Source organism: Myceligenerans halotolerans, from assembly GCF_054782975.1.
This window is the reverse complement of record NZ_BAAGRL010000013.1, coordinates 77,461-126,181: the sequence shown is the minus strand read 5'-3', so window position 1 is coordinate 126,181 and position 48,721 is coordinate 77,461. Positions and strand designations below refer to the sequence as shown.

Annotated in this window: 33 protein-coding genes and 1 pseudogene; 21 read left to right on the top strand and 13 right to left on the bottom strand. The window is 67.7% G+C overall.

The features are described from left to right. The first annotated feature begins 83 nt into the window (after window positions 1–83). Window positions 84–617, top strand: coding sequence for a flavoprotein (locus tag ACYVK5_RS11450; RefSeq protein WP_460704963.1), 534 nt, complete (start codon window positions 84–86; stop codon window positions 615–617). A 16-nt stretch (window positions 618–633) separates the two neighbouring features. Here ACYVK5_RS11450 and ACYVK5_RS11445 read toward each other — a convergent pair whose 3' ends face one another. After that, the gene (locus ACYVK5_RS11445) at window positions 634–1,839 is read right to left on the bottom strand and encodes a helix-turn-helix domain-containing protein (protein WP_460704961.1); all 1,206 of its coding nucleotides are present in this window, start codon (window positions 1,837–1,839) and stop codon (window positions 634–636) included. A 189-nt stretch (window positions 1,840–2,028) separates the two neighbouring features. Between ACYVK5_RS11445 and ACYVK5_RS11440 the strand changes: the two genes are divergently transcribed. The 4 genes from ACYVK5_RS11440 to ACYVK5_RS11425 all read left to right on the top strand — a co-directional run bounded on the left by ACYVK5_RS11440 (window position 2,029) and on the right by ACYVK5_RS11425 (window position 5,181). Next, the gene (locus tag ACYVK5_RS11440; protein WP_460704959.1) at window positions 2,029–2,343 is read left to right on the top strand and encodes a hypothetical protein; all 315 of its coding nucleotides are present in this window, start codon (window positions 2,029–2,031) and stop codon (window positions 2,341–2,343) included. Then, complete coding sequence (locus ACYVK5_RS11435) at window positions 2,337–2,741, top strand: hypothetical protein (protein WP_460704957.1); 405 nt, start codon at window positions 2,337–2,339, stop codon at window positions 2,739–2,741. The genes ACYVK5_RS11440 and ACYVK5_RS11435 overlap by 7 nt, the downstream gene beginning before the upstream one ends. Beyond that, window positions 2,738–3,655, top strand: coding sequence for an HAD family hydrolase (locus tag ACYVK5_RS11430; protein ID WP_460704955.1), 918 nt, complete (start codon window positions 2,738–2,740; stop codon window positions 3,653–3,655). The genes ACYVK5_RS11435 and ACYVK5_RS11430 overlap by 4 nt, the downstream gene beginning before the upstream one ends. Window positions 3,656–4,011: 356 nt before the next feature. Continuing rightward, window positions 4,012–5,181 carry an IS30 family transposase gene (locus ACYVK5_RS11425; RefSeq protein ID WP_460704953.1) on the top strand — a complete coding sequence of 390 codons (1,170 nt, stop codon included), beginning with the start codon at window positions 4,012–4,014 and terminating at the stop codon, window positions 5,179–5,181. Window positions 5,182–5,290: 109 nt separating this feature from the next. Here ACYVK5_RS11425 and ACYVK5_RS11420 read toward each other — a convergent pair whose 3' ends face one another. The 3 genes from ACYVK5_RS11420 to ACYVK5_RS11410 all read right to left on the bottom strand — a co-directional run bounded on the left by ACYVK5_RS11420 (window position 5,291) and on the right by ACYVK5_RS11410 (window position 7,836). Beyond that, window positions 5,291–5,677 (bottom strand): DUF7660 family protein, encoded by a 387-nt coding sequence (locus ACYVK5_RS11420; protein WP_460704952.1) that lies wholly within the window; start codon window positions 5,675–5,677, stop codon window positions 5,291–5,293. A gap of 86 nt (window positions 5,678–5,763) precedes the next feature. Continuing rightward, window positions 5,764–6,975, bottom strand: a complete 1,212-nt coding sequence (locus ACYVK5_RS11415; protein WP_460704950.1) for a helix-turn-helix domain-containing protein — start codon at window positions 6,973–6,975, stop codon at window positions 5,764–5,766. A 42-nt stretch (window positions 6,976–7,017) separates the two neighbouring features. Then, window positions 7,018–7,836 (bottom strand): NAD-dependent epimerase/dehydratase family protein, encoded by an 819-nt coding sequence (locus ACYVK5_RS11410; protein ID WP_460704948.1) that lies wholly within the window; start codon window positions 7,834–7,836, stop codon window positions 7,018–7,020. Between the two features lie 171 nt (window positions 7,837–8,007). Between ACYVK5_RS11410 and ACYVK5_RS11405 the strand changes: the two genes are divergently transcribed. Genes ACYVK5_RS11405 through ACYVK5_RS11385 form a run of 5 tightly spaced genes read left to right on the top strand, consistent with a single transcriptional unit; the run spans window position 8,008 to window position 14,327 of the window. Then, complete coding sequence (locus tag ACYVK5_RS11405) at window positions 8,008–10,395, top strand: glycosyltransferase family 4 protein (RefSeq protein ID WP_460704946.1); 2,388 nt, start codon at window positions 8,008–8,010, stop codon at window positions 10,393–10,395. A gap of 26 nt (window positions 10,396–10,421) precedes the next feature. Next, window positions 10,422–11,534: a cupin domain-containing protein gene (locus ACYVK5_RS11400; protein WP_460704944.1), complete on the top strand. Its 1,113-nt coding sequence runs from the start codon at window positions 10,422–10,424 to the stop codon at window positions 11,532–11,534. Then, the gene (locus tag ACYVK5_RS11395) at window positions 11,531–12,886 is read left to right on the top strand and encodes a hypothetical protein (protein ID WP_460704942.1); all 1,356 of its coding nucleotides are present in this window, start codon (window positions 11,531–11,533) and stop codon (window positions 12,884–12,886) included. The genes ACYVK5_RS11400 and ACYVK5_RS11395 overlap by 4 nt, the downstream gene beginning before the upstream one ends. Then, on the top strand, window positions 12,883–13,602 hold the full coding sequence (locus ACYVK5_RS11390; protein ID WP_460704940.1) for a class I SAM-dependent methyltransferase: 720 nt from the start codon (window positions 12,883–12,885) through the stop codon (window positions 13,600–13,602). Before ACYVK5_RS11395 ends, ACYVK5_RS11390 begins: the two co-directional genes overlap by 4 nt. A gap of 17 nt (window positions 13,603–13,619) precedes the next feature. Further along, the gene (locus tag ACYVK5_RS11385) at window positions 13,620–14,327 is read left to right on the top strand and encodes an SDR family oxidoreductase (RefSeq protein ID WP_460704938.1); all 708 of its coding nucleotides are present in this window, start codon (window positions 13,620–13,622) and stop codon (window positions 14,325–14,327) included. Window positions 14,328–14,494: 167 nt separating this feature from the next. On the opposite strand, the gene ACYVK5_RS11380 is transcribed toward ACYVK5_RS11385, so the two are convergent. Next, a complete protein-coding gene (locus tag ACYVK5_RS11380; protein WP_460704936.1) occupies window positions 14,495–17,518 on the bottom strand; it encodes a glycine--tRNA ligase in 3,024 nt (1,007 codons plus the stop codon). A gap of 482 nt (window positions 17,519–18,000) precedes the next feature. Here ACYVK5_RS11380 and ACYVK5_RS11375 point away from each other — a divergent pair, with 482 nt between their 5' ends. Continuing rightward, the gene (locus ACYVK5_RS11375) at window positions 18,001–18,474 is read left to right on the top strand and encodes a hypothetical protein (protein WP_460704934.1); all 474 of its coding nucleotides are present in this window, start codon (window positions 18,001–18,003) and stop codon (window positions 18,472–18,474) included. A gap of 281 nt (window positions 18,475–18,755) precedes the next feature. Here ACYVK5_RS11375 and ACYVK5_RS11370 read toward each other — a convergent pair whose 3' ends face one another. Further along, on the bottom strand, window positions 18,756–18,914 hold the full coding sequence (locus ACYVK5_RS11370; protein ID WP_460704969.1) for a hypothetical protein: 159 nt from the start codon (window positions 18,912–18,914) through the stop codon (window positions 18,756–18,758). Between ACYVK5_RS11370 and ACYVK5_RS11365 the strand changes: the two genes are divergently transcribed. From ACYVK5_RS11365 to ACYVK5_RS11350, 4 genes are read left to right on the top strand one after another with little or no spacing between them, the layout of a single operon-like run. Then, window positions 18,857–19,216 carry a lasso peptide biosynthesis B2 protein gene (locus ACYVK5_RS11365; protein WP_460704932.1) on the top strand — a complete coding sequence of 120 codons (360 nt, stop codon included), beginning with the start codon at window positions 18,857–18,859 and terminating at the stop codon, window positions 19,214–19,216. The genes ACYVK5_RS11370 and ACYVK5_RS11365 overlap by 58 nt on opposite strands. Then, window positions 19,213–19,809: a GNAT family N-acetyltransferase gene (locus ACYVK5_RS11360; RefSeq protein WP_460704930.1), complete on the top strand. Its 597-nt coding sequence runs from the start codon at window positions 19,213–19,215 to the stop codon at window positions 19,807–19,809. Before ACYVK5_RS11365 ends, ACYVK5_RS11360 begins: the two co-directional genes overlap by 4 nt. Before the next feature lie 8 nt (window positions 19,810–19,817). Then, window positions 19,818–20,837 carry a protein-L-isoaspartate O-methyltransferase family protein gene (locus ACYVK5_RS11355; protein ID WP_460704928.1) on the top strand — a complete coding sequence of 340 codons (1,020 nt, stop codon included), beginning with the start codon at window positions 19,818–19,820 and terminating at the stop codon, window positions 20,835–20,837. A gap of 54 nt (window positions 20,838–20,891) precedes the next feature. Then, a complete protein-coding gene (locus ACYVK5_RS11350; RefSeq protein ID WP_460704926.1) occupies window positions 20,892–21,578 on the top strand; it encodes a GNAT family N-acetyltransferase in 687 nt (228 codons plus the stop codon). On the opposite strand, the gene ACYVK5_RS11345 is transcribed toward ACYVK5_RS11350, so the two are convergent. From ACYVK5_RS11345 to ACYVK5_RS11320, 6 genes and pseudogenes are all read right to left on the bottom strand, one after another. Continuing rightward, on the bottom strand, window positions 21,547–22,311 hold the full coding sequence (locus ACYVK5_RS11345) for a CPBP family glutamic-type intramembrane protease (protein WP_460704924.1): 765 nt from the start codon (window positions 22,309–22,311) through the stop codon (window positions 21,547–21,549). The two genes, ACYVK5_RS11350 and ACYVK5_RS11345, sit on opposite strands and share 32 nt — an antisense overlap. 129 nt (window positions 22,312–22,440) lie before the next feature. Then, window positions 22,441–22,704 (bottom strand): hypothetical protein, encoded by a 264-nt coding sequence (locus tag ACYVK5_RS11340; protein WP_460704971.1) that lies wholly within the window; start codon window positions 22,702–22,704, stop codon window positions 22,441–22,443. Window positions 22,705–22,891: 187 nt separating this feature from the next. Beyond that, window positions 22,892–22,990 (bottom strand): annotated as a pseudogene (locus tag ACYVK5_RS11335) (TetR/AcrR family transcriptional regulator); the annotation flags it as partial. A gap of 372 nt (window positions 22,991–23,362) precedes the next feature. Continuing rightward, on the bottom strand, window positions 23,363–23,932 hold the full coding sequence (locus ACYVK5_RS11330; RefSeq protein WP_460704923.1) for a Uma2 family endonuclease: 570 nt from the start codon (window positions 23,930–23,932) through the stop codon (window positions 23,363–23,365). Window positions 23,933–24,071: 139 nt separating this feature from the next. Continuing rightward, window positions 24,072–24,302, bottom strand: a complete 231-nt coding sequence (locus ACYVK5_RS11325; RefSeq protein ID WP_460704967.1) for a HigA family addiction module antitoxin — start codon at window positions 24,300–24,302, stop codon at window positions 24,072–24,074. A 202-nt stretch (window positions 24,303–24,504) separates the two neighbouring features. Beyond that, window positions 24,505–25,356: an Ltp family lipoprotein gene (locus ACYVK5_RS11320; RefSeq protein ID WP_460704965.1), complete on the bottom strand. Its 852-nt coding sequence runs from the start codon at window positions 25,354–25,356 to the stop codon at window positions 24,505–24,507. Between the two features lie 271 nt (window positions 25,357–25,627). On the opposite strand from ACYVK5_RS11320, the gene ACYVK5_RS11315 reads away from it, so the two are divergent. From ACYVK5_RS11315 to ACYVK5_RS11305, 3 genes are all read left to right on the top strand, one after another. Next, window positions 25,628–26,971, top strand: a complete 1,344-nt coding sequence (locus ACYVK5_RS11315; protein ID WP_460704922.1) for a sensor histidine kinase — start codon at window positions 25,628–25,630, stop codon at window positions 26,969–26,971. A 38-nt stretch (window positions 26,972–27,009) separates the two neighbouring features. Continuing rightward, window positions 27,010–27,663 (top strand): response regulator, encoded by a 654-nt coding sequence (locus ACYVK5_RS11310; RefSeq protein ID WP_460704921.1) that lies wholly within the window; start codon window positions 27,010–27,012, stop codon window positions 27,661–27,663. A gap of 790 nt (window positions 27,664–28,453) precedes the next feature. Then, the gene (locus ACYVK5_RS11305; protein ID WP_460704920.1) at window positions 28,454–35,011 is read left to right on the top strand and encodes a DUF4011 domain-containing protein; all 6,558 of its coding nucleotides are present in this window, start codon (window positions 28,454–28,456) and stop codon (window positions 35,009–35,011) included. 79 nt (window positions 35,012–35,090) lie between these two features. On the opposite strand, the gene ACYVK5_RS11300 is transcribed toward ACYVK5_RS11305, so the two are convergent. Beyond that, window positions 35,091–37,304 carry a 3'-5' exonuclease gene (locus ACYVK5_RS11300; protein ID WP_460704918.1) on the bottom strand — a complete coding sequence of 738 codons (2,214 nt, stop codon included), beginning with the start codon at window positions 37,302–37,304 and terminating at the stop codon, window positions 35,091–35,093. 199 nt (window positions 37,305–37,503) lie between these two features. On the opposite strand from ACYVK5_RS11300, the gene ACYVK5_RS11295 reads away from it, so the two are divergent. The 3 genes from ACYVK5_RS11295 to ACYVK5_RS11285 all read left to right on the top strand — a co-directional run. Next, on the top strand, window positions 37,504–42,672 hold the full coding sequence (locus tag ACYVK5_RS11295; RefSeq protein WP_460704916.1) for a DEAD/DEAH box helicase: 5,169 nt from the start codon (window positions 37,504–37,506) through the stop codon (window positions 42,670–42,672). Further along, complete coding sequence (locus ACYVK5_RS11290) at window positions 42,672–45,524, top strand: helicase-related protein (RefSeq protein WP_460704914.1); 2,853 nt, start codon at window positions 42,672–42,674, stop codon at window positions 45,522–45,524. Before ACYVK5_RS11295 ends, ACYVK5_RS11290 begins: the two co-directional genes overlap by 1 nt. Next, window positions 45,521–48,721, top strand: a 3,201-nt coding sequence (locus tag ACYVK5_RS11285) for an Eco57I restriction-modification methylase domain-containing protein (RefSeq protein ID WP_460704912.1), incomplete at its 3' end; no start/stop codon positions are given. The genes ACYVK5_RS11290 and ACYVK5_RS11285, both read left to right, overlap by 4 nt.

The window sequence follows — 48,721 nt, the reverse complement described above, 5'->3', positions numbered from 1 at the left end:
TCCAGAGACCTCAACCGACCCGTCCGCACACTCCTCCAGTCATGACTTTGCCGGAGCCCTGAGTTGTCGGTAGTGTCGCGATCATGAATCGGGGTGTCTTGTACGTCGTGGTGTGCGCCGCCGGAGCGACCCGCCTGGTGCCGTCTGTGTTGCTGCCGATGGCGGCAGGACGCGACTGGGATATGCATGTCCTGGCGACCGAGCGTGCTGCGAGTGTGTTCGCCGAGACAGTGGCGGAGATCGAGGCGGCGACCGAACGGCCGGTGCGGACGGACTTCCACACCACGGCGGGGTACTCGCTGCCGGATCCCGACGCTGTGCTGATTGCACCGGCGTCGTACAACACGATCACGAAGCTCGCACTCGGGATCGCGGACACGTACGTGCTCACGCGCCTGACCGAGCAGATCGGGCGGGACATCCCGATCGCCGTCGGCCCGTACATCAACGGGAAGTTCGCCAAGCACCCCACCTACGAATCGAACCTTGATCTGTTGCGCAGTTGGGGGGTGCGGATTGTCATAGGGCCCGATGAGCCGCACATGTCCGGTGTCGGCGCGGCGAAGACGTTCCCCTGGGCGGAACTCCTTGATGCCGTCGAGCCCGACACCGCCTGATGACTCACTCTGGTGATCAGCCAGGATGACCCATCCAGGCGCTGAAACGTGCGAGCGGTTCGTTTGCACGCCGATGTGCTCGCACCAGCATGCGTAGCACCTCGCGAGTAGTAGGGTGGTGCCGGGTCTGCTGGGGCGCCAGTTCGCGGGCGCGAACGAGGCTTGTGAGGGCGTGGTCGTTGCGGTTCTGCCACAGGTATGCGCGGGCGAGGTCCACGTGATGGCGTGCCGTCCGGGTCGGGGCGAATCCCTGGGGAATCTCGAGCGTTTCAGCGACCTGCAGGGCTCGCGGGCCGTCGCCGAGTTCGATAAGGACGGCGACATCGTGAAACCCGGTGTTGGTGGGGCCGAACGCGAGGTTGCGCCACAGGTGATCCGTGTTCTGGGGCAGATGTCCAGTGATGGCCCGCGCCTCGGCGATGTGAGCACCGGCTATGTCGGAGTTTCCGGCGCGTGCGGCAAGGATCGCGGAGCGCAGATGCAGGGAGCCCTTCATCCGGAGCGCGGACGGGTCCGCGCCTTGCTCGTCGAGCGCTGCGCGGGCGTGATCAATGAGGCGGAGCCCGATGTCATACCCGCCGTGCCGCAGCATCGATGATGTGCGCTCGTAGGCGGCCAGGCCACCTATGAGCGGGTTGCCCCACTGGCCGGCGACCCAGAAGATGCGGTCGGCGACGATGGTGGCCAGATCGTTGTAGCCGGTGGCGTGCATGATCGACATCGTCGGGTGGAGCAGCGTTGCCAGGGCGTCGCACAGGGTTTCGCGCTCGGTGGATTGGTCGGTTGCGTGAAGGGCCGCGGTCGTCTCCAGCAGCAGCCCGGGAACGCGGGACAGGGCCTGGATGTTGCGGTCTTTCTGTCGTAGACGCGTGACCTCGATCGCGTCGGCCAGGAGCATCTCCGGGCTTCGAGGCGGGATCTCCAGGTCGGGCGGCAGGTCCCAGTAGTTCAGTGCCTGTCGCAGCGCGGGGACCCGATCGTGGATCTGGTCGCGGCGGGGGCCGTCGACGTCGTACGGCTGTCCGTTCAGCGTGGTCACATCGACGCTCAGAGGCTTGGCCACGGCCGCGATCAGTACCGGCGTGGCGTCCCTCGTGCCGGTTTCGACCTTCCGCAGCAGCGACAGACTGACTGCCGCTGCCTGCGCGAGCGCGGTCTGCGTCATGCCGCGCTGGACGCGGTAGTGCGCGATCCGGCGACCGATCGATTCCTCGTCGTCCATGGGCCTCCACCGCTCTCGTCGGGACTGTTGCCCTTGTGAGTCTTGCCCACCGTATCGGGAACGGGTGACACAAGAACGTGTCACTCGGCTCCCTGCGGTGCGGCGAATGTTGAACGTGCCAGCCCGGTACCTACCGGTCCGAGATCGAACCGACGGTCTACGACGCCGTCGACGAGAAGGGGGCATGTGATGGCACGGAACGAGGCAGCACCCGTCAACGAGCGGGCGCCTGATCAGCTCGACCCGGCGATGGGCGTCCTGCGCGGAGCGCTGGACCGGATCGGTGCCGATCGCATCGCCCTGGCCACGGTCGCGCGGAGTTGGGTGTGCGTCCAGCCGGTCCGGCTGGACGACGGCGAGCAGATCGCCCGCATGCTCGGCTGCACGAACCCCCTGGACCACCGGCTGCTCGTGCCCGGGCACACGCTCTGGACCGGGACCAGCGAGGGCCTGGAGCTCCAGGTCCGTTCCGCACTCCGCGGCCCGACCCGGGCGGCATGGTGAACACGGCCGCGCCGGCCGCCGTCGGCTACGTCTCCGCGCCCGACGACGAAGCCCTGTGCCAGCAACGCGAGGCGGTCACCAAGCATGCGCGGGCCGAGGGGTTCGCACTCGCGCAGATCGTGACCGACAGATTCAACGGCTTCACGATCAGCCAAGTGCTCGACGCCGCGCGCGTGCACGACGCCCGGCTCGTGATCGTCCCGGCCGACACGACACTCGCGACTGCCCGAGCCCGGATCGCACACGAACTCGAACATTCCGGTGCCGCCTGCGCCGTCATCGACGACTCCACGACGAGCGCCGTGGAACCCAGAACCATGACGACAACGACGCCACGCCTGACCGACACCCTCCGGCGCCGCACACCCCGACACGCAGCAAGGAAAGAAGCGCAATGACCAGCACCAAGACCATCGCCACGGCAACAGCAACGGCAACGACCGACGGACCGAGCGCGGAGGCCTGCGCCATTGCTGACGACGCCGCGACCGACGCGCAGATGATGCTCGCGCTCGACCTTGACGGCACCCTCGTGCGCGAGGGCACCATCGATGTGCCGCCCGTGACCGCCGACGCGGCGCAGGACGTCGTCGCCGCGGGCCACCACATCGTGTTGAGCACGGGCAGGTCGCTTGTCGGGGCGCTTCCGGTCGCGGCGAGCCTCGGGCTGACGTCAGGCTGGCTGGTGACGTCGAACGGCGCGGTGATCGCGCGCCTGGTTCCGAACGCGCCGGGCGGGTACGAGATCGTCGACGCGTTCACCTTCGACGTCGGACCGGTGGTCAAGCTGGCGCGGGAGCTCATGGCCGAGGTGGAGATCGCGGTGGAGGAGGTGGGCTACGGGTACCTCGTGACCCGTGAGTTCGAGCGCGGGGCGCTGTCCGGGCGCCAGACCGTTGTCACGGATGACGCCCTCCCCATCGCCACGACCCGGCTCGTGCTGCGCGCCCCCGGAGTGGTCGAGACCCTCTTGCGGCCCGTACGAGCGCTCAATGTGACTGCCACGCCAGCGTCGTCGTCGTGGGTCGATGTGACGCCGCCTCTCCTGTCCAAGGCAACCGCGCTCTTCCGTGTCCGACGGCGTCTCGGCGTCGATCCGGCGAACACGCTGGCGATCGGAGACGCCCTGAACGATGTGCCGGCATTCAAGTGGGCCGCCACCGCGATCGCGATGGGCGGTTCGCCGGACGCCGTCCAGGCCGCCGCCGACGCCACGACGGGCACGCTCGCGCAGCACGGCGCGGCGACCATTCTCGAGGCCATCGCCGCAGGTAGACCTGCCATCGCCGAGCCCGTCAGGCGGAGTACCTGACCGACGGACTCATCATCTTGCGGTCGTTGCGCCCCTGCATCGGTCGCGAGCCCGCCACCCAGACCACTGGCGGGACACGGGCCGGGACCTGACCCCGCGAGTTCTAGCGGTCCCCGCAACACCCTGGATTTCAGGGGGTTGCGGGGACCGTGGTTTCTGACGAGCTCAAGGCGAGGTTCTTCGCGGCGCTGGACCAGGAGGACGGCAGTATTGCTGGGGCTGCGCGAGTGGTTGGTGTGAGTGCGAGGACGGCGTACAGGTGGGCGAGGAGAGCGGGGATCCGTGGCCGAGGGAAGCTGGGCGGGCGAGGCGTTCACCCGAGTCGGGTCGAGTTCTGCAAGCTCCGCGCGGCCGGGATGCCACGGCGCCAGGCCGCGGCCCAGGTCGGCATTCACCTGCGCACTGCCGAAGATTGGGACCGGGGCGTCAAGAAGTCGAACGGAGCGCGCACCTACCCAGACGGTCGTCGTGTCGGCTACAAGTCGGGTGTGACCACCGTCGTGGAGGGACCGTCCGTCGCGGCGGTCGAGGCCGTGCTGCACTCGCGGTTCTTGACCGTGACCGATCGTGAGCAGATCGCCGACTTGCACCGGCAGGGCGCCTCGTTGCGGGCGATCGGGCGGGCGCTGGGCAGGTCGGCGTCAACGATCAAGCGAGAGGTCGATGCTCGTTCGGTCGATGGCGTCTACCGGCCGCACGCCGCGCAGCGGGCGTGGGCGAGCAGTCGTGGGCGCGCGAAGGCGTCGAAGCTGGCCCAGGACGGACCGCTGCGTGACTTCGTCGCCGGCAAGCTGCGAGAGCGCTGGTCGCCCGAGCAGATCTGCCACGCTCTGATCCAGGAGTTTCCCAACGACGAGAGCATGCGCGTGAGCATCGAGACGGTCTACCAGGCGATCTACGTCCAGGCTCGCGGCGGGCTACGACGGGAGGTCGCAGACGCGTTGCGCACCGGGCGCACCCGCCGCAAACCGCACCGCAGCCCGGAACAGCGCACGCCCAGGTTCGTCGAGGAGATGGTGATGATCTCCGAGCGTCCCGCACAGATCGAGGATCGGGCGGTGCCCGGTCACTGGGAGGGTGACCTGATCGTCGGCACCGGCGGCAAGAGCGCGATCGTGACCCTGGTCGAGCGCACCACTCGCTACGTGATGCTCGGGCACCTGCCCGGCGGGCACACCGCCGAAGAGGTCCGCGACGTGCTCGTGCCCCTGATCGGCACATTGCCCGAGCATCTACGCGGGTCACTGACCTGGGACCAGGGCTGCGAGATGGCCGCGCACAAACAGTTCACGATCGCCACCGGCGTGCCGGTCTACTTCTGCGAACCACACTCGCCCTGGCAGCGCGGCAGCAACGAGAACACCAACGGCCTGCTGCGCCAATACTTCCCCAAGGGCACTGATCTGTCCGTCCACTCCACCGAGGACCTCGAGCACGTCGCCCAACAACTCAACGGACGACCACGCAAAACGCTCGACTGGATAACACCAGCCGAGCGCCTGCGTGATCTACTGACCACCACTTAGGTCATCAGGTGTTGCGAGGACCCCGAGAATCCGCCCCCTGGGTCCCGGCCCGTGCTGGGCACCACTTCGCGCTTGCGGGTAGCAGGAAAGCGGCAGTCGGCAGGCTCGGTCACTCGTAGCTGGTCGCGGCACGCAGCCCGTCGTTGACAACCTCCCAGCCGTTCGCTGGCGGGACTCGCCGATCGTTGAGGTAGTACCCGTCAGAGTCCTCCAACCAGTTCGCGAAGGCTTCCAGGTACTCGTGCAACATCGGATTGGTCCACGGCACATCGGACGCCGACTCGATCGCCAGCGTGCGAGCGGTTCGGACGACAAGCTCACGGCCGGCGCCGACCGTTGCGGACGGGCAGCCGCCAGCAGAACACGCCTGGTCGACATCGACCTCACCGTGCTCGAACTCGTAGTGGAAGCACATGTAGTGCATCTGCTCAAAGACGTCGAGCTGCGCAGCGCTGACCCGGACCGGCCGGTCGCACCGGCGACATATGAGCTCCATGCAGGCGAGCATCGCATGTGCGATCGGGGGAATCCCTCACCTGAACAGCCCGGCGTCATATCGGGCTATTCCGCCCGCGCGGCCTATCAGGCGTGCGGGCCGACGCCGACCCAGGCGCTAAAGCGGGCCAGTGGCTCGTTCGCCTGGCGGTGGGCGCGCACGAGCATGCGGAGTACCTCGCGAGTGGTGGGGTGGTGGCGGGTCTGCTGGGGCGCGAGTTCGCGGGCCTTGTGCAGGCAGGCCAGGGCGCGGTCGTTGCGTCCCTGCCACAGGTAGGCGCGGGCGAGGTCCATGTAGTGATGGCTGGCACGGATCGCGGGGATGGCGGTCGAGAGGCGCAGCGGCTCGGCACGGTCGAGCGCGGCCGGACCGTCGCCGAGCTCGATCGCGGCGGCGACGTCGTGAATGCCGACGTTGCTGGGGCCGAAGGTGAGCTGGTGCCAGCCACCGTCGCTGTCCGTACCGACCCGGTTGGCGAGCTCTTTCGCCTCGCTCAGGTGCGTCTCGGTGGTTGCGGCGTTTCCGGCGCGGGCGGCCAGGATCGCACCGCGCAGGTGCAGGGATCCCGCCATGCGCTGGCCGTCGGACCCATCGACGTCAACATCCACGTTGGCGTGTGCGCGTTCCAGCAGATTCTGTCCGACGTCGTAGGCACCGGCGCGCAAGAGCGACGTCGTACGGGCCCAGGCCGCCAGAGCCGCCATCAGCGGGTCAGCGGACTGACCGGCGGCCCAGGTGAGGCGATCCTCCACGACGGTTGACAGGTCCTCCTGGCCCGTCTTGTACGTGACCGAGTGGGCGGCGAACAACAGGACGGTCAGGATCTCGAAGTAGCGCTCACGCCTCGTCCCGGTGGCCTCCACCGCGCTTGCGGTCGCCTCCAGCAGAAGTGCCGGCAGCCGTGCGGCGACCTGTAGGTGCTGGGCGGCCTGGCGCAGGCGAGAGATCTCGCGGGCGTCCGTTTCGAGCTGCGCCCACCTGCGTGGCGCGGTCTCCAGCACGGGAGCCACGTCCCAGTACGCCAAGGCACGGCGGAGAGGCGGCATCAGGGCGTGGATCTGATCGGGGTGGCGGCCGTCGCGGTCATACGGCTGGCCGTTGAGCGTGGTGACATCGACGTCGAGTGCCTTGGCGACCGCGGCGACCACGACCGGGGTTGCGTCCCGCGAGCCCTGTTCGAGTTTCCGGACCAGCGACACGCTGATCGACGCTCGCTGTGCGAGGGCGAGCTGGGTCATCTGGCGGACCTTGCGGTAATGCGCGACCCGGCTCCCGATCGTCTCTTCGAGATCACTCATGGCCTCGACCCTCCCTCGCCTGAGACTGCTTGGTGCGTCAGCCTACGCATCGGTACTCCCTTCACGTGCCATGTCCGGCCACAGTCTCGCGCTGACCACGCGCGTGGAGCCGGACACGTCCTCGCCGGGCTGCTCAGTCAGCAGTCCGGCCTCGCGGGCCAGGGTGGCGTCGATCCGGTAATCCAGGAGGTCGGGCCGGTCCGAGGCCACGATCTCAGCGTCGAACAGGCGCGCGGCCGTGCTGACGGCGTCAGCGAACGCGGCGTTCGCACTGGCGACATTGAATACCCCTGGCTGCCGTGACCGAGCTGCGGCGTGCAGTGCCCGTGCGGCCTGGTCGCGGTGTAGCCAGCCGCGCCAGTGCGCCGGATCGGGAACGGTGACCGTGCCCTCGTCGTGCGCCTCGGTGAGCCACTTGGTCACTCGGTCCCGCCGAATCCCGCGCGGATCCGCGCCGTACAGGGCACCGAACCGCAACACCGACGACGTGATGCCCTCCGCTCGTTCGAGGGTGTCCTCACCGGCCTTCTTCAGCTGGGCGTGAGGCGTGACCAACTGCAGCGGCGTGTCCTCGGTGCAGGTTCGGCCGGCAGCGTCGCCGTAGACCGTGCACGTGGACACGTACACCACATGCGAACCGACCGGAAGAACACCGACCAGGTCACCGAGCCGATCGAGTTCTTCGTGCTTGGCTCCGTCGAGCAGCCACACGATGACAGGCGCCTCGCTCGCAGGAAGCCGCGAGAGCAGGTCCGCCCAGGATCGCGAAGCGCCGCCGCCGTCGCGCGAGACGGCAACGGCCTCGGGAGCGAGCGGCATGAGCGCGGACCCGATGTATCCCAGACCTCCGACAACGAACACGTCACCTGCCTACCGCATCCACCGCGAAGTGGCCAGATCCAGAGCTGACACAGATGTGTGTCACTTCCGCTTTGTCCGAGAAAGCATCGTTGAGGCAGACATCTTGGGCCCTGGGCCCTGGGCCCTGGGCCGAGGAACGTTCCATCCGCACGATACGGAAGGAGCACCACCATGCACGCTGCTGTCGAGAACCGAACGACGAGGCGATCCGAAGGCGCGGTAGTCGTTGTGCTGCACGACGGCTGGTACGGCTGCGGGACAGGTTCTGGGCATAGCAACCGGCGCCTGGTCGAACTGTTGGATGCGGTCCTCGCCGTGCAGGTGGACATGGTCGTCCTTCCGGTGCGTGTGGACGCAGCCAGTCCTCACTTCGACGCGAAGTGGCACGAGGAGGTGACTGGACGGCTCGGCCGTGGCGGCAGGCGAGTCAAGGTGTACCCGCTGGAGAACGCGACGGGCGGTCGTTCGCGGTTCGGGGGCATGGCCTCGTTCGCCGAGCTGGAGGAGCATGTACCGGCCGTTCTCGACGGGATCATGTCCGCGTACGAGCGTGGGTTGCTTCTCATGCTGGACGTTCCTTTTCTCGGTGTCGCCGCGAGGATCGCGCACCATGTGGGGTGGGCGCGTCTCGTGCTGCCGCGCTCAAGCGCGACGCTGCATTGTCCGGACAACACGGCCCGGACGACATGGGAGGCGGGCTCCCTGCGTCGTGCCGCCGCACGCGGTGTACATGTGGGCGCGATCGCACCGTTCATGCGACGGCACCTGGTCGCTGATCTCGGCGTCCCGGACGCCTGCGTCATCGACCTCACCAACGGGCTGACGCCTGCCGACACCCGACTCGAAGCTGCGGGCAAAGAGCTGCTGCCCGAGGGGGTCGGTGAGGCGGGGTTCGTTCTTGCACTCGGCCGCGCCGTCGCGCACAAGGGTTTCGAGGATCTCCTGGATGCGTGGGATGTGCTCGCAGACGCCGGTGAGGGCCTTCCGCACCTCGTGGTTGCTGCAACGTCCGAACGACCAGTCACCCCCTATCAGCGACTTCTCGCCGGGAGGATTCGTGACAAGGGACTGAGCGCGTCACTCATCACTCGCTACTCCAGCGAGGCTCGGTCATTGCTGGCGCACCCCGGCGTGCGCGCCGTGGTGATTCCCTCCCGGGTCGAGCCGTTCGGGCGGATCCCGCTCGAGGCATACGCGTTGGGCGCCGGACCGGTGGTCGCGACCACTGCCGGCGGACTGGCGGACCTGGTCACCGACGGGGAGACCGGATTCACCTGCAGTCCCGGCGCGCCTGATGAGCTGGCACTGGCCCTGCGGCGGGCGCTGCGTGTCTCACCGGCTCAGCGCGCTCGGATGCGTGTCGCCACCGAGCCCGTCCTTGCGGCGCACGACTATGCGGCCAGCCTGACTCGCACCCTGAGGACTCTGATCCCCTGGTCGCTGGACACCGATGCGCCCAACCAGACTTCCGAGGTCTCAGCTGTGACGTCACACGGTCTGCGAGTGCTTCAGGTACCGGAGCAGTGCGCCTGGAACCCCTACGTTGCCGCTGGCGAGAATGCGCTCGCCGACCTCGGTGCACAACTCCTGCGGCCGGGAACCTGCATCGACTCTCCCTCACCACCGCCGCCTGTCGCGACAGTTGATGAATCTCGCGCCGACGTCGTGCACGTGCACTGGCCCGAGAAACTTGCCGAGGCCCACGGCCGTACCGCTGCGATCGAGATCCTTCGCGCGCGCAAGGCCGAGGGCGCCGTGGTCGTTCAGACGATCCACAACATCGCGGCACATGAACCGTCAGGCGACCGTGGGGCCTACCTGGCCGAGGTCGACCGACTCACTGACGGGATTCACGTCTTCTCCGCCGAGCATGAGCGAGCTGCCCGCGCGGCACGACCCGAACTACCAACCGCGGTCTTCCGCTCTCCGCATCCGTTGCTCCCTATAGGCGCGACGATGCTCCGCCGCCCAGCACCCGGCGGTTTACGCATGGGATGTTTCGGACGCCTGCGGCGCTACAAGCGAATCGAAGCCTTCGCGAGTGCCTTCCTCGAGGTGACCGATGCTCCGGCCACCCTCCTCATTGCGGGCCACCCCGACAACGCGGACACCGGCGCGGCCTTGACAGCCCTGGCCACTACGGATCCGCGGATCGAGTACCGGCCCGGCTTCGTCGTAGACGATCAGGAGTTCTGGTCCGCCCTCGGCGAGGTCGACTGGATCGCCCTGCCGTATGCGGTCCTGCACTCATCCGGCGTCCTCGTGGCGGCGCTCCAGGCTGGACGCCGAATCCTGAGCGCTCCCCCAATGGGCGGGATCGGCCTGTACACCACCGAACGGAACCCGGCCTGGTGGATCACAGCCAGCCCATTCGAGCACTGGGACGCACTGCGCCGATGGAAGGAGGAAGCTCCGCACTGCTCGGCCACCCCTGACTCACAGCGCCTGCTCCTTCCCGACTGGGGCACCGCTGCCGCGGGACAGTCCGCCTTCTACGCCCGCCTGCTCGCCGCGATGTCCACCCGACAGCGCCCACCCGCCCGCCTCGGCGCCCTCTGAACTCGGCGCCAACATGGAGGTTCACCGTGAACGCCAATACCGCGCCCGTCCACCGTCCGCTGACAGACGGGGATGTCTACGACTTCGGCACGCACGCCAATGACTTTCTCGTGCGTCGCGAGCAGGCACTGGCCACCGAGGTATTCACAGTTCGAGTCCCTGGAGAGCGAGCGGTTCCCGAACATGTCCACACCGACATGGAGCAGACCTTCGTGTTCGTCTCCGGTGTCGGTACGGCGTACCTGTCCCGGCACGGGGCGAGGCACACGTTCACCTGCCGGCCAGGCGACACCCTGTTCGTGCCCACCGGATGGCACCACACGGTGGCCGCGAACTCCTTGGAGGGCGTCGTCTACGTCTGCATCAATGCGTTCGTTCCCGATCAGGAGCGGGTCGGCGGCACGGCCATCGAACATGCCGACATCGTCGCGCCCCGATTTCCCCCGTCACGGCCTGTTGCGACAGATCAGACCGATGTTCAGGTGGCCGTGGCACGGTGCGCGGAGGCGACTTTCGCGCTCGTCGGCGACGGCCCGCGGCGTACCGCGAACTTCGACGCCTTCGACGCCACGCTCCTGCACCGTCCCGATTCCTATCGGGTGCGACAGGTCGGCCCGTTCATCTTCCCGGTTCCCGTGGTACCAGTGCCGCGCGTCTTCACCGCCGACGCCGCCGACCTCCTGCACGACGCCGCCATGGGCTTGGACGTCTTCATCGAGGGCAGCCAGTCACCGATTGCGACCAAAGAGCCAACCCAGGGCTCTGACGTCGATGTTCTCATCGCGGTCAGGACCGCAGAAGATCTCGCCCGGGCACGTGAGCTCGCACGCTGGCTCCCCGACGTCCTGGCGCACCTGGATGCTGAGGTATCCGTCGGCATCGTGCACACCGACTGGCTCGGGCTACCGGGCTTCTACTCCGCGCTGTCCGTGAATCCCGGCTCGTCGGACCGCGTGTGGTGGCACCGCGAGCCAGCCGAGAGGGCAGCCGAGGCCCGTCGCCGCATCTCGGCCGCCCTGCGCGCGCTGGATGAGCCCGGCCGAGCACGGGAGATCTTGCGCCGATCGGTGGACCTGCTCGGTCAGTCCATCGATGTCACCGACTTCCAGATCACCCCACGATGGCGGGGATACCCATGAGTCTGCTCGAACCGTACGCCGATGCGGCCTCTGGCTGGCTGGACCCCGCTATGGACCACAGTACGTCTCTACGTGAAGCGCTCTCCCGGTCGCGTCCACGATGGAGCCCCGAATGGGACCACCGCGTCGAGCGCATCCGTCAGCCCATCGTCTTCCCTCTGCTTTACGCACACCGCGCGCGGATCACGCCCATCGCGTTCCACCAGCTCATCGACGCCGCGCAAGAAGCCGCCCGCATGCACAGCCACGTCGTGCTCACCTCCGTGCCGACCGGACGCGGGGGCCCGGACCCGAGCGCGCCCTCGATCGTCGTGCGGACCGCGCAGGCGTTCACCGATGTCGGGCTGGACGTCCGGCCTGGCCCTGATCTGGCTGCAACACCACCGCAGACGCTCTTGGCACGGTTGTGCTCCAGCAGGATGACCCGTCGCAGCGTCGATCTGGCGAACATTCTGGTCGCCGCGGCAGCAGACGCCTCGGCAACAACCCATGTCCTGCTCGCCGACGGGCTCGCGGCGGGGGATCAGCTTCGCGGGTTCGACCTGCATGCTCCCCTCACTCGGCTCTGCCACCCTCGCGAACCCTTCGCGCCGCCTCCTGCCGGTGCCAAGCGGCTCCCAGCAGGCCAGGACGCACGGTGGGCAGCCGCCTTCACGCTCAACCTGACAGAAACGACATCGACCTACGACAGCGCAACTCTCAGCGCTCGGACAGGTCCGCTCTGGCACCGATTGCATCGCGAGCAGCTCACCGGTCCGCGCACCCCCGACACCGAGGCGTCAATCCGCGCTCATATCAACGGGCACGAACGCGGCGACGAGGTGACCATCCCGCTGTTCGGAGCCCCGGTAGTTGCGCCACCGAGCACAGCGCTCCTCGACTACGCGGCGGTGGCCGGCCCCATGACGCTCATCGTGGACGACCTGACACCAGCACTCGCCTACGCCGATCACTCCCCAGAGTCCCTCCGGAAGACGTACAACAGTGCGGCAGCCGCGCGAGGCGGGCGGTCGCTGTTCCTCAGCGAACTGCCCGAGCTCGCTGCCCGGCTGGAAGACGCCCTGGCAACTCTCACGCTGGGCGACCTGCACCGCGCCGTCGGGCCACGCAGCAGGCGAGTCCGGGGCCACCTGACCGGCTACGACGCCCTGCACCTGGCCGTCATGGGTCTGGCCTGTACCGCACGGCCAGGCACGACGATCGCGCTCCGGGCGGCCAACCTCGCACAACTTCGCGTCCTCAACGGCCTGAGTCCAATAACACGGACCATCACCTGCTCCGGACAGGGGGCGATCGAAGACGCCCATCTCTCTGTTCCTGCACGCTGGCTGACCGAAGGAGTCCTCGCGTGAGCAACACACCTGAACCCGATCCCATGGGGATGGCCCTTGCCGAGTCCGGCGCTGCGCCGCTGCTCGTGGAGCGGACCGACGGCCACATCAGCACCACCGACCTGCGCTGGTGGCTGGGCCTGGAGGGAAGCCACCCACCCGTGGACTTCCCCGCACTCGACTGGGCGCGCCCCGGCACCGCACTCGACATCGGCTGCTCCACCGGCCGCCACCTGACCTATCTCGGCGAGCACGACGTCGTCGCTCACGGCATCGACATCTGCGTCCCGGCCGTGGAACTCGCTCGCGCTGCCGGCGCCAGTGCCGAGGTCGCTGACGTCTACGCCTACACCCCGTCCCAGCCTGTCGATACCGTGATCGCGCTCGGCGGCGGCCTCGGAATCGCCGGCACCAAGGCGAAGGTTCCTGAGTTTCTCGACCTCCTGGCGTCCTGGCTCGCGCCCGGCGGCTCCATCATCACCTCCAGCGTCGACTGGACGGCAACCGCGGATCTACACCGACGCTGGATCGACGCAGCCAACTTGGATGATCGCCATCCCGGCGACGTTCGCGTCCGGCTGCGCTACCGCGACATCGTCGGAGACTGGTTCGACTGGACCTGGCTCGATCCCGACACCCTCGAACACAGCGCCCGCGCTTGCGGCCTCACCGTCACCCGGATGTCACGCTTCAGCCGCGCCTGGTACGCGGCAGAACTCACCCGGACGGCAGCCTAATGTCCCGGCTGCGAATCGTGACTGGCGCCGCGGGCCAGGTGGGGGAAGCCCTGGCAACCCACCTGCGCCGCCAAGCCGACCTCGTCCTGGCCGTTGACGCACAACCGGGGCCCGACATCGCCGCCGTCGATGTGACCGACCTAGCCTTTGGCACGCTACTTCGCGAACAGGTCGAGCGGCACGACGTGAACCGGGTCGAACTCTTCCACGCGGCAGCAGCGCTCGGCACCCGAGTGCCCATCGCGCGCACCGGCGTCGGGGAATTCACAGCATTGGTCGAAGCCAATCTCACGAGCGCGTTCGCCGCCCTTGCGGGGGTGGCTGACGTTCTTGAGGGATACCAGCTCACGGGCTCGGCAGTCGTCCTGTCGTCCGTGGGCGCCCATCGTGCCCACCGCTACCAACCCGCATACGACGCGGCCAAAGCTGGCACGGAGTCGCTGGTGCGGTCATTCGCACTCGAATACGGCGACCTGTTCTCGCCTCGAGCGGTCGCCGTGGGCCCGATCGCCGAGTCTTCGAGCACGGCGACCGACGGACGCTACGCGGCGGACCTTGTTGCCTTGGTGCCACGTGGTTCGTACATGAAGCTGACGGACCTGACAGCAGCACTCGACGCCTTCGCGGGCCCCGCGTTCGACGCCGCATGCGGACAGGTCCTTGTCCTCGACGGGGGCCTCAGCGTCCAGCTGCGCCCCGCCGTCAACGAACGTCCACCCGACTGATCGACTCCCCGAAGAATCGAGCCATGTGACGAGGACGACTACAGGGACGGCCGCAGTCGCGCGAAGATCGCCTGGAGTGCACGGCATCGCATCGCCGCGTACCCCTGGACGTGAAGAGGGTCGGGACCTCACTTGAGGTCCCGACCTTTTCACGTGTCCTTGACGGTTTAGCCAGTGACGCTGGCGGGCTTGCGACCTGTCGCCACGAGGCGGCTGGCCGCCTCCCAGTCGATCCCGGTGCGGCCTGCGATGTGGGTCACGGATGCCAGGAGTGCGATTCGGGCGTCTCGAACCTCGGCGTCCTCATCCATCACGAGAACCTCTTCGAGGAAGGTGTCCAGCACGCCGAGCGTCTCGCTGGACGCCGAGATGAGCTGAGGCAGCGTGATGCTCCGGCTGTCGAGCGTCCCTTGGAGCGCCTTGACGGCGGTGGCGAGCTGCTGCTCGACCGCGGCCGTCAGCAGCGCCGGATTGCCGTCGGGATCGGCGTCCTTGATCAGCCGGCGGATGCGCTGCACTGCTTCGACGAGCGACGCGAACCGGTCCTCGCCGGCAAGGTGCTCGATGTCCGCCAGGGTGGCGTCGGCGCGCCGCGGCTCGTTGGCGAGAGGGAGGACTGCAGCAACCGCGTCAGGGGAGCTCTCCGTGTCGAGGAGGGACTGCTCGAACCGTGCTCGCACGAACGCTTCGGTCGCGGTCAGAGCGGACTCAGAGACCGCCACGCCTTGGTCGTCGATGGTCGTTGCCGCGATCTGGAAGATGCCGCCGGTCGTGACTGCGTCGAACAGCGAGTGTGCGCGGATTGTCGCCAGGAGGCCGAGTGCGGCTCGCCGCAGGGCGAACGGATCCGAGCTTCCGGTGGGGTTGGCGCCGACCGCGAACAGGCCGACGAGCAGGTCCGCGCGGTCGGCGATCGCGAGGATCGCGCCAGCGGTGCTGCTCGCAACCGCGTCGTCGGACGTGCGGGGGCGTTCCATGTCGGCCAGCGCGTCGGCCACGGCCGGGCCCTCACCCGCGTTCGTGGCGTAGTAGCGGGCCATGGTGCCTGCCAGGGACGTCATCTCGATCACCATCTGTGAGCCGAGGTCGAACTTAGCCAGGTCCGCCGCCCGGTGCAGGGTGGTTCGCTCGGCGTCGTCGAGCCCGAGCCGTTCCCCGAGCGCCTTGGCGACAACCGCGATCCTTCCGGCGCGGTCTGCCATCGAGCCGAGGGTCTCCTCGAAAGCCAGCTTGGCCAGGCCGTCCTTCATCGTCTGCAGGGGTACCTTCTGGTCGGCTTCCCAGAAGAACAACGCATCCTCGAAACGCGCCCGGACCACGGCCTCGTTGCCTCGGGTGACCGTGGCCACGTCGCACGCACCGTTGGCGAACGTCAGGAAGTGAGGCAGGAGGCCGTCGGTGGTCCGCAGCGGCAGGTACCGCTGGTGCTTTCGCATCACGGAGGTGAGAATCTCCGGAGGAAGGTCCAGGTAGCGCTCGTCGAATGCCCCCAGGATCGGCACGGGCGACTCGACGAGGTTGACGATCTCCGCCACGACGGAGGCGTCTGCTTCGAGATCCACCCGCCCGGACACCTTCGCCGCATGCTCCTGGGCCGCGTCGAGAATTGTCGACCTGCGCGCCTGGGCATCAGCGACGATGTCGTGCTCACGAAGGAACTCCAGGTAGCCGTCGGCTGAGGGCACCTGGACCACTGGTTCGGCCGCTACCCGCTGAACGCGCGTCGTCGTGCCGCTGGTCAACTCCGACGCGGTGACCGGGATCGCGGTGCCGCCGAGCATGGCGAGCAGCCAACGCACCGGGCGGGCGTACGACAGAGCCGGGTCGTTCCACCGCATGTTGCGCTCAGCACGCAGATCGACCACGACCTGCGCGAGCAGGGACGAGAGCACCTCGGGCGCGGGACGCCCCTCGACGTTGCGCACGACAGCGACATACTCACTCCCGTCCTGCTCGATCCGGTCCAGCTGCGCGGGGTCGATACCGTGCTTTGCCGCGAATCCCGTCGCGGCACGCGTCGGGGCACCGGAGTCGTCAAAGGCCGCGGAGGTCCGCGGGCCGCGGATCGTCTCCACGGAGTCCGCTTCGCGGGGCGCGACATCCTCGACGAGCATCACCAGGCGACGAGGGGTTGCGTAAGCGTGCACCTGTCCGTGGCTCAGCTTCGTCGACGCGAGTCGTTCCGAGATCGTCGACTCCAACCAGTCCCTGGCCCGCGTGACCTCTGCCGCGGGCAGTTCCTCGACCCCGATCTCGAACAGCAGCCGAGCCGGCCCGGTCACGTCCGGCATGGCCAGCGGCGCCGGCGGCGCCTTTGGGGTAGCGGTTCCGAGAGGGAACCCGAGTTCGCTGCGGCGAGCGACAAACAGTTCGGCCACGCCCTTGGACAGATTGCGCATCAGCGCGAACGCGCGTGCCCGTTCCGCCGTCGAGACGGCCCCCCGCGCGTCGAGCACGTTGAATGCGTGCGAGCACTTGAGCACGTTGTAGTACGCGGGCATCGCCAAGCCCGCGTCAAGCATCTTCTGCGCCTCTTCGGCGTGCAGGTCGTACAGCCGCTGGGTAGTGACGATGTCCGCCTCGTCGAGGTAGTAGCGGCTCATCTCGTACTCGCTCTGGCCGAACGCCTCGCCGTAAGTGATCCCGGGCGCGTAGTCGATGTCCGCGAAGTGGGACACCCCTTGCAGCGCCATCACGATCCGCTCGATGCCGTAGGTGATCTCCACGGAGACCGGGTCGAGCTTGAGCGTGCCCGCCTGCTGGAAGTACGTGAACTGGGTGATCTCCAGGCCGTCGAGCCAGACCTCCCAGCCCAGACCCCACGCACCGAGCGCGGGAGAGGCCCAGTTGTCCTCGACGAACCGGATGTCGTGTGCCGCAAGATCGACCCCGATGGCCTCCAGGGACGCGAGGTACACCTCCTGCGGGTCGCCCGGGTCCGGCTTCAGGATCACCTGGAACTGGGTGTGCGTCTGCAACCGGTTCGGATTCTGCCCGTAGCGGCTGTCGTCCGGCCGGACACTCGGCTCGACGTACGCCACTCGCCACGGCTCCGGCCCCAGGACCCGCAGCGTGGTCGCCGGGTTGGCCGTACCCGCACCGACCTCCGTGTTGAAAGGTTGCACGATCATCGCGCCGCGCTCGGTCCAGTAGGCAGTCAAACGCAGCAGTACGTCCTGAAGGCTCAGCATCGGTTTCCGTCGTCAATCGGTCGAAAGTGGGTGCGCACTCCCACTGTCATGCAAAGTGCGCACAGGATGCACAGTTTGGGGTCCTCGTCTGCGCAAACAGTATGGGAGGCGACCATGGCTGTCAATTCAGTTGTGGTATGTTCTAAGCAGTTATATAGCTTTGCGACTTCATCGTTGTGAATAGTGATTTGATGGTAGATCACCCATTCGGTCCTGAGAATTATCGAGCAAATCTATTCATTGCGTAAACGGGGCCTCCTGGGCAAGGTGATGCGCGGTCTCTCGGCATCCGGGACCCGCCTGCCGCGGAGCGGTACCGAGCCGCTGGCAAGGTTCTCCGGCTGGGTCGGGACTGCCCGACTGGCCAGAAGTAAACGACCGTCTACGTGCGGCATGGCGGGAGCCCTCCCTGGGCGTCCGGCGTACAAACGCAGGGATCCGACCCAGTGTAAGGAGCCCGAATGCCGTACCGACGAGCAATCATGAGCGTACCGGCGGTGCTTGCACTGACGCTGGCGACTGCCGCCTGCGCAGGGGGCAGTCCCGGCGATGCCTCCGGACCCGCTCCTTCGAGCCCCGGTCCCACTGCGTTCGCAGCCGCGCCGTCGTCCGAGGCATCCCCGAGCCCGGCCGGCACCTCCGCATTCCCATCGCCGTCCCTCGACGCGTTCCGCGCCGACGACAAGAAGCGGTACAAGGCATGCCGGGACGGGGCCTGTGAGGTCCTCGTGACCGAGGGCACCACGTTCGCGATCGACCCCGGCGTGGCCGGCGGCATGGACACGGTCACGGTGACCGAGGTCGACGGCGAGGGTGCGGGCGTGGACTTCGACGGCCCCGGGATCCACATTCACCTGTACCGCCCTGCTGGGACGGGATCGAGCTACTCCAACGGGCTTGCGTTCGGAGTCGTCGCCGGGCAGGGGGACGAGGCGGTGATTCGGCTCGGGGAGTGAGGGGAGTGTGAGAGCAGCGAGCCGGAGTGTTGGCGCCGTCCGGCAGTCTTACGGCCTGACGCTCCCTGTCGCGGTAGTGGACGCCGACCCAGGTGCTGACGAGCTGTGGACCGTCGTGCGGCCTGTGTGTGCCGAGAAGCGTTGTTGGCCGTACTACCGGTAGCCCGTTCCGTCCTGGTCAGTCTTGAAGTCGGTGCAGGAACCGCTTCGGGTCTGCCAGGAACGATCGGGTGAGCGTCACCGGCAGGGCGTCGTCGTACTCGATCTGCTCGATGCCACGCTCATCGAGCTGGTAGATGACCGCACCCCGGTGCCGCGAGCAGGATCGGTGAGTGCGTCGCGACGATGAACTGCGCACCGCTCTGGGCAAGTTCCCCGATCCGTGCCAGCAGCGTCAGGCACCCGGTCACCGACAGGGCGGCCTCGGGCTCGTCGAGTATGTAGAGGCGGCGCGGGATGCCGCCCAGCCGATCTCGCCGAAGCAGAACGAGCCGTTACCGCCGTGCGCGCCGCTGCCCGCTGGGCGCCGGGCCGCGTGGCGTGTCTCGAAGAATCCGTTGCAGCCGTGGTCATGCTCGCAACTCGCGGACACTCCGTGACCTGGTGTCATGGTGTTGCAACCGACCCCTACGCCCTCCACGCTTGGATCCAATGCGATGGCCAGCCTGTCGCAGAACCAGCCTCCACCAGCCAGTACACGATCCTGCGCACCATCCCCGACCAACATCAGGAGATCGTATGACCGACACCACCCCCGACCTCTGGCTCACCCACGACGGCGTCGCCCTGGGACCGCTCCGCGCCGACCTGGCCGAGACGTACTGGCGCTGGGAGAACAGCTTGCCGGTCATGGCGGGCTATGGACGCCTGACCCCGGAGTCCCTCACCGGTCGCACTGAGGGCCTGACCTCCCAGATGCGATACACGGAAGGGCAGACCCGTTTCACGATCTACCAGGACGGCGACGGCACATGGATCCCGGTCGGCATGACCTCTCTGGTCATCGACCACCGCTACGGCTCCGCTGAGTTCTTCATCTACCTCGGCGACGCCGGCCGCGGCCACGGCGTCGGTACCAAGGCGACCACGATGGCCCTCGACTGGGCCTTCCACGTCACCCAGCTGCGCTCCGTCTACCTGTCCGTCATTGCGAACAACACGGCCGCGATCCGTGCCTACGAGAAGGCCGGATTCCGCGTCATCGGCACCCGTCGCCAGTCCAACTGGTGGCTCGGCAAGCCCGCCGACGAGGTCCTCATGGACGCGATCCCCGACGACTTCCCCGGCCCCCGACTCGTCGAGGCGGCGGTCCTAGACGACGTCGTAGGCAGCTGACGCAGTCCGTGAGCACCGTGACCGACGCCCTCGCCACCGTCGACTACGACCACTTCGTGACTCAGCCCGATGGGTCGAAGCTGCCGCAGTCCTCCAGCATCACCGCCATCCGGGAAATGCTGGAGGATCTCGATGTACGGCCAGGAGACCGAGTACTGGAGATCGGGACCGGATCCGGGTTCACTACCGGCCTGCTCGCCACCCTTGCCGGCGAGACCGGGACGGTGCATTCGGTCGAAGTTCTCGAAGACCTGGTTCCCCGGGCACGAGACCGCCTTGCGACGGCGGGTATCACCAACGCCGTCGTCGACTCCGGGGACGGATACACGGGCGATCCGGCACATGGCCCGTACGACCGTGTGATCGCCTGGGCGACGCCGCACGTGATCCCCGCCGCGTGGGTCGACCAGCTCACCACCGACGCGGTCGTGGTCGCACCGGTCAAGATCGCGCCGCTGGCCACAGCGCACGGCATCGTGGCGATCACCGTGATCGACGGAAGGCCAACGGCGGCGGCGGTGAAGCCGGGCGGGTACATCGAGATGCACCCCGAACCGATCAGCGTCTTCGGGCTCCCCGTCCGCTACGTCGACGCCTCGTACCTCTCTGACGAGACCGAGCCCTGGTGGCTGAGCAGCCTCGCCCTGCGCGACACACTCGACACCGCTCGGCATGTCCTCGACGCGCTCCGCACCGCACCGACGTCGGCACCGACACCCCTGACCCTGTCCGAGGACCTCAGCGACCTGGCGGCCTGGCTGTACGCCACAGCCCCGGCCAGCCTCGCCACTGCCGGGCTCTCCGACAGATTCGCGGCCATCGGCGCGGCTGACCAGGACGGTGCAGCCTTCCTCACCGCGGACGAACTGGTCACCACCGCGGGAAGGGACGACACCGCCGGCCTGCTGACCGGCTGGATCGAGGACTGGCGTGCCGCCGGCCGCCCCGGCTGGGACGACATGACCGGAACCGTCACCCCGACGGCCGAGGGCTGGATGGTCCGTCTCGGACTTCACTCCCGTCGATGAATCACGGCATTCGTGGAAGCCTCATGTCGCATGCAGCCGAGGGATGAGAACAGCATGCGAGAGCGCCTCGCCCGCGCCGTACCGACGTTCGGCCTGTCGGTGCGCTGGGGCGATCTGGAACTGCGCGTGCCGGACGACGTCGACCTCCTCGACCTGGCCGACATCGCCGCCGACGGTGTGCACGACCCGGATGCGACGCCGTTCTCGGTTCAGTGGACTCGCGGAACGCCCGAGGAGGTGCACCGCCAGGTACTCACCCACCACTGGCACGTGAGGCAGCGCCTGGACCCGGACAAGTGGACTCTGGAGCTCGGCGTCTACGTCGAAGGGCAGATCGTCGGCATCCAGGGGATCAGCGCGAAGAACTTCCCGGTGACCCGGGCGGCACACACCGGCTCCTGGCTCGGTATGGCCTACCAGGGTCGCGGCATCGGGACACGGATGCGGCTGGCGGTGCTCCATCTCGCGTTCGACGGGCTCGACACGGCCGAGGTGGCGAGCGAGGCGTTCGTCGACAACCCGGCCTCGAACGCCGTCTCCCGCCGACTGGGATACGAACCGAACGGCGTCTACGCCGTGGCCCGCGGCGGGAAGCCGGCGCAGGAGTACCACTACCGGATGACCCGCAGATTCTGGTACCGGCGTCCAGCGGAGTTGCGGCCCCCGGTCGTGATCGAGGGCGTTGAACCTGTCCGGGACCTGCTGGGTATCACGGCCGCGGAGCCGTTGCCGGGCGTGTGACGAAGCGAGGGATGCCGGTGGAGGAGACGACGACGGCGGCGACGGCGAAGGGAACGGCGCCGAGGGCCAGCATGCCTGCGATCTGGCCGCCGGTGAACTCGACGGCGTCGTGGGTGAGGACGAGTTGCGAGCCCGTCTGGAACGCCGTGTGGAAGCCGACGGGCATCCACACCGACCCCGTGATCATGCGGAGGTAGCCGAACCCGATCCCCATCGCGAGGAAGAGGGAGAGGTCCATGGGATTCCAGTGCTGTCGCAGCGCGCCTGCGAACAGGGTGAACAGCACGGCCTGGATCGTGATTACCCACCACCCGCGCGTGACCGAGCCCAGCACGGTCGTGACGTAGCCACGGAACACGACCTCCTCGGGGATCGCCTCGGCGAGCAGGTCCCGCGCGTCGCTCACGAGCTGCCCGAGCAGCATTCGTAGGCGGCGGTTCGCCAGGGGCAGCAGCGGGAACGTGACGCTGAGCAGCATGCCGCGGGTCCAGAACGTCGGTCCCGGGAGCATGCCCGGCGTCGACAGCGTGAGTTCGCAGCCCACGACGAGCCCGACGTCGGCTCCTGCCGTGTGGAGGTCCTCGGCGGTGGTCGCGGCCGTGCGGACTGCCTCCAGCAGTTCCTCGGCGGGCCGGTCGAAGGGTCGGGGCTGCAGCCAGACGGCGAGCCCTTCGTCCACGGCGCAGCGGGCCGCGACGTCGAGGCGCTCTGGATCGGTGGCCGTGATCAGCACGGCGTCGCAGCCGAGATCCTCGCGGATGGCGCGGAAGTCGCGCCGTGCGTGCTGCCCGCTGAAGTGGGGGTTGCTGTGGAACTGCTTCTCGTACAGGCCCCGGCGTCGTAGCCGATGCCGCGAACCCGGTCACTCATCGCCGGCCCCCAGAGAGCGGAGCAGGAACGGGACCGCGTGCGCGCGCACGTCGCCGAGGTCGGCACGGGCGTCACGCTGGACGAGGGTGATCGCGTGGTCCAGCACACTCTCGACGAGGCCAGCCGCTACCGCCACCGGCATCCGGCGGAAGGCTCCTTCGTCCATCCCGGCGGTCAGGATGCTGCGCAGCAGGGCGGTGTCCTCCTCGTTCTCGACGAGGTACAGCGGAGTGCCGTCCGCCGTGCGGTGCGACACCACGATCTCGACGGCCGCGGCGATCGCGTGGCGGTGGGCGTCGACGTGTGCGAGGTATGCCTCCGCGTAGGCGCGTAGGCGCGTAGGCGCGCAGGCGGGCGGTGGCGTGCGCGTGCTCCGACACCGCGCCGAGGAGGCTCTCGCCCAGGGCGGTGAACGCCTCCTCCACGAGCTTGAGCAGCAGCGCCTCCTTCGAGGAGAAGTAGTACCCGATCGCGCTCTTGACGATGCCAGCCCGTTTCCCGATCTCCGCGAGGGACGCCCGGTGGTACCCGACCTCGTTCACCGTGGGCGCTTCGCCTGGAGCTCGGTGTCTACGTCGATGGGCTGATCCCCGTCAGGACCACGGCTCGCGGGTCAGGCCGAGCGGACCCCGGGTAGGTCGGCGAGCTGACCAGCGACGACGCCAGCCCCTAGGGAAAACGCCCGCACCAGCCAGACACCATGTCTGCGCTGGCCAGCGGGCAATTTCATGCCACCAGCCCCACCGAATTACGCGGAACCCAGATCCATGGGCGTCGAGGAGGCGCTGCGTGAGACGGCGCTTGAGTTCGGGGTGACGCGGCTGGCGTCTCTGGTGCGGCCCTGGCTGGAGGGGTGCTCGATGCGGTGGTCACCGAGGAGTTGCTCGGCCAAGGCGTAAGGGCGGCGGGGGACGTCAGCCGACCAGGCTGGGGATGTCGAGCTCGAGCGGGAACGGTGCGGCGACGCGAAGTAGCTCGCGGAAGATGCCGGCCGGCGCGTAGGCACCCGTGGCGTCGTCGAGTTCGTAGACGTGGATCGCTGCGGTGTCGCCCTCGTCCTCGATCCGCCAGTAGTGCCGGATCCCGGCCTGCGCGTACTTGGTCAGCTTGACCGTGCGGTCCCGGTGCGCCGACTCCGGCGAGACGACCTCGACAACCAGGACGACCTCCTCGGGCGCATACCAGGTGCGGTCCGGATCGTACTTGGCAGTCGTGGCGAGCACGTCCGGCTCGGGCCGGTTGTGCTCGTCCAGGCGGATCGTCATCTCGCGCTCGACCTCGAAGGTATCGGGTGCCTGGTTCCCGAGCTGGGTGGTGAGTGAGGTGACTGTGCGGCTGTGCCAGGCGCGCTGCGGGGACATCATGAAGACGAGGGCTCCGTCGATGAGTTCGGTGTGCCGCGGGGCTTCGGGAAGCCTGTCTAGATCATCGGCGAGCCAGCCCTCGGGGCGCGGAGGGCGCATCCAGTCGGGCAACGCGGTCATGGTGCAAGGTTACCCAAGTCGGTGCACCTGTCACGCGAGAACGCCCGGTCGCGGCGTCTTCTTGACCGTGACGTGAGGTGTCTGCCTACCAACTCGCCGGCTGACTCACGCGCTGCCCTCTCGCAGCTCGGTATGAGCATCAGGCAACATGGACAAGGATCTCGACGTTGCCCAGTTCCTCGGCGTGGGTCTGCTGTTCCAGCCGGGTGTCGTAGTCGGCTTGCATCATGATCCAGTAGGTGGGCGTGAGGCCGAGGGCTCGTGCCAGGCGCAGCCCTGTGGTTGGCGTGATGCGACGCCGGCCGTGAAGGATCTGTCCGATGTGGGTCTGCGACAGGCCAGTCGCTTGGGCAAGCCGGTAGGCGCTGATCCCGAGCGGCTTCAGAAAGTCTTCAGCAAGAACTTCGCCGGGATGGATCGGTGCGTAGAGCTTCTCTCCCAGGTTCTTCTCCTAGCTCTGCTCTCAGTGGTGGTCGATGATCTCGACGTGCGGTGGGGCCGGCGGAAGCACACGGCGGACCCGGAGTAGATCCGGGCCCGCCGTAGGTGCTCCACGTCGTCCTCCGCCGGCGTCAGAGCCCGACGGAGTCCGCGCCGTGCGCCGCCTGCTCGGGAGTGAAGCCCTCGAACTCGAGCTGGTCGATGAGCCCGGCGCGGGAGAACGAGGAGAAGTCCATGTAGTTCGCGGCGGACTTCTCGGCCTGCTCCATCCAGTCGACCTCGATGTTCCCGACGGCGTACTCGGCGTCCGCTGTCGAGAACCCCTCGTACTCCAGCTGCTCGACGAGACCGGTCTTGGAGAAGGCCGTGAAGTCGAGGTAGCGCTCAGCGGTCTCGCGGGCGTTCGCCTGGGAAACGGTCTCGTCGGACGTCTCCTCGGCAGGCTCGTCTTCGATTGGTGCTTCTGCGGCATCGTCGTCGGCCGCCTCGGTTCCCTCTTCGCCCTGGCTGCCGTTGGCCGCGCCGGCGTCGTCGTCGCCTTCTGAGACTTCGTCTGCTTCTTCCGCTCGGTCCTCCTGCACGACAGCATCCTGAATCGGCTCACCGACGTCGTCGGACATCGCGCCGAACAGGTTGACGAGTCCTATCCCGAGCAGAAGCCCGGCTGCGGACAGCGCGATTCCCGTGATCGCCTTGCCCTTCCCGACCGGCGGGTTCGTCCGGCCGGCACGATTGATGCCGACGAAGCCGAAGATGATGCCCAGGATCGACGGCAGGAACAGCAGGCTTGTCACGAGCGACACGATCCCCAGCACGAGCGACGCCGTGGCAGCGCCGTTCGTGGCCGGAGCTGCGGCTCCGGGAGCGTACGGAGATCCGCCCGCCGGGCCGGGGCCGTATGGAGGCCCGCCTGCAGGACCGGGACCGTAGGGAGGTCCGCCTGCGGAGCTGGGGCCATATGGCGGTTGACCTGCAGGGGGCATACCGGCCGACGGCGGTGGGCCGGGGGCACCCGGCCCACCCGGCCCGGCGGGAGAGCCGGGCGGCTGGAACTGTGGTCCGGGGTGTTGACTGGACATGACTTTCTCCTCACAGGAACTGCGATCTCGTATGCGTCGATCGTTGCCGTCCCGGGTCACCCCCCACATCACCCGATCCGGCCTGCCAGTATGACCTGATCCGGTACCTCGCCCGGGTGAAGATCATCCGGTCGGATCTCCCATGAGGGTCTTCGTGCGAAATATGCTGCGGCGCATGCACGAACCACCACCTCCAGCGCCGCAGCCGCGGGCCTTCTCCTGGCTCCCTGATGCGCTGGCGCCCGTCGTGCCGACGAAGTGGCATCTGGTGCGGAGCCTGCTGCTGGTGTTCGTGTGCTTCTTCAGCTCCGGTGTCGCCGTGTCGTCATTCGACATGGCGGGACGCCCGCCAGGGCTCCAGGTCGAGGACGTCACGGCTCAGCTGATCACTATCCCGGCGTTCCTCCTGGCGTTCCTCGTGCCCTGGCTCGTGTTCCTGCGCGACGTTGCGCCGGCGACGCTCTGCCTCACCACCAGCGCCCTCCCCGTGCTGCTTCCGTACGACGCGCTGACTCCGCTGGTCGTGCTGCCGGCGGTCTACGCATTCCGTTCTGCCCGGTGGATCGTGGTGTGCACGGCCGCAGTCGCCGTCGCGATCGCGGCAGTCTCGATCAGGGAAGTCTCGATGCTTCCCGAGTACCGGATCCTCGTGTCGAGCGATCCGGCGACCGGCGAGGTCGCGGCCCTCCCCGAGGCGGGGTACGTCGTCCTCGGCCTGATGTACCTCGCGGTGGCGGTCGGCGTCGGCTTCTGGCGTCGTGCGGTCGCGGCCCGGCGCCAGGTCACTACCCTGACCGAGCGGCACGCCACGCACACCGCCGTCCTGGAGGACCGCATCACCCGGCAGCACGAGCGCGAGGACATCGCCCGCGAGGTGCACGACACGATCGGGCACTCCCTCAGCCAGATCGCCCTGCAGGCGTCCGCCCTGGAGGCCGACCCGAACGCTACGCCCGAGGCGCGCGAGGCCGCCGTCCGCATCCGGGCTGCGGCCCGGCAGGCGGGGACCGAACTGCGCGGAGTGCTCGACGTGCTGCGTACGGGGGCCGAGGGGATCACCGCGGTCTCGTTCGACGACCTCGGAGCTCTTCTGGTCGAGGCGCAGCAGCAGGGCGCGATGATCACGAGCACCGTGTTCGTCTCCGAGGGGCGCACCGCCGCGACGGGCCTGACGCGTGCCTGTTACCGCATCGTGCAGGAGTCGCTGACGAACGCGCTGAAGCACGCACCCGGGATGCCCGTGATGATCAGCTTGAGCGCGGCGCCGGGGACCGGCGTCGTCATCACGGCGCGGAATCCGCTGCCGCAGCCCGCGGCGGGGCAGGTCGACTCGGAGCATGCGACCCCGGATGCGGAGGCGCCCGCGCGCAGAGCGCTGACGGTCGCGGAGGGCTCCGGCCACGGCATCGCAGGTATGACCGAACGAGCCACGGCGCTCGGCGGGACGCTCACCGCCGGGGGAATGGACGGCGCGTGGACCGTGACCGCCCGCATGCCCTGGAGAGCTGTGGACTCCTGACCGCGGGGACGTCCGACACCTCGTCTACGGTGTGACGTGTGACCAAGGTGCTCATCGTGGACGACGACGCTCTTGCCCGTTCGGCGATCAGCAGTGTCCTGACCAGCAAGGGCCTCGACGTGGTCGGTGAGGCCGACGACGGTGATCAGGTGCCTGACGCCATCGCCCGGCACCGGCCCGACGTCGTCCTCATCGACCTGCACATGCGCCGCGTGTCGGGCGTCGAGGCCATCCGCCGGAACGCGTCCACGCCGAACGCCCCGCATTTCGTCGCGCTGACGTCGTACGGTTCCGACGAGGAGGTCAACGCCGCCATCGATGCCGGCGCCGCAGGGTTCCTCTACAAGGATGCCGGACCGGACGGAATCGTCGGCCCGATCCGCGATGTCGTCGAGCATGGCAGCGCCTTCGGCGGAGCGGCGGCCGCGGTGCTGCTCCGCCGGGCGACGGCGAGCCTGGCCGACCAGTACACGGCGCAGGCCCGGGACCAGCTCGCACTGCTCACGGAGAAGGAACGCGAGGTGGCGGTGGAGTTGGTCGGCTCGGGGACCAACCGGGAGATCGGGCAGCGCCTGTACATCTCGGAGAACACGGTGAAGCGGCATCTCACGAGCGCGCTGCGGAAGCTCGGGCTGAGCGACCGGACGCAGTTGGCGGTGCTGGCGGATCGGGCGGGGGTTGGGCGGGGGTGAGGGTACCCACCTGCTAGCCCTGAGGCTACGGGCAGGCTGCGAGCCCCTGGTCTGTGCGGCCTGGCATGATCGGGGGTCGGGACTTTGCCTACGGCGTCGGCCTTGACGTCGGACCGCTCGCGCCGTTCGGTGAAGGGCTGGAGCTGGCCCCACTCGTGGGCGAACTGGCGGCTTTCGACCACTCGCCACATGCCTGGTCGATCCGGTTACGGCGACCGCTGCTGCGCCTGCCCGAACGATGACGCGGCGTTCTTGCGTGAGCGCCTGCCAGAAACCGGCGCCGACCGCGGGGCTACGAGGAATGCGTACACGCGCTGGTACCGGGAGTCCGGGCGGTCGCTGTCGGCCAAGGATCGAGCGTTCAATGCGGTGCACGGGGTCAGGATTGTCGACCGAGGGACCATTCCCGACGTTGTCGCGGCTGCCTATGAGCAGCACAAACGCGATCGGTAGCGCTGTCAGGCGTGGGGTTGCGACAGTCAGTCGCAAAGGCAGCGTGCTCAGACGGTGGCGGGTGGGGTGCGGCATCTTGTCCCTCAACGAGACCAACCCGGGGAACTCCGTCGACCGCGGTCTTGCCCGATGTGACCGAGGACGTCGACATGGTGTGGCTGGAGCCGCATGACTCGATGTCTCCGCGTCGGGCGTTGAATTGAGCGCGGGTGCACAGCAGGGCGGACAGGCGAGTGTGCAGTTGCGTGTGTGCAAGGGCTGTGGACGGTCGGAGTTATCAACAGTTCACCCCGTGTTCCCGCCCCATCGGTGAGCGGGTTGGGCCAGGATGGTTGGCGTGAATCACACCGGGCGCCTCACTGACAAGGAACGACAGGTCCGTGGGCTGGATGCGCTCGGCGCAGCGCTGTACCCGCTCGTTGATGAACGCATGAGGCGCTCCGCGCACGGCAAGGACTGGGTGGCGCTCTATCAAGCGGCGCAATCGGCGAGGGTGGGCCGCCCGTACCGTGTCGACCCACGCGACCCGCGTGCGCTGCTGCGTATCGTGCGGCACGAGCGGCAGGTCTTCACCGATATCACGCCGCTGGACCGTGCCTGGATCGACGAGCTGATCCAAGCGTCGAACGCGGCTGCGCACTCCCCGTCGGTCCCCGCCCAGGATGCGGAGCGCGCGCTGGACACGATGGTGAGACTCGCCCAGTCGCTCAAGCTGGAGGACGCGGTCGACGCCGTCATCGAGATCCAGGCGATGGCCGGGCCACCTCTTCCCAGCGGGGCCGACGCTGTTACGTCCGGGTTCGTCGACGAGAGCATGTCCGAGGCTGCCGACCCGGCCTCGGAACGCGCGGCTGAAGCCGCACCGGACGAGCGAGTCGAGGAGCCTGCCGCATCGAGTCTGCCCGGGCCGGCGCCTATGAATCGTGTTCCCGAGGTCGTGGCACCGCACGGTGCGAGCATCCTTTCTGCCAGGATCGGCGACCTGGATGTGATCGTCGCGGTGACCGAGGCGATCAACTACGCCCTCGTGCACAACGACATCTCGCCGGTTCATTCGGTCAGTCTCGTCAACAACGGACCTGCGCCGATCGAGGGCACACGCCTGACCCTGCAGATCGAGAGCCCGCTGCCGGACGGTGTCGTGGCTCAGCCGCTGGTGATCGACGTCGATCACCTCGGTCCGGGTGAGGTCTATGCCGTACCGACCAGGTCCTGCCGCTGGACGATGAGCCAGCATGCTTTCCTGACGTTCGACGAGGCTGTCGGCACGACAGTCGAGATGCTGGTCGTGACCTCCGAGGGGCGCGCCCGCGACACGGCGACCGTGCGCCTGCTCACCGCCGACGAGTGGTGGGCGGCCAGCCTGCCGGAAGTCCTGGCCACGTTCGTGCGGCCGAACAACAGCGAGGTCGGCAAGCTGCTCGCCGACGCTTCCGACCTGCTGCAGCAACGGACGGGCACCCCCTCCCTCGACGGATACCAGGCAGGCCCGGACCGGGTGCATCAGATTGCCGAGTCGATCTTCGACGCGCTCCAGGCCCGGCAGATCCGGTATGTCGAGCCGCCTCGATCGTTCGAGGGCACCGGGCAGCGCATCCGGAGCCACACCGAGGTCCTCACCGACCGCCTCGGCACGTGCCTCGATATCGCCTGCTTGTACGCGGCCGCGCTCGAACAGGCAGGCATCCACCCGGTGCTGACCGTCACCAAGAACCACGCGTTCACCGGCTACCTGACCGAGGATCGTCAGCTGCCCGGCCTGACCGTGGCCGCGTCCGACGCGATCATCACGCTCGCGGACTCCGACCTGTTCGAGGCGGTGGAGACGACGGCGATCTGTGCCGGCGACGAGGCAGCTTCGTTCGACCAGGCACGGGGCCTGGTGCGCAAGTGGTGGACGAACCGCCTGGACGACGTCGTGCACCTGCTCGACGTGCACGCCGCACACCGCCGGGTGCGGCCGTTGCCTGCCATTGTCGTGCAGGACGGCGTACGCGTCGTGGAGGTGGTGCGCGAGGCCGTCGTCGTCCCCGCGAGGTCCGTCCCGGCAACTGAAGCGGCCACCGGCGAGCGGCACCACGCCCCGGCTCGCGTCGAACGGTGGCGTCGCGCTCTCCTGGACATGACGTACAGCAACCCGTTGCTGAAGCTGAAGAAGTCCTCAAGCATCCCGTTGCACGTCCCTGCCGATGGGCTGGGCAGGTTTGAGGACCTGGTGGCGCTTGGTGAGCGGCTCACGATCGTGCCGCACGACAAGATCGCGGACATTCATCGTGCTCAGGGAGCGCGCACCGCCGCCGACGTCGATCCGCTGTCCGCCCTGCGGATCCTGGTCGAGGAGAAGCGCATCCACGCTGCGTTGTCGAGCTTCGAGTACCAGCGCAGGATCCGTGCGCTGGTACGCAAGGCGAAGACCGCGCTCGAGGAGACGGGCAACGACAGCCTGTACCTCACGGTCGGCACGCTGCACTGGACCGAGCGCACGAAGGAAGGCCGCGCACCGCTGTTCCTCGTCCCAGTTCGCTTGACCGGCGGTCGCGGCACCACCAAGTTCGTCCTGGAGTACGACAACACGCGCCAGGTTCAGGCCAACCACTGCCTTGTGGAGAAGCTCCGCGTCTCCTGGGGCCTGCACGTCCCGCAGCTGGTGACACCAGGTGAGGACGATGCCGGGATCGATGTCGGCGGGGCGCTGGCTGCTGTCCGATCGGCGTTGCTCCGCAAGGAGCTGTCCAACTTCCACGTCGAGGAGACCGCGCACCTGGCGCTGCTGCAGTTCTCCACGCTCGACATGTGGCGCGATATCTCGGAGAACTGGCCGGCCTTCCTCGAGCGGCCTGCTGTCCGGCACCTGGTCGAGACGCCCGGGCAGCCGTATGACGACGCGGTCGACCCGCCTGCGCCGGCACCGGACGCGGAGGCGACCGCGTTCCTGCCGATCCCGGCCGACGGTTCCCAGCTGGAGGCCGTGCGATGGGCCGCTGCCGGCCGGTCGTTCATCCTCGAGGGCCCGCCAGGGACAGGCAAGTCACAGAGCATCACCAACCTGGTGGCGCACCTGCTGGCCGAGGGCAAGAAGGTGCTGTTCGTCGCGGAGAAGCAGGCCGCACTGGACGTCGTCAAGAAGCGGCTCGACGCTGTAGGACTGGGAGTGTTCTCCCTGGACGTGCACGGGCGTACGCAGACCGTCAGGGCGGTCCGGGCCCAGCTGTCAGCCGCGCTGGAGATCGCGCAACAGGGCACGCCGGGGTGGGAGTCGGCACGGGCGTCCTACCGCAACGTGGTGGAGTCCCTCGCCCGCTACCCGGAACTGCTCCACGAGGACGGCCCGGCAGGGTTGTCGGCCTGGGGTGCGCGGCAGAACATCCTGGAGCTCGGCGAGGTCACGAACGGTACGCCGGGCGTGGCGGTACCCCGCGGCATCGTGATGGGGACGACCGATCTGGCGGCCCTGTACAACGCCGGACGCGACGTCGGTCTGGCGCTCCTCGACCTGGGCGTCGCACCCGGTGCGTCGCCGTGGAGTATTGCCGGTCCGGTCGGACCCGACCGGATCGACCGGAATGCGCTCACGGCGGCCCTGCGGGCACTGGTGGCGGCGGACGAGAAGGTCGTGTTCTCAGGTGCACGTGAGCTGGCAGCTCACGCGTGCACGATGGAGGAATTCCGGGCGGTCGGCAGGTGGCTCAACTCCGTGGCAGCGGGCATGGGGTACACGACGGCTACGGCACGGGACCTCGCGACTCCGCAGTGGCGTGCCCATGCTCGACAGGCCAAGGACGCGGTCGACCAGTTCCGGCAGGCGACCGACGGCTGGCTCGGCCCGTTCGCACCAGGCGTCGTTGCGGCGGACCTGGATGTTCTCGTGACACGCGCTGCCGAGGCAGACAAGCGGCTCTTCGGGCGCAAGAAGCGGCGACTGGCGGTCCTCGCCGACCTCGGTCAGTTCCTCCCGAACGGGTACCCGAAGAAGCCCAAGGAGCTGGCCGCGGACCTCAACCGGCTGATCCAGCTCCGTGACGAGGTGCGCCGACTGACCGACTTCGTCGCCACTCTGCCGGGGATCACCGTGCCGTACGGCTGGAACCCGCTGGAGGAGTCGGAAGCGAAGTTCGTCGAGCACGCAGTGGCCGGGGTGGAAGCTGCTGTCAGTCTGGACACAACGCTTGTGGGCGGGCGGGCAGAAGCGGCAACGATCAAGGCGCTCCTCGACGAATGCACCGGTCAGGTCATAGCGGACCCTGCGGCGCTCCCGTCCGGTACGGGCAACGACGTCGCCGTCCTCGGCGAGGTGTGGAGCAACCTCCTCGAGGTGCTCGGGTCGACCCCGGACGACGTCGGCTTCTGGATCGCCGGGCGCACGCGTGCTGCCGCCCTTGCCGCGAGCCTGCCCGACTGGCAGGCCGACGGAGCCGGGGGCGCATACATCCGCCTGCAGCGGTGGCTCCGGGTACGTGTGGGGCTCGAGGCGTTGTCGGCTCTCGGGGTCGACGGCGCCGACAGTCCCGTCCGAAGGGGAGACCTGCGCGGCCCCGACGTGGAGAACGCACTGCGTGTCGGCGTCGCACACGAGGTGCTGGCCGAACGGCTCTCCTCGACCGGACTGGAAGCCTTTGACGAGGTGGACCGGGTGCGGATGATCGATCGGTTCATCACCGCCGGTGACGACATCCGCGGGCAGATGCGTACCGAGTTGCCGGCCATGCTCGCGCGTTCCCGCACGTTCGACCCGACCCAGCCGAAGGGCGCGGTCGCAGAGCTTCAGGCGCAGCTCGGCCGTCGCCGCGGCGGCATGACGATCCGGCAGTTGATGGAGCAGTTCGGGAATCTCATTACCCAGGTCACCCCATGCTTCCTGATGAGCCCCGGTTCGGTGGCGCGGTTCCTGCCCTCGGACATCGAGTTCGACGTCGTCGTATTCGACGAGGCGTCACAGATCCGGGTGCCTGACGCGATCGGTGCGATGGGACGCGGTCGTTCGGTCGTCATCGTCGGCGACTCCCAGCAGATGCCGCCTTCCAGCACGTTCGCCACAGCCAGCGGTGAGGACGACGACGAAGCCACCACCAGGGATGGGCTTCCTGTCCAGGCCGACATGGAGTCGATCCTCTCGGAGGGTACCGAGTCCCGCCTCAACCGTCTCCTGCTCACCTGGCACTACCGGTCCCGCGACGAGTCGCTCATCGCATTCTCCAACAGGGCTTACTACGACGACCGGCTCTCGAGCTTCCCCACTCCGCCGGACGGGCAGTCCACCGCGATTGAGCTGCGGCATGTCGCAGGGGTCTGGGAAGGCGGCGGACGCAGCGCGGCCCGAGTGAATCGGGCAGAGGCGGAGGCCATCGTCGCCGAGATCCGGTACCTGGCCGAAGCGGATCCGGGCCGTTCGATCGGCGTCGTCACGTTCAACAGTCAGCAGCGCGACCTGATCCTGGACCGTCTGGAAGAGCTCCGTATCGAGGACCAGGCCGTGGAGGCGGCGTTGAGCCGCGCCGAGGAACCGCTGTTCGTCAAGAACCTGGAGAACGTCCAGGGCGACGAACGTGACGTGGTGCTCTTCACCCTTGCGTTCGCGAAGGACGCACGTGGCAAGGTTCCCCTCAACTGGGGCCCGCTGAGCAGGGAAGGCGGCGAGAAGCGACTCAACGTGGCGATCACCCGCGCCAAGCAACGCGTCGTGGTGTTCTCCTCGTTCGCACCGCACGAGCTGGACCTGAGCACCTCCTCCTCCCGCGGCCTGGCGCATCTCAAGGACTACCTGCAGATGATCGACCGCGGAGTGAGCCGGTCGGCGATCCAGGGCGGCGCCGCGGCACGCGACCGGCACCTGGACGAGATCGCCGCAGCCTTGTCCGGTACCGGCCTCGAGGTACGGACCGGCATCGGGCTGTCCGACTTCCGTGTCGACCTCGCCGTGCGTGCCGACGGCGGTCCCTGGACCGCTGTTCTGCTCGACGGGCCGGCGTGGCGTGCCCGCACGACGGTCGGTGACCGTGATGGCCTCCCCGTGAACGTGCTCACCGGGCAGATGGGCTGGGCACGGGTTGAGCGGATCTGGTTGCCGACATGGCTCCGGGATCGTGAACTGGTGGCCAGGCAGATCGTGGAGGCAGCGCGGAACGCCGAGGCGGAACCGGGACGGCAGCCCGCTGAGCGCGGGGGAGTGGCGGTGCCCGGTGTGGCTGGAGTGGTGGCGGCCGGCGCCTCGGCAGTACGTGGATCGTGGGGGTCGGAGGCTGCGGGAGTGAACGACGGCATCAAGAGCGTGGAGGAAGTTCCCGTCGTCGCACCGGTTGCGACGGCACGCGTCGCGGCCTCACCGGCTTCCGACCTGCCGGACCACGTCCGGCGCTACGAGCCGGCGGCGACGGACTCCCGGTACGAGCCGAGCGAACTGGACGGCACGGACCGAGCCGCTCAGGACCGGATCCGCAGCGTGATGCTCGGGATTGCTGAAGAGGAAGGACCGATCCTCCTTGACCGGCTGCTGCGAGTGACCGCGCTCAGATTTGGCATCTCCCGGCTCCGGGAGTCTCGCCGTGACCAACTTGCATACCTCGTGCCGGGGCAGATGGTCGTCAAAGCGCCCAACGAAGACCTCGTCGCCTGGCCACGGACCACTTCCCCGGACGGCTACACCGGATACCGCGTTCCTGCGACCGGCGGTAGACGAGACATCAGCGACGTTCCCTACTGCGAGCTGCGGAACGCCATGGTCCGGGTGGTGCAGGCCGCCTACTCCATGAGCGTCGAGGAGACCCTGCGTGAGACGGCGCGTGAGTTCGGAGTGACCCGACTCGCCTCCCTGGTACGGCCTCGGCTGGAGGGAGTCCTCGATGCTGCGGTCGCCGAAGGAGTACTGGAACGCCGAGGGGAGCATGTCCATGTTTGCTGAAGAGTGGAGTCCCTGACCGACGCGGTCGGCGAGCCGGGCACGGCTCTCGATGCCGAGCACTCCCGAGAAAAGGCAGTGATCATCCTCGCTCAGGGACGAGCGGACTCCTGTGTCCGCTCCACGTGACGACCAGCTCGTCGCGCGGCCGGGTCGCTGCGACGTACACAAGTGACCGTTCCTGCTGGAGCGCAGCATCTCGCTCTTCCTCCGGCAGGTCAGTCAGGGAGCGCAGGACGGCCTTCTCAGACATGCCAACAATGATGACACGCAAGAACTCCATGCCCTTGGCGCGGTGCATTGTCATGATCGGGACCTGTCCCGTTGCCGGCCGCTCACGGTTCGCTACCGGCCGCGCGGAGATGTCTACGGCGCGTAGTGCGTCGGCAAGGTCGTTGACGGCCCATGCTGAACGAACGAGCACGCCGATCGTCTCGGGAGCATCGCCAGCTGCGATCCATCCGGCCACCGTCTCGGCCGCTCCGTTGACCTCCGCCTTCCGGGTCGGGAACTCCAGCACGCGAGGCTTTGGACCCGAGCGCGCCGACCGGTACCCCGCTACTTCGGTCGCATCGCCGTCCAAGTCCTCGGGACCGACGCCATCCAGGACACGCAGCGCGAACTCGAGGTTCTGGGCGGTCGTGCGGTAGTTGAGCTTGAGGCGCCGGGACCGGCCTTGGACGCGGATCCCGTGGTGCGACAGGGTGACCTTCTGTCCGTAGATCCGCTGTTGGGAGTCCTCCGCGAGAAACAGGTCATCGGGCCCGGCGGCGACGAGTGCGCGCAGCAGGAGCAGACGTGATGGTGTCAGGTCCTGGGCCTCGTCGACGAGCACGTGGTCCGCGAGAGGGCCTACGCCCTTCTTGGCGCCGAGGGCGAGCGCGGATGTGGCGAGAGCGGTCTTCTCCTCGAACGACGTCGTGCCCGCAGTAGCCGAAAGCGCGCGGTATCGATCGAAGACCTGCCAGAGCTCTGCCCGTTGCGCTCTGGTGAGCGCGACACCACGACCATGGCGTCGGACGCGGATGTACTGCTCAAGCGAAGTGATGTTGCCGGGCAGCACGCAGGTGGCGTACTCCGCCATCAGAAACGTCGACGACAGCAGGTACGCCGGCAGTGTGGATCCCTCGGCGGCTTGTTGCCAGACGTCGGCCGATGTGTTGCCCATGATGTCGGCCGGACGGGTGCTGAGAACTGTCGACACGGCTTCCTGGAAGGGGAGCCTCAACCGGTCGGCGTTGACGAGAACGCGGCGGGCGATTGCGTCGACTCCGGCGATGTAGATCCCCGGCGAGCCCAGTTCGGCCGCGAGCGGCGCTTTCGGGTCAAGGAGGAGCAGGTTGTCGCGCAGCGAGTCAGCGAGGGTCGTGTTGAAGGTCGTCAGCACGACCCTCGCAGACGGGTTCTGGCGAGCCAAGTGCCGTGCTCGGTGGAGGAGAATCACGGTCTTACCGGTTCCAGCGCCGCCGGTGACGCGGAACGACCCTGACTGACGTGCGGTGGCGTAGCGCCGCTGCTCGGGATGGAGGAATGTGCGCCAGGCCCCGAAGTCAGGGTTCTCGACCGCGGCGCGCAGGTCGTCGTCGGATTCCAGGAAGCTGAACTGCATTGACGCGGCCGGGTGGCGGAGTGCGGCTAGGAGCTCCTCGTCACTGCCGGCTAGGGCCGCGGACCTCTTGCCCAGCCCGTAGGCAGCGCGGACCTCCTCGCTCGTGCTGCCGAACGCAAGGTCGAGCATGGCCGACCCCTGCCACGTACTGCTGGCCGAGGCGGCGTGCTCCTGCAACTCGTCGTCGTCGGTGATCTCAAGAGCGGCCTGCGCGAATGCCTCGTCCATGCCGAGGCCGACCATGGCTTCGACGGTCACCCCCTGGACCTGAAGCCGTGACCACGGTGTGCCGTCAATGTCCTCGGGCTTGACCTTCGACGGCCGCCAGGCAAGTGCGCCGTCTGTGGGTCGCGTCTCCCGCTCAGCACGAATGAATGAGGCGATCCCGCCGTCGTCGACATCGACGCGGTACGTCTTGGCCATGCTGATGGCCTGGTCGTGCTTGAACGTTCCCAGGTAGACGTAGTGGGCGGTCTCGCCCTGTCCCTGGACCTTGACGAGCAGTGCTCGCCACTGGACGTTGACGCGCCCGGTCCGGATCCGGCGATCAACGGCACCGTTGATCCGCTCGATGTGCAGGCTCGACGACGTATCGTCGGTCATGAGCTTGTTCAGGAACGCCATGACCTGGCCGGCGACGTTGTTGTCGGGCAGGTGCGCGTCCTTGACCATGATGACCTGTGCCACAGCCGAGATCGTAGGGCAGGACTCCGACATACTCACGGAGGCTGTCGGTGCGTCCCGGGTGATTTTCGGCAGATGGAGGCCCTGATCAGGGGGATCATCGGTGATTGCCGTTAACAGGAGCGGTCGCGCTTGGTAGTTTCATGAGGCACGGGCACGCGCCGGGCTCGTATCGGCGGAGCGATCGAGATGGCAGGGAAACTTGGACGCATTCAAGGTTCACCAGAACCTCATCGACGACTACCGGCAGTTCACGACGGGGTACTTCGACCTTCGGGACGAGCGGATCCGTGGATCCGTCGAAGATCAGGTGACCAAGGGCGCGCAGTGGCCCGACCCCTGGCTGGCTCTGAACCCATCCTTCGCCTCGGGTGGCACTGTGGACGACCTCGCGGCGGCTGGTGGGCTCCACCCTCGTGCAGCGGAGATCTTCCGTGTGGGCAAGGACAAGAATCCCGCGACGGCGTTCCCGATCACCTTCCACAAGCACCAGGCGGACGCGATCGAGGCGGCCCGCAGTGGCGACTCGTACGTGCTGACGACGGGGACGGGATCGGGCAAGTCCCTCGCGTACATCGTCCCGATCGTGGACCATGTGCTGCGCAACGGGTCCGGCCGGGGTGTCCAGGCTGTCATCGTCTATCCGATGAACGCTCTGGCGAACAGCCAGATGGAAGAGCTCGAGAAGTATCTTGTCAAAGGCTTCGTCGATGAGCACGGGATTGGGGAGCCGCCTGTCACGTTCGGCCGGTACACCGGCCAGGAGTCCGACGAGGAGCGCCAGGCGATCCTGGCGAACCCGCCGGACATCCTCCTGACCAACTATGTGATGCTCGAGTATGTGCTGGTGCGACCGCGCGAGCGCGAGAAGCTCGTCGAGGCGGCACGCGACTTGCGGTTCCTCGTGCTGGACGAACTGCACACCTACCGCGGTCGGCAGGGTGCCGACGTGGCGCTGCTCGTGCGCCGTCTCCGGCAGGCGACGGGGGTGGGAGACGGCCTGCAGTGCGTCGGGACATCGGCCACAATGGCGACGGCGGACACTGTCGCTGGCCAGCGGGGTCAAGTGGCCGCGGTGGCCTCGACGATCTTCGGCACCGTCATCGCGCCCGAGCGGGTCATCGTGGAGACCCTGGTCCGGGCGACGACGTCGTTCGACCCGACCGATGCCGCGCTTGCGGCCGCTGTCGATGCTCGGCCCGACGCGGAGAGTAATGACCCCGTCCTCTCTGCTGGCTACGACGTGCTGCGTACCGACCCCCTCGCTGGCTGGATCGAGTCGAGGTTCGGTATTCACGAGGAGCCCGGTACGGGGATTCTTGTCCGAACCAAGCCGATTACTGTCGAGGACGCAGCCAAAGATCTTGCGTTCAGGACCGGTCGGAGCATGACAGCCTGTGCTCAGGCGATCCGCTCGACCCTCATGGCTGGGGCTACCAAGGCGAAGCATTCGGTGACCCACCGTCCGCTCTTTGCCTTCCGGCTGCACCAATTCATCTCCAAGGGTGCATCCGTCTATGTAACGGCGGAGCCAGAAGGTGTTCGGCTGATCGAGCACGACTACCAGATCTACACAGTTCAGGGTGGCGAGCGACGGCTGTATCCGCTCGCCTTCTGTCGCGAGTGCGGTCAGGAGTACCTGATGGTCACCTACGACCGCGTACATGGCGAGTTCCGTGCCCGGACTGGGAACACTGTCAAGGCCGACGACGGCGATGGGTACCTCTATATCAGCACGAAGAACCCTATGCCCGTTGACATGCTGACCCGGCTCCCGCAGACCTGGACCGACGCGGACGGGAAGGTCATTGCGTCCCGGCGTCACCGCGTCCCCGTGCCCTACCGCATCGATGTCCTCGGCCGTGCACGCCTCGTCACAGATCGGCACGAGTCCCCGGAACGAACTCCCGAGGGCACGTATGCCACCTTCGTTCCTGGTGGCCTGCTGTTTTGCCTGCGCTGTGAGATCGCGTACAACAACCCCCGCCAGAGCGAGGTTTCCAAGGTTGCCACCCTCGACATGGAGGGGCGGTCGAGCGCGGTCACGATCCTCTCCACGAGCATCATCCGGTCGCTGAACGCGGCCGAGGACCTGCCCGACGAGGCTCGTAAGCTCCTCACATTCGTGGATAACCGGCAGGATGCGAGCCTCCAGGCTGGCCATGTCAACGACTTCATGCTCGTCGGGCTCCTTCGCTCGGCGCTCTACCTCGCTGCCAAGGGGGCTGGCGACGATGGGCTCGACCCGTCGGAGGACTACGTCTCGCGGATCGTGAAGTACCTGCCACTGGAGCCGAAGGACTACATGCAGGCACCGAACGCGTTCGACACGACGCAGGCTGATCGCGCCCTGCGCCAAGTCATCGAGTACCGCGCGTTGCAGGATCTTCGCCGGGGCTGGCGTGTGACGCTTCCGAACCTGGAGCAGACCGGGTTGATCCGGGTCGAGTACCCGGTGGCCGAGCGGTTGTGCGGGGCCGAAGAGCGGTGGGCCGACGCCCATCACTTGCTGCGGCACCGGACGCGGGAAGAGCGTTACGAGTATGTCCAGGTGCTCCTGGATGAGTTTCGGCGCGTGCTCGCCCTCGATACCGAGGTCTTCTCCGAGGAGCGGATGGAGACCCTCAAGCGTGCCAGTGAGACGCATCTCAGCGGGGTCTGGACGGTTGCGGACAACGAGCGCCTGCCGACTCTGGGCTTCGGCGCCCACGTTCCGCAGAAACAAGGTGGAGCGCCGGGATATCTCTCCCTCACTCCGCGTGGCGGGTATGCACGTTGGCTCGCAAGCAAGCTCGACACCGCCAAGATCGACCTCGACACGATGGATGCGGTCATGAGGTCCCTCGTCGATGTGCTGGTGAAGGCCGATGTTCTCATCAAGTACAAGGACGCCAAGGGCGCCGATGCCTACCGCCTGCGGGTCCATCAGGTGCGGGCGGTCGCGAGTGACGGTACGCGCGCCGCCCCGGATCCGATCAGGCGCACCGTCGACCCCGAGCGCACTGCTCGCGTGCTGCCCTTCTTCAAGGAGATGTACCAGAAGATCGGCAAGGACCTCGTCGGGCTCGTCGCGCGCGAGCACACGGCTCAGGTGCCGTCGAAGGATCGCGAGGAGCGAGAGGACGCGTTCCGCAAAGGTGAGCTCAAGCTCCTGTACTGCTCGCCGACGATGGAGCTCGGCGTCGATATCGCTAAGCTCAACGCCGTCGGGCTGCGAAACGTACCGCCGACACCCGCGAACTACGCGCAGCGGTCCGGCCGTGCCGGCCGGTCTGGAGACCCAGCATTGGTCGTCACCTATTGCGCGTCTGGGAACGCGCACGACGCCTACTATTTCAAGCGCGGCAACGACATGGTTTCTGGGCGGGTGCAGCCGCCGCGGATCGACCTGACGAACGAAGAGCTTGTCCGTTCGCATGTCCATGCCGTGTGGTTGGCCGCGTCCGGGGCGACGCTCGGACGCTCGATGAGCGAAGTCGTCGACACCACAGCCAAGAACTACGCCGTCCAGCCGGAGCTTTATACGGCGATGACGGCGCCTGACCTTACGAGGAAGGCGCTCGAGGCAGCTCGGCAGGTCCTCGTTCCCCTTCAGCCGGTCTTGGATGATGCCGCCTGGTACGTCGATGACTGGCTGGAGACCGTCGTCGACCAGGCGCGGCAGGAGTTCGATCGGGCGTGCGAACGCTGGCGCACCCTGCACCGTACTGTCAAGGCCGAGATGAACCTGGCCAACGTGCAGGCGCAGATCGCCTCGTCGGCGAAGAAGGACCGGCAGATGGCCCGGTACCGCCATGCCGACGCCCAGCGGCAGCTCGAGCTCCTGCTGAACTCCGGCGAGCAGACTCGACAGGGTGACTTCTACCCGTACCGCTACTTCGCCTCGGAGGGCTTCCTGCCCGGCTACTCCTTTCCGCGCCTGCCGCTCGCCGCGTATATCCCCGGGATTCGGAACGCGAAGAATCGGGATTCCACCTGGCTCCAGCGTGCACGATTCGTCGCGCTGCGGGAGTTCGGACCGCGGGCCCTCGTCTACCATGAGGGCGCCCGCTATCGTGTGGTGCGGGTCAATCTGCCGCGCGACGGCGAGGGCGAGACCGGGAAGCTGACCCTGCACAAGACGTCGTACTGCACGAGATGCGGCTACCACCACGAGCGCGAGGTCGGCATCGACGTGTGTGAGAACTGCGGTGACCAGCTCACGGCGGTTATGGACAGGATGCTCCCGTTGCAGGCTGTCGTCACCCGCCGTGCGGAGCGCATCTCCGCAGACGAGGAGGAGCGCACCCGCGTCGGTTTCGAGGTGCTGACCAGCTACCGCTTCCTTCCCCGCGGCGCGGCCCCCGGCTTCGCCGATGCCAGAGTCGAGGCTTCGGGGACGACGCTCCTCGATCTGCGTTACGGCGACGCGGCCGAGCTCCGCATGACGAACATCGGCGAGCGGCGCCGCAAGAACAAGGACGACCACGGCTTCTACCTCGACACCGTACGCGGGACCTGGCTCACCGAAGCCCGTGCCAAGGAGGCGGACGAGTCGGCAGCCGACGACGAGACGCAAATCAAGGCCGACGACCTCAAGACCGCGCAGAAGGTCATCCCGTTCGTTCAGGACCGGAAGAACATCGCGATGCTGCGCTGGGCCGAGGCGATGAAGCGTTCCGAGGCGGTGACCCTGATGTTCGCCTTGGAACGTGGTGTCGAAGCCACCTACCAGCTCGAAGACTCCGAGCTGTCCAGCGAGCTTCTGCCGGACACTCTTCCCGGTGTCGACCCCGACGCGACGCGCGGGCGCTTCCTGTTGATCGAGTATGCCGAGGGCGGGGCAGGTGTGCTGCGGCTGCTGCAGGCAGGTCCTGCCGCGATGGCGGCGGTCGCTCGCAAGGCGCTCGAGATCATGCACGTCGACCCGGAGACCGGGGTCGACGGCGATGACGCGTGCGTGCGTGGCTGCTACCAGTGCCTTCTGACATACGGCAACCAGGCACACCACGAGACGATCGACCGGCGGTCGGCTGTCAACCGGCTCCTGCGACTGGCTACGGCCACCACGGTGTCGGCGGCTGCCGCGCCGGTACAGACACCGACTGAGATCGCAATGCCGGAGGCGTCCCGTGCCAAGTCACTGATCGAAGCTCTATTAGAGAAAGGTCTCCGCCTTCCGGACCGCGTCGATGGCGAGGTCTCCGGCTTCCTGGCCGACCTCATCTATGACTCGGCGATGACGATTGTTGTCGTGAATGACCTCAAAGCGCCGATCGAGACCCCATGGGACCTCATCGGCGCTGGCTGGAGCGTCGTATCGATCGACGACTCGACCGACCTCGACAAGCTCATCGCAGAGCACCCCTCCACCTTCGGGAGTCTCACCTGATGCCCTACGCCTCCGGAACCCTTGTCCGTACCCGTGGCCGTGAGTGGGTGGTGCTCCCGGACAGCACCGACGACTTCCTCGTGCTTCGGCCCCTGTCGGGCGGCGAGGCCGACATCGCGGGCGTGCTCCCGCACGTCGAGCACGTCGAGGAAGCCACGTTCCCCTTGCCGAGCCTGGACGACGTCGGCGACTACCGCTCGGCGAACTTGCTGCGCGACGCCCTGCGGATTGGATTCCGCTCCACTGGTGGCCCGTTCCGCTCCCTCGCGTCCCTGGCCGTGGACCCGCGTCCGTACCAGTATGTGCCGCTGCTCATGGCGTTGCGCCAGGAAGTCACGCGACTCCTGATCGCCGACGACGTCGGCATCGGCAAGACCGTTGAGGCAGCCCTCGTCGCTCGCGAGCTCCTGGCTCAGGGCTCGGCCAAGGGGCTGACGGTGCTCTGCCCGCCGTCGCTGGCCGAGCAGTGGCAGTCCGAACTCCGCCAGAAGTTCGGCATGGAGACCGTCCTCGTCCTGGGATCCACCGTCACCCGCCTCCAGCGTGGGCTGGCCCATGACGAGTCCATCTTCCAGCGCTACCAGCACACGATCGTCTCGACCGACTTCATCAAGTCCGACCGACGCCGCGACGAGTTCCTGCGCACCGCCCCCGACCTGGTGATCGTCGATGAGGCCCATACGTGCGTCTCGGACGGAACTTCTGGCGGCGGTCGAGGCCGCCAGCAGCGTCACGACCTGCTGCGTAGGCTCGCTGCCGACGCCGACCGGCATCTGGTGCTCGTCACCGCGACGCCGCACTCGGGTAAGGAGGCCGCTTTCCGCAACCTCCTCGCCCTCCTGGATCCGTCCTTGGAGCATGCCGATGTCGCTGGCGACGCAGGCCGACGCCGGCTCGCGCGTCACATGGTCCAGCGGCGCCGGGCGGACATCCGCTCCTATCTCGACGAGGACACCAAGTTCCCGAGCGACCGCGAGACGCGCGAGGTCGCCTACTCCCTGTCACTGACGTACAAGAGGTTCTTCGAGGACGTCGTCGCCTATGCCCGCGGCCAGGTTCAGGACAGGTCCGGGACCACTCTCGACCAGCGAGTCCGTTGGTGGTCTGTGCTCTCCTTGCTCCGTTCGGTTGCCTCGTCGCCCGCAGCAGCATTCGCTACACTGCACGTCCGTTCCTCCGCGCTGTCCGCTGGAACCGCTGATTTGGCGGACACCCTCGGCGCTTCTGCCGTCATGGACCAGGTCGAGGATGATACGACCGACGCCGACGACACCGTGCCCGGCGCGGTTCCCGTGCCCGATGACGCGTCGCCTCACCTGCGTACGCTCCTCAGCCTTCGGAACGCGGCGAACGCGCTCGCCGCGGCGGACGATGTCAAGCTCGTAGCCTTGGTCAAGGAGATCAAGGGCCTGCTCAAGTCCGGTCAGTCGCCGATCGTGTTCTGCCGGTTCATCCCGACGGCCCACTACGTGGTCGACCAGCTCCGGTCGGCCTTCCCGAAGCTGCCGGTCGAGGTCGTCACGAGCGAGCTCGCCCCCGATGACCGCGCAACCCGCGTCCGCGACATCGTCGGCGGGGACGCGCCGCGCGGCCGCATCCTGGTGGCCACCGACTGCCTGTCCGAGGGTGTCAACCTTCAGGATGGCTTCCAGGCTGTGATCCACTATGACCTGGCCTGGAACCCCACCCGACACGAGCAGCGCGAGGGGCGCGTCGACCGATTCGGCCAGCAGGCCGACGTCGTCCGTGCCCTGACGCTCTATGGCGAGGACAACGGTATCGACGGCATCGTCATGAACGTCCTGTTGCGCAAGCACGCCCAGATCCGCAAGGACCTCGGCATCAGCGTCCCGGTCCCCAACGACGCCAGTGACACGGTGCTCACCGCCCTCCTCGAAGGCGCGCTCTTGCGAGGTAATCAGGGCGAGCAGCTCACACTCGACCTCGGCTTGTCCGAAGCCACTGCACTCGACGAGGACTGGCGATCTGCCGCCGACAGCGAGAAGGCCTCCCGTGCCCGATATGCCCAGCACGCGCTGAGCCCGGCCGAGGTCTCCGCAGAGGTCACCGAGGCCAGGTCCCGCTTGGGACGGCCCGACGACGTCGCCCAGTTCATCACCGATGCTCTTGCCCAGCTCGGTGCGCAGACCACCGCTACCGACGACGGATTCGACCTGGCCCTGCCCACGGTTCCGATCGGGCTCAAGGACGCGTTGCGGACCGGCAAGGACACTCTGCGATGGGCCCGTGATCTGCCCGCACCGGTCGGTGCCGCCATCTTGCACCGCACCGACGAGCGCGTAGGCGCCCTGGCGAGATTCGTCCTCGACGGCGCCCTCGACAACCGCGTTGCCGAGGACGAGCGACCGGCCAGGCGCGCTGGCGTCATCACCACCGCGGACGTCTCCACGATGACCGTCCTGCTTCTGGCGCGCTTCCGCGTCCATCTCACGCTCCCCGGGCGATACGGCCTGATCACACAGGTAGCCGAGGAGGCCCGCACGCTCGCCTTCACGGGCAACCCGGCGTCGGCGCGGTGGCTCGACCGCGACCAGATCGATCAGCTCCTCGCGGTCCGCCCGACGTCGAACACCCCGGCTGACCGCGCCCGCGGATTCCTCTCGACGGTCACCGGGGCGCTGTCCGGCCTCCGGCCCGCTCTGGAAGCAGAAGGCCAGAGAGCCGCCGACGAGCTGCGCGACGCCCACACGCGCGTCCGCCGCGCGGCCCGAGGCACCGACCGCGCCGACGGCACCGCAGTTCGCGGACTGACGGTCCGTGCACAGCTGCCCGTGGACCTACTCGGCGTCTATGTCTACCTGCCCGACACGACCCGAGGGAGCGTCGCGTGAGCACCGCGCTGCAAGCCGTCCGCGTCGAGGGCGGCATCGTTCCTGCGACCCTCTTCCAGCGACTCCAGGGCGGCGACCTTTCCGAAGGGTCCCTGTCGCCGTCGTCATACCACCTAGCCGGGCGGGAGACCGTCCGCGACGCCGCGAACCGCGCCTGGACCTACCTCACCGGTGTCTACGAGACGTGGCGTGAGACGCAGGCCAAGGAACCGGGCGGTCTCGACGCGACAACGTCTTCGGCCACCCGCGACCGATGGCTCCTGCCGCTGCTGGACCAGCTCGGCTACGGTCGGGTGCCCGTGCACTCCGGCGCGCTCACCGTGGACGGCAAGGACTTTCCGCTGACCCACCTGTGGCAGCACGTTCCGGTGCAGCTCGTCGGCCCTGGCGTCGACCTCGACCGGCGCCACGCCGGCGTCCAGGGTGCCGCCCGAGCACCTCAGGCTATGGTCCAGGAGCTGCTGAACCGCTCGGACATCCACTTGTGGGCGGTCCTCGCCAATGGCAAGAAGCTGCGCCTGTTGCGCGACTCCACCGCGCTCGCCGGTTCGGCATATGTCGAGTTCGACCTCGAAGCCATCTTCGGCGGCGAGCTCTTTGCCGAGTTTCTGCTGCTCTGGATGCTGTGCCACCAGTCCCGCCTGGAGATCCGCACCGTTGAGCCCGGCACCGACCCGAACCCCGCCGACTGCTGGCTGGAGACCTGGCGCGCCGACACGGTCAAGGCCGGCGCTCGCGCTCTCAACTCACTGCGCGACGGCGTCGAGAAGGCTCTCGAACACTTGGGCAGTGGCTTCATCGCCCACCCTGGCAACGGAACGCTCCGCGAGGACCTTGGCACTGGCAAGGTGACAGACCGCGACTTGCACCGCCACTTGTTGCGTCTTATTTACCGGCTGCTGTTCCTGTTCGTCACCGAGGACCGCGGCATCCTTCTTGATCCGGCCGCTGACCCCGAAGCGCGGCGTCGCTACGAGACGTACCTGTCGACCCGCCGCCTGCGCGAGACGGCTCGTGTCCGACACGGCTCGGCTGCATACAGCGACTTGTGGCAAGGACAGCGCCTCGTCCTCAACGCCCTCGGCGGCGATGGCGAACCGGCCCTCGGTCTGCCCGCGCTCGGCGGTCTTTTCGACCCCGAAGAGAACAGAGGTGAGCCACTTCTGGAGGCTGAGCTCGCCAACGACGCGGTCCTGGAGGCCGTCCGCTCGTTGTCCTGGATACAGCGTGGCGACCGTCTCCAGCCCGTCGATTACCGCAACCTCGGCGCCGAGGAACTCGGAAGCGTCTACGAGTCGCTCTTGGAGCTGGTCCCGAAGGTCTCCCTCCTGGACCGCACTTACAAGCTGGAGCATCTCAGCGGGAACGAACGCAAGACCACTGGTTCCTACTACACCCCGCCTGCGCTGGTCTCGGCGCTCCTGGACACAGCACTGGACCCGGTGATCGACGAGGCTGTCTCGGGTGCGGCCGACGCGGTCGATGCGGAGAAGCGACTCCTTGCACTTACCGTCTGTGATCCGGCGTGTGGTTCCGGAGCCTTCCTCGTCGCGGCAGCCCGGCGCATTGCTCGGCGGCTGGCCATGATCCGGGCGGATGAAGACGAGCCCACGCCTGCGGACGTCCGTCACGCTTTGCGCGACGCCGTCGCCCGCTGCATCTACGGGGTTGACATCAATCCGCTTTCCGCAGAGTTGGCCAAGGTCTCGCTCTGGCTTGAGGCCATCGAGCCCGGCAAGGCGCTGGGGTTCCTCGACGCCCGCATCAGGGTTGGCAACTCGCTGCTCGGCGCCACGCCCTCGCTTCTCAAGAACGGCCTTCCCGACGACGCGTTCAAGGCTCTGGCCGGGGACGACAAGAAGTACGCCTCGGCAGTCAAGAAGCGCAACAAGCAGGAGCGGGGTGCGGGCCCGGGACGCTTCGGGCCCGGCGGCCAGGACATGTTCGAGCTCGACTTCGGAGGCGGCCTCGTCCACGACCTCGCTGAGGCACGTACTGCCTTCGCTCGCGTGTACGACGACGCCGCCTCCGTACGGCAGCAGGCACGCCAATGGCGGGCCTACGCTGCCAATCCCGACTATGTTCACCGCAAGATTCACGCCGATGCCTGGTCCGCTGCGTTCGTCTGGCCGCTTCGACCGAACGACCTCTCCATCGCATCCTCCGAGCGCGCTCCCGTGGTGGACGCGCCGACCAGCGCGGTCCTGCGCCGACTGGAAACAGACCCGGACGCTGACGTGCTCGCCGCGACTCGCGCCCAGGTCGAGGCCATCGCCGACGAGTACCGGTTCTTCCACTGGCACCTGGAGTTCCCCGAGATTTTCGACCGCCCTGGTGGTCGTGCTGGGGACGCGGGATGGACCGGCGGCTTCGACTGCATGATCGGCAACCCGCCCTGGGAGCGCGTCAAGCTCCAGGAGCAGGAATTCTTCGCTGGCCGTGATCCGGAGGTCGCCAAGGCGCCGAATACTGCCGCCCGACGACGCCTCATCAACGCGCTCATGGACAGCGATGACGCCGTCGACCGCGCCTTGTACCGCGAGTACACGGCGGCTCTGCGACGGGCCGACGGCGAGAGCAAGCTCCTACGGACCTCCGGGTCCTATCCGCTCGCCGGCCGCGGCGACGTCAACACTTACGCGGTGTTCACTGAACTGTTCCGGACGCTCACAGGCCCGAACGGGCAGGCTGGCGTCATCGTGCCGACCGGAATCGCCACAGATGCCACCACCCAGCACTTCTTCCGCGACCTCGTGGAGACGAAGAGCATCGCGGCGCTGTATGACTTCCAGAACGGGATCCCGAAAATTTTCGAGGGCGTTGACTGGCGTCAGAAGTTCTGCTTGCTCACCATGACGGGCCGATCGCGCTCGGCGAACCGCACCGACTTCGCCTTCTTCCTGTACGACGCCCGCGACATCGCTTCGCGATCATTTGGTCTCACGCCTGACGAGATCCTTCTACTCAACCCCAATACGGGTACTCTCCCGATCTTCCGCACCCGCCGCGATGCGGAGATCACGCTCGGCATCTACCGACGCGTACCGGTCCTGATCAACGAGGCAAAGGTCAGGGAGGGGGACCCAGACGGCAACCCGTGGGACGTCAAGTTGATGACTATGTTTCACATGTCAAACGACTCACACCTATTCCGGACTCGTGAACAGCTCGAGGCCGAAGGTTGGGTGTTGGAAGGC

What these genes read in the sequence shown, in the direction of transcription:
- ACYVK5_RS11450 (WP_460704963.1), top strand. Translation starts at nt 84, where the DNA reads ATGAATCGGGGTGTCTTGTACGTCGTGGTGTGCGCCGCCGGAGCGACC.
- ACYVK5_RS11445 (WP_460704961.1), bottom strand. Translation starts at nt 1,839, where the DNA reads ATGGACGACGAGGAATCGATCGGTCGCCGGATCGCGCACTACCGCGTC.
- ACYVK5_RS11440 (WP_460704959.1), top strand. Translation starts at nt 2,029, where the DNA reads ATGGCACGGAACGAGGCAGCACCCGTCAACGAGCGGGCGCCTGATCAG.
- ACYVK5_RS11435 (WP_460704957.1), top strand. Translation starts at nt 2,337, where the DNA reads ATGGTGAACACGGCCGCGCCGGCCGCCGTCGGCTACGTCTCCGCGCCC.
- ACYVK5_RS11430 (WP_460704955.1), top strand. Translation starts at nt 2,738, where the DNA reads ATGACCAGCACCAAGACCATCGCCACGGCAACAGCAACGGCAACGACC.
- ACYVK5_RS11425 (WP_460704953.1), top strand. Translation starts at nt 4,012, where the DNA reads ATGCCACGGCGCCAGGCCGCGGCCCAGGTCGGCATTCACCTGCGCACT.
- ACYVK5_RS11420 (WP_460704952.1), bottom strand. Translation starts at nt 5,677, where the DNA reads ATGGAGCTCATATGTCGCCGGTGCGACCGGCCGGTCCGGGTCAGCGCT.
- ACYVK5_RS11415 (WP_460704950.1), bottom strand. Translation starts at nt 6,975, where the DNA reads ATGAGTGATCTCGAAGAGACGATCGGGAGCCGGGTCGCGCATTACCGC.
- ACYVK5_RS11405 (WP_460704946.1), top strand. Translation starts at nt 8,008, where the DNA reads ATGCACGCTGCTGTCGAGAACCGAACGACGAGGCGATCCGAAGGCGCG.
- ACYVK5_RS11395 (WP_460704942.1), top strand. Translation starts at nt 11,531, where the DNA reads ATGAGTCTGCTCGAACCGTACGCCGATGCGGCCTCTGGCTGGCTGGAC.
- ACYVK5_RS11380 (WP_460704936.1), bottom strand. Translation starts at nt 17,518, where the DNA reads ATGCTGAGCCTTCAGGACGTACTGCTGCGTTTGACTGCCTACTGGACC.
- ACYVK5_RS11375 (WP_460704934.1), top strand. Translation starts at nt 18,001, where the DNA reads ATGAGCGTACCGGCGGTGCTTGCACTGACGCTGGCGACTGCCGCCTGC.
- ACYVK5_RS11360 (WP_460704930.1), top strand. Translation starts at nt 19,213, where the DNA reads ATGACCGACACCACCCCCGACCTCTGGCTCACCCACGACGGCGTCGCC.
- ACYVK5_RS11350 (WP_460704926.1), top strand. Translation starts at nt 20,892, where the DNA reads ATGCGAGAGCGCCTCGCCCGCGCCGTACCGACGTTCGGCCTGTCGGTG.
- ACYVK5_RS11330 (WP_460704923.1), bottom strand. Translation starts at nt 23,932, where the DNA reads ATGACCGCGTTGCCCGACTGGATGCGCCCTCCGCGCCCCGAGGGCTGG.
- ACYVK5_RS11320 (WP_460704965.1), bottom strand. Translation starts at nt 25,356, where the DNA reads ATGCCCCCTGCAGGTCAACCGCCATATGGCCCCAGCTCCGCAGGCGGA.
- ACYVK5_RS11315 (WP_460704922.1), top strand. Translation starts at nt 25,628, where the DNA reads ATGCACGAACCACCACCTCCAGCGCCGCAGCCGCGGGCCTTCTCCTGG.
- ACYVK5_RS11290 (WP_460704914.1), top strand. Translation starts at nt 42,672, where the DNA reads ATGCCCTACGCCTCCGGAACCCTTGTCCGTACCCGTGGCCGTGAGTGG.